Here is a 57,671-nt window from a genome sequence, read left to right as displayed (position 1 = left end):
GGGGCTTGGAAACCATAAAACAGACCTTGCGGGAATCTGTGGAAGGGGCTTTGTTGTATCCAGAACTCTACAAAGAAACAAAAGCCAGAGCGCCCAAGGGAATACTCTTGTGGGTCCTCCCGGTACTGGGAAAACATTATTAGCCAAGGCTGTGGCTTCCCAAGCACGAGCTAACTTTATTGGTATTAATGGACCAGATTTACTTAGCCGTTGGGTGGGAGCCAGTGAACAAGCAGTTAGGGAGTTATTTGCCAAGGCGCGACAAGCAGATCCCTGTGTAATATTTATCGATGAACTTGATACATTAGCGCCAGCACGGGGGACTTACACCGGTGATTCAGGAGTCAGTAACCGGGTAGTAGGACAATTACTCACGGAATTAGATGGTTTAGGAACTGGCGCAAATATTTTGGTAATTGGGGCTACCAATCGTCCTGATGCCATAGATCCTGCTCTGTTACGGGCAGGGCGGTTAGATTTACAATTAAAAGTAGATTTACCGAATTTAGATAGTCGGTGCAAGATTTTGCAAGTTTACAATCAAGGCAGACCTCTTTTAAATGTAGATTTGGAACACTGGGCTAAGGTGACAGAAGGTTGGAATGGTGCGGATTTAGTATTACTCTGCAATCAGGCCGCTGTAGAAGCAATTCGCCGGTTTAGGTCTCAAGGTGAAACAGATACTGCTGCCATCAAGATTACTGTTGATGATTTCCAAGCTTCTTATGAAGCTTTAATCCAGCAACGTACAGTTTAATTCAACCATAGCCAGGGGCAATAAATAAATGAATTGCCCCAACCCTCTGCTTAAAGAACTGCACAGGAGGTAAAAAACTATCTTTTGACTCCTGTACTATCAGGTGAGCAACGCCCACCCCAATTAATAATCTACCTCGTCGCTGCTGACATACCTAAAATATCCTCAAGTTTGGGCATATCTTCCACAGCAACAACTCGCCCTTCATCCTCAAAACCAGCAATTTGATCAAAATTCAAATAGCGATACAAATCACCAGCAAAAGGATGAATCTTTTGTGCCACAATATCTAAATATTCCTGCACTGTGGGAATGCGCCCCAGCAACGCACAAACGGCGGCTAACTCCGCAGAACCAAGGTAAACTCGCGCATCTTTACCCATGCGATTATTGAAGTTACGAGTCGAAGTAGAAAAAACAGTTGTCCCATCTGCAACTCGCGCCTGATTACCCATACATAAACTACATCCAGGCATTTCTGTACGTGCATTCGCCCCTTCAAAGATATTATACACACCCTCTTGTTTGAGTTGGTGTTCATCCATGCGGGTAGGCGGACAAATCCACAGGCGAGTTTTCACCACACCAGCACCTTCTAAAACTTTACCAGTGGCGCGATAATGACCGATATTGGTCATACAAGAACCAACAAAAACTTCTTGTACCGGGTCATTGGCAACCTCTGATAATAATTTCACATTATCAGGGTCATTAGGTGCAGCGACAATGGGTTCTGTGATTTCATTCAAATCAATGTCAATGATTTCTGCATACTCTGCATCTCCATCAGCTTCCATGAGCGTGGGGTTAGCTAACCATTCTTCCATTTTCGCCACCCGGCGCATAATGGTACGTGCATCGGTGTAACCCCTAGCTACCATATTCTTTAACAGGGTGACATTAGAACGCAGATATTCCGAAATTGTCTCAACACTCAGCTTAATTGTGCAACCTGCACAAGAACGTTCTGCGGAAGCATCGGTAAGTTCAAAGGCTTGTTCTACTTTCAAATTGGGTAAGCCTTCCATTTCTAGAATCCGCCCTGAAAAGACGTTTTTCTTGTTTTTCTTTTCTACGGTCAGCAAACCTTTTTGAATGGCCACGTAAGGAATAGCATTGACAATATCCCGTAAGGTGATACCCGGTTGTAATTCACCTTTGAACCTGACTAATACTGATTCTGGCATATCCAGGGGCATGACACCCAACGCACCCGCAAAGGCTACTAACCCAGAACCTGCGGGGAAGGAAATACCCAAGGGGAAGCGGGTATGGGAGTCGCCCCCTGTTCCCACCGTGTCAGGTAATAGCATCCGGTTTAACCAAGAGTGAATAATACCATCCCCAGGACGTAAGGCTACACCACCACGCTGGGCAAAGAAATCTGGTAATTCTTGGTGAGTTTTAATGTCTACGGGTTTGGGATAAGCCGCAGTGTGACAGAAACTCTGCATAACTAGGTCAGCACTGAAACCCAGACAGGCTAGTTCTTTTAATTCGTCCCGGGTCATGGGGCCTGTGGTATCCTGAGAACCAACGGTAGTCATCAGGGGTTCGCAGGATGTCCCCGGACGGACACCGGGTAAACCGCAAGCTTTACCTACCATTTTCTGGGCGAGGGTATAACCTTTGCCTGTATCATGGGGTGGTTGGGGACGAATAAATACAGTGCTGGGTGATAAACCCAAGGCTTCCCGGGTTTTGTCGGTGAGGGTACGCCCAATGAGTAGGGGGATACGTCCACCAGCGCGGACTTCATCTAGGATGGTTTCGGGTTTGAGGGTGAAGGTGGAAATGACCTCGCCGGCCTCGTTGGTAATTTCGCCTTTGTAGGGATGGATGGTAATTACCATACCGGTTTCTAAGTTACCTACATCGCATTGAATGGGTAAAGCACCAGCATCTTCAGCCGTGTTAAAGAAAATCGGTGCGATCGCACTACCTAAAATATAACCCCCGGCGCGTTTGTTCGGTACATAAGGAATATCATTTCCTAAATGCCACAATACCGAGTTAATGGCAGATTTGCGCGAGGAACCAGTACCCACAACATCACCCACATAAGCCACAGGATGTCCTTTTTGCTTTAATTCGGCAATGGTTTCTAAACTCCCTGGTTGCCTTGATTCTAGCATGGCTAAGGCGTGTAAGGGAATATCCGGGCGGGTGGTGGCGTGGGTGGCGGGGGATAGGTCATCGGTGTTGGTTTCCCCTGGGACTTTAAATACTGTCACCGTAATCGCTTCTGCTAGTTTCTCACGACTGGTAAACCATTCCGCATTAGCCCAGGAGTCAATTACCCGCTTGGCGTAAGGATTGCTTTGGGATAATTCCAAAACATCATGAAAGGCATCATACACCAACAGAATTTTACTCAGGGCAGTGGCTGCGTGGGCGGCGATCGCTTCATCCCCGGTAATTTGCAGTAAATCAATTAAGGATTGAACATTGTATCCTCCTACCATCGTTCCCAGTAATTCTACTGCGGCGATGGGGGAAACTAAAGGACTGGTAATTTCGCCTTTAGCAATGGCTGTGAGAAATCCCGCTTTCACATAAGCTGCTGCATCTACACCGGGGGGGACGCGATCGCGCAATAAATGTAATAATGTATCTTCTTCACCTACTGGCGGATTTTGCAACAATTCGCCAAGTTCTGAGGTTTGCTTCCCATCCAATGGTAAAGGGGGAATACCGACTTGGGCGCGTTCCGCAACATGATGACGGTATTGTTCTAGCATTTTGGTGTTCTCCATTGGGATGTTCTCCCCTTAATTATCAAATATTTTTCGGCAAAATTTAGCTATCAAAGTTCACCTGATTTTTATACCTAAAAGCCTCACAGGTAATTGGTTATTAGTAATTTTGTTTTATACTCAAAGTATAGTTTTGACTAATTCAATATCTTTCACCTTTGATATATAGCAACCGCCAAGCAGGTGACAACAAAAACAGATAATGAAACCATTACAAATAGTGAGCTTTAAGCCTATTCCCTGTTCCCTTCTAGTAAAACTTGAGTGTAGGTGAGTTTTTCACCCTCTGGGAAACCGAAACTACAAGGCGAGATGGAGCCGCTTTAGCTCTGTTGTGTAGCTTTAAACCCCCAGGAGAGGTCAATTTCTATCTTTTGCCCAAATTCATCTAAATATTTATGAGAATATCTGCAATATTTTTAACTAATTCAGATAATATAATTAATTTGTGCGTGGTATCACCTCCTTTTGTATATGTCGAAAACTTACAACGTTGAAATTCACCACCAAGGCAAAACTCATACTTTACAAGTTCCTGAAAATGAAACAATCTTATCAGTAGCCGATGCCGCTGGTCTAGATTTACCGAGTTCTTGTCATGCAGGGGTTTGTACCACTTGTGCTGGTCAAATTACCGAGGGAACTGTAGATCAAACTGATGGGATGGGCGTGAGTCCAGAACTACAAAAACAAGGTTACGCCTTGCTATGTGTTGCTTATCCCCGTTCTGATTTGAAAATTGAGACGGAAAAGGAAGACATAGTTTATCAATTGCAGTTTGGTAAAGACCAATAATCAGTTATCAGTTATCAGTTATCAGTTATCAGTTATTTGATGACTGGTAACTAATATCAGTTATTATAGAAACTGGAAATATCAAAGATTTAGCACAATGACAACCCATTTTATTACCGCAGAAGTTGATTTACAAGCAACTCCTACTGAGTTGGAAACAGCAATTACAGCGGAATTGCAAAAACAAGGTGAACCCCTGCGTTGGGCGATTACTTCTGTAGATCAAGCACAGCAAAAAGCTGTTGTTGAAGCTGTTGTGACTGTGGACTGTGCATCAGTCGAGTGAATCAACGCCCCTATACAGCTATTTTAATCATACCAACTGGGGTGGGGGCTGCCATTGGCGGTTATGCTGGTGATGGTTTACCTGTAGCTAGAGTTATATCACAGGTGTGCGATCGCCTCATCACTCACCCCAATGTTCTCAATGGTGCAAGTTTGTATTGGAACTTCCCCAACACCCTGTATGTGGAAGGTTACGGACTTGACAAATTCGCCTCTGGATGCTGGGGTTTACGTCCCGTGCGTAATAATAAGATAGGTTTACTTTTAGACCAAGGCATTGAACCAGAGTTACGGCTCAGACACCTACAAGCGGCCGATGCTGCCAGAGCAACCCTGGGTTTAACCCTTACAGATTATGTAATTACAGATGCGCCAATAAACGTAGAATTACGGATATCTAAGTCAGGAGCCAGTTGGGGAACCATTGGCAACCCTGACAGTCTCCTCAGAGGGGCAGAAATATTAATTAACAAAGCCGGCGCAGAAGCGATCGCCGTTGTCGCCCGTTTCCCCGATGACATGGATGAGGAAGCAGTACAAAACTACCGTCATGGCCAAGGAGTAGACCCCTTAGCGGGTGCGGAAGCAGTAATCAGCCATTTAATCGTGCGCACCTTCCAAATACCCTGCGCCCACGCTCCAGCCTTAGCAACCGCACCCCCAGACCCCTATTTATCACCTCGTTCTGCCGCCGAAGAATTAGGTTATACTTTTTTACCATGTGTACTTGTGGGTTTAAGTCGCGCCCCCCAATTTATTACAGAAAAACAGCCAACTACATCTTTACCAGATGATATTTGGGCAGATGAAGTAGATGCAGCCATCGTACCTGCAAATGCTTGTGGTAGTAGTGCCTTAATCAGCTTAAATCAAAAGCCATGCCAAATTATTACCGTAGCAGAAAATCAAACCCTGATCCAGGTTCCTGCCCTGGCTTTAGGAATCACAGCCATGCAGGTAAACTCATATTTAGAGGCCGTAGGTGTAATAGTAGCCCATAAAGCCGGCATCAATCCTGCCGCCCTCAGTCCTAAAATATCCTCATTGAAGCCAGTAATTACAAATCGTGGTTGAACAACAAAATCAAGAACCAGAAATTCCCTACTTGACACGCACCCAAGTATTAGTAGCTATGGGGGTGACTGCAATTGTGTTGTGGATAGTCGCCAGAGTGTGGTTAAGCTATGGCGATGTTTATTTATTAAGATGGTACTGGTCAGCAAAAGATTTACTCTTAGGCTTAGGGCTAGGTTTAATCATCGCCGCCTTAAGTGGTTTAGCTTATCGCCTTTATCCTCCCTACCGTCAAAGCGCAGACTATTACCTCAACATAGTCATCAGACCCTTAGCTTTACCCGACCTAATCTGGCTAGGCTTACTCCCGGCCTTAAGTGAAGAACTTTTATTTCGGGGAGTGATGCTACCAGCCCTAGGCCTAGATAATGTAGCCGTAATTGTATCTAGTCTAGCCTTTGGTATTTTACATCTAAGTGGACCCCAACAATGGCCCTATGTAATTTGGGCAACTATCATTGGCTTAATGCTGGGGTTTAGCGCCTTGCTCACCGGTAACTTGTTAGTGCCAATTATTGCCCACATGATCACAAATTGGATTTCCGGCTTTTTCTGGAAATTCCGCCAAACCAAAATGGATCAAACATAATCTACTCAAATGAGATTTATCTTTGTTCATCTGTGGTTCAATTCGACCTAAGTTAAGATATGAGGTGTCGCACTTGTACCAGTTAACTACCTTTGCGCCGCTAGTGCGATCGCCTGTGGTAAAATAATATGTTCCTGAATTTGAATCCTAGCGTGGAGTGTTTCCACTGTATCCTCAGGTAATACTGGCACCGCCGCTTGGATTAATATCGGACCACTGTCTACTTCCAAACAAACTAAATGTACAGTACAGCCAGTAATTTTTACTCCAGATGCTAAAGCCTGTTCTACGGCATTAATGCCTTTAAAACTAGGCAGTAAACTGGGGTGAATATTAATAATTTTGTCTGTAAAAGCATCAATTAACACTGGTGTCACCAAACGCATCCAGCCAGCCATAATCACCCAATCGATATCATACTGCTGCAAAGTCTTGACAATTGCACCATCAAATGCTTCGCGGCTGCCGTAGTCACGGTGATTTAATAATACAGCGTCCACCCCCCGATTAGCTGCCCGTATGGCAGCTTTGGCTAAGGGGTTATTATAAATTAAAACCTCAATTTGAGCGTTTAATTGCTCATCTGCGATCGCTTGGGCAATCGCTTCAAAATTACTGCCACTACCAGAAGCCATAATCCCTAATTTTAAGGGCTGACTGAGTGATAAAAGGCGTTTACTAATACTGGGAGCAACCAGGCTAAGGGTAGAATCAGGGCAAAGAGTCATAACAGCAAAGAGGAAAAATGATAAATGCCAAAAACATATACTAAGTCCTGGTTAGATAATGATACCTTTGCGGCTTGGATTTTTTTGTCTCCCGCCCTGATTTTACTGATCATCTTCATCATTTGGCCCATCGCTTATTTGTTCTACCTCAGTTTTACTGCTGGTAGTTTCACCTCCGCAGGTACTACTTGGGTAGGTTTAAGGAATTATTGGCGCTTGCTACTGACCCAAGATTTTTGGCAAGTCTTAGGTAACACAATTTATTTTACCGTTGCCACGGTCATTCCCAGTTTAGTTATTCCTTTGGGGCTAGCAGTACTATTAGACAAATCCCTGGCGCTGCGGGGACTGCTCAGGAGTGCCTATTTTCTGCCTTCCATTATCTCTCTTGTCGCCGCCGGTTTAGGTTTTCGCTGGTTATTTCAAACAACTGGCCCCGTCAACGGATTTTTAGACTTACTGGGCATTGTACCCATTCCCTGGTTAAGTAGCACAGTTTGGGCTATGCCAGTATTAATTATTTTGAGTATCTGGAAACAACTCGGTTTTAATATGGTGGTATTTTTAGCCGGGTTGCAAGCAATCCCCCGCAGTCGCTATGAAGCAGCAGAACTAGATGGGGCTAATGCTTGGCAACAGTTCCGGCACGTTACCCTACCGGGACTACAACCTACTATAATATTTGCCATAGTTACTACAGCAATTTTTACATTGCGAAGTTTTGAGCAGGTTTATGTAATTACCGGCGGTGGTCCCCTCAATACTACTAACTTGCTGGTTTACTACATTTACCAAGAAGCTTTCGCTCAATTTGATTTTGGCTACGCTGCAGCCGCAGCTACAGTATTGTTAGCTTTTACTTTGGTGTTTGTTTATTTGCAGTTACGAACTTGGGGGGATGATTAAACCACAGCCAAAACCTCATCCCCTCAACGCTTGGCTGGTACTTCATCCGCAATAAATTTACTCAGGCGATCGCATTCAATTTCTGCAACTGTATTTTTTACCTCTACCTGTCCGAGACTCACGGGAGTTCTGGTAGATACTGCTATTGGTTCAATCCGACAAGATTTTTGTAAAAAATACCCCTTGGGGTCTGAACTAGGTCCGAGCCAGATACTGAGTAAATCTAATCCATATCCAGATGGAATATTAGCTACCCGCGCATCCGTACTCCATAATTTACTTTCCTCATATTGTCCTAGTTTCTCATTGATGACTTGATTACCTAAGTTGCTTACTTCATTTGTTGCATCTAGTAACCATCTTTCCACTTGTGACCAAGGTGTTTTATTTAATTGTTGTTCTACTTTTATTTGTATACCATCGAGTATATTTACACCATTTTCTGGTATCCGGTTTTTTTCTGTTGTTTCTGTTTCTGCAATTCTCACCACAAAGCTACTACGCTCAAAATTATCTGTGAGTAGGGTGGGATATTGTGTTAACCAATTATCCATGACAAAGTAAAACTGAATCCAGCAACTAATTAACATACAACTAGCCACCAGAACTATGATTTTTTCCCGAACTTCTGGTTTAGGAATTTTTGCTGTAGTCTTGGTTTCGGTACCTTCAATAAACTCTGGAATTGCTGTAATTATTCCCGATATTGTTGGCCAGAGAACAACAGTTCTGGGTGTAATTACATCCTCTGGATGACCAAAGGCGAAAGTACTAACTAAAAACCCGGTTATTACTGCTCCCACTGGCATAAAAGTACCAGGAACTCTTAAAGGATCATCAGTTGTATACCAGGCAGTACCAGCAATTAAAAACAACCACCCTAAAAATGCAATTATAATTTGCACATAACCTACAGCTAGCAGTGAAAGTCCCCAAGAATAAAAACTCAAGTAAATTAATGTCTGCCAGGAATAAGCTTTCTTTGGCACAAATAACTTTCTAGTTCCCTCAAAAATCCCGACAATAAATTGAAAAAGTAGTAAAACATCTTTAAATAAGGTTTGCATCCTTCACTCCTCTTATCTGTTCAAAATTATACAACTGTTTGAAGTCTACTTCCTGCTCAAAAATATAATTATGGTAATCACAGTGTAACTCAGTGAGTTCGCGATTAATATACTGGTAACTAAATTTGTATTTTGTAATCTAGCAATGCTGGTCACCCGCCATTTTAAGCGACTATTATCTGGTGTTTTTGTATAGATATTTATCAAGTCTTCTTTTAATGAGAGTATGAGAAACCTCAAAAGAAAGAACTTCATGAAAAAGGTAAAGAAGAAGATTGTAAAAGCCGTGAAAATAAGAACGCCCTGACTAGCTTCTGATCTAAAAGTATTAAAAAATATGTAACTTATTAATTCTGACTTTAAATTGAGGGGTAATACTGGTTCTAGTAAAAAAAATATCACCCAACCAATAGTACTGGAAAGGAGATTTATAGATATGGCGTAAAAAGTACTAGTTTTTTTGTCGAATTTTAGCCTTTGGTTTAAAACGTATGCTTCTATAGGAATGGCGGTTAGTAAAAATAAAAATCCAAACAAAACTGCACCGAGGGGTAGGATTTTAGGAGTTGTGAGATTTTCAAGTCCAAGCATAAATTATCGATTTGGATAGGTGTAATTAGGGCAATGATCCGGTAGTTATCCTGGTCTGCCAGTATAACCTGATTTATTCTGGAGTAGGTAAGTCCTATGCAATTTGAGAGTGGATAAATTTTTAGGAATATCTATGCAGCAAGAATCCCCAGGCATACCAGAATTTTTAGTATTAAATTATACGTTAATCTAGAGTATAGCAGGCTTATGGTAAAATTTTGGATATTCCCACGTTACAGCTTTTCAAGAAATGACAAGGAACGGCATCGGTATTCGCACAGCGCAAGTGCGTCCTGAACGGCTCACAGGTCAAATTCACATCTACGACGGTGCGGGTAAAGGTAAGTCCCAAGCAGCTTTAGGGGTAGTTTTGCGCTCAATTGGCTTGGGAATCAATACACCGGGGGATTCCAGCCGCGTTTTACTGTTGCGGTTTTTAAAAGGGCCAGAACGGGATTATGACGAGGACGGAGCGATCGCAGCTTTACAGAGGGGTTTTCCCCATTTAATTGATCAGGTTCGCACCGGGAGAGCGGAATTTTTTGGACCAGAGGAAATCATCTCTTTCGACCGAGAAGAAGCGGCGCGGGGTTGGGATGTAGCCAAAGGAGCCATCGCCTCTGGTTTATATTCCGTTGTAGTATTAGATGAAATTAACCCGGTTTTAGATTTGGGTTTACTAGGGGTGGATGAGGTAGTACGGACATTGAAATCTAAACCCCAAGAATTAGAAATCATCGCTACTGGACGCGCTGCACCCCAAGCTTTACTTGATATTGCCGATTTACACTCGGAAATGAAACCCCAAGACCACCCCATAGCCAAAGAACTTTTTCTGGATGGTATTGAAATTTATACCGGCGCTGGCAAGGGTAAATCTACGAGCGCATTAGGTAAAGCCTTACAGGCAATTGGTAGGGGAATTAATCACCCCGGCTCTACACGTGTATTAATTATGCAATGGCTCAAAGGTGGAAGTGGCTACACGGAAGACTCAGCCATCGCCGCTTTACAGCAATCATATCCAGAAGTAGTAGATCATCAACGCTGCGGTCGAGATGCAATCGTGTGGCGCAATTCTCGCCAGGAATTGGACTATGTAGAAGCAGAAAGAGGATGGGAAATTGCTAAAACCGCCATCGCTTCGGGACTCTACAAAACCATCATTCTTGATGAACTTAACCCCACAGTAGACCTAGAATTACTTCCGGTTGAACCCATAGTTCAAGCCTTACTTCGCAAACCCCGGGATACCGAAGTTATTATTACTGGTCGCTGTCAACAACAACCCGCCTACTTTGATTTAGCTAGCGTTCACTCTGAGGTATACTGTCACAAACATTATGCGAATCAAGGTGTCGAACTAAAACGGGGGGTAGATTTTTAAGTCATGGAGAACAGCAATTTACTGGATTTAATCACCGGAGGGGTTGCGATCGCTATTCTGTTGGGTGGTATGTTAATGATGTTTACTACGGTATTTACCACTAAGAAAGGTAAAAAATAGGGTCATTATGCTCCTCAAACCCGAAGAAAGGCAAAAATTAGACAACACAGACGACCAGGTATTTTACGACTATCCCCGCTTCGTCACCCATGTAGATGAGGGATTTATTCAACAGCTAACGGATTTATATCGCGATCGCCTGCGCCCTGACACGCGTATATTGGACATGATGAGCAGTTGGGTATCCCACCTACCACCAGAGATGGAATTTAGCCATATTGAGGGACATGGACTCAACGCCGAGGAATTAGCACGTAATCGTCGTTTAAATCATTACTTTGTCCAAAATTTGAATCAGCATCCCCAACTACCCCTACCAGACCAGAGTTTTGATGCGGTTCTCAATTGTGTTTCTGTGCAATATATACAATATCCAGAAGCCATATTTTCAGAAATTTATCGTATCCTTAAACCTAGTGGTGTAGCAATTATCAGCTTTTCTAACCGGATGTTTTTTCAAAAAGCGATTCAAGCTTGGCGAGATGCTTCCGAACCCGCTAGGGTGGAATTAGTGAAGCAGTACTTCACCTCAGTACCGGGATTTACAGTTCCAGAGGTAATTGTGAATAAATCCACAGTGCCAAATTTTTTACAGTGGTTAGGTGCTGGTGGTGGAGATCCATTTTATGCTGTCATAGCACACCGCATTGCTGAGATTTGAAACATCAGGAACAAACAATGAATTTCCCTCGCGTGTCTAAAATTTTCGCTGGGTTGTTAATATCAGTATTAATACTAACTACAGCCTGTACTCCCGCAGAACCCGGACGTTTTGACCAGGTACAGCAGGAAAGTACTCAGCAAAAACGAGGTCAAGCAGTTGTAGAAACTGCTACTCAAGGGGGAGAATTTAATAAATTCTTTCCCATAGCTAGTGATGGTTACCAAAGAGTATTTACCCAGGAGAAAAAAGGTTTTGCTGAAGCTAAATTAAAGAAAGATGGTCAAGATGTAGCTATGTTAGCTATTTCTGACACCAGCAGCACACCAGCAACAGCGGCCAGCTACTCTAATAGCACTATGACAATTGCTGGTTATCCCGCGCGGGAAATTGGCCAGACTCAAACAGCAATATTGATAAATAATCGTTACCAAGTAAAAGTATTATCCCGCGATCCATCATTTACCGCCAGCGATCGCGCAGATTGGATAGAGAAATTTAACCTTGATGGTCTAGCTAAATTGAACTAGGAGATTTTTGTGAACAAACCAATTTTTGAGTTAGTTGATGAACTTCCAACTAGGGGGTTAACGGTTTCCATGTTAAATTCCCTAGATTTTATCGCTCCTGGTCAATGGCAAAATACCGTAGGGTTTGTCAATACAATTAAAACTGTAACTGGGGAAACTGATGAAGATTTAATTCAACAAATTGGAGAAAGGGCGATATACCTGTACAATGACAGATCCCAAGGATACCAACGGGCTATGTGGCTTTATCAAACTGTGGACAGGACAGATACAGCCCTAGGTACAGCAGCATTAGCTAACAAGGTCGGTGAAAAAATACCTCTGTTGGGTTTTTTAAACAATATCACCCCCAAAGCCGACAAAGCCCAAACTATTGATTTGTGCCTAAAATTAGTAGTAGAGTTAGTAGCATTCTGCCAAATTAATGGGATTCCGGGGGACAATATCGGCGATTTTGTCGCTTCTTTGGGTGAGTATGCTGGTGAGTCCCTGATTCGCATGGTAGCTTTAGTTTGTGTCGATGGGTTATTACCCCTAGGTCCAGACTTTATTTACAAAGCATTATCTGCACTATCTAGCATGAATCCCCAGGAATTAGCGCAAAACTCGACTTTCCAAGGTATTCAAGATGCGATTCCCGGTAACAATGTTGGGAGTAAGTTGAACTTCATTGGCGAAAGCTTTGACTCCGTTAAAGGTTGGATGGGGGGGTTAGTTACCCAAAATAATTTAACGCCACAAACAATAGTTGGCAATTTGCAAAATTTTGTGCAACTGGCCGATGATAAGTTAGATTATCTGGCGGCTTTTCTAGATGTAGCTACCAATTACTATGAACACACAGGTACACAAACCTTGGTCAGACGATTGATTTCCCGCGCTGTAGCCGAGATTTAACCCATTCCAGCGGGTGGATTCCCTCACATCGGTAATTTTAAATTGGAAGCGATGGCCGAAAAGTAAGCTTGAAAAATTGCTAAATTTTCCAGTTCCTCAAATTTACCTGTAACAGAGTCAGCGCCAAAAGCTGTAGTCATCACGTAAATAGCCGTACCGTCGAAGGTGACATGACTAATATGTAACTCTTCGACTCCACCCTCTGGACTGAGTCCCACAAACCCGTAGCGTATTCCCTGGAGTTTACCAACTAATGCGGGTTGTGGTGGGTAAGCTGAGAAAATAATTTTGTTTCCATGGACATCCCGACGGTCTTTGACAAAACTAGCGTTGAAATCAGCCACCCAAGTCTGGAGTGCAATTAATAACTTGTTTTGGTAATCAGGACTTTGGTAATCTAGCTGAGAACCCAGGGGAATACCCGCGTCTGTGAGATTTTTTTGAAATTTTTGATTTTCTTTCACCGGATAAACTCCGATTTCCACGGTACCCAAAAGTTTCCCTTGGGAAGAAACGCACAGCAGGGAGGGGTTTACCTGACAAGGGACAACTTCCCACCCCTTGGGTGTAGGTGTTTTACCCAAAATTTTCTGCCAGGTATTTCCTTCCATGGTACTAGAAGTAATTCCAGTAGTGGTTTGAGAAGGACTGCTGTGAGTTGTCTCTACTACAGAATTGGGCTTTTCTACTACCTCAGTAGAAAAATTAGGGAGAATAGTTTTTACTCCCAACGGGGTTAAAGCTAATAAAATAGCACCGAGAACAAGATGATAAACGCGCAACATTTTTCCTGATAATCTTGAGCCAAAACTTGCCGGGTAATTATATTCACCACACCCTGTAAATATAAAAGATATATATTTATGGCTATTAGTTCCGCCAATGCTTAAAGAGGCTAATCATCTTACAGGTTGAGCAAAAGTGAGATTATCAGTCCAATCACTCTGCCAAATCGATACAAAAATATACATTACCATAATTATATCCCCCCCAACATAAAGTAAATTTATAATGGGGGGGCTAAGGGTCATTTGGGAACTACTAAGGCAATGTTAGGGATTAGTAGCGTCCACCGCGACCCCCACCGCCACCGTCACGACGGTTGTTACCCCAGTTACCGCCGCCACCACCACGTGTGGAACTTCTTTCCTCACGTGGTTTAGCTTTGTTCACTTTTAAATCACGTCCCATCCACTCAGCACCATCAAGAGCCTCGATGGCGGTTGTTTCCTCTGCGTCTGATTCCATCTCTACAAAGGCAAAACCACGGGGACGACCTGTTTCCCGGTCGGTGGGTAACTGAACACGATTAACCTTTCCATATTCCTGAAAAGCTAGCTTCAGGTCATCTTCTGTCACCTGATAGGATAAATTGCCGACGTAAATTGACATAGAATGTCTCCGAATTCCGAGAAGTGTAGAGAGTTAGATTCGGAGAGGCGCTTTTTAGAAACCAAAAGGAGTTACTCCACCGAAAATAATCTTTATACCCACGAATATAGCACAGCATTTTTAAATCTTCTCAGGTTGATTCAGTTCATAGCTTTTAAGCTTAAGGATGGTACTTTTTTACTCACAGAGGGTAGTAAAAACTTAACTTTGACACTCTCTCATTAACTTTTCTGCGGTCTTACATAGCTGTTGATGATGTTCGCCATTACTCGCCAGCAAACCACCCCACTGATTAATATCTTGGGTGTTGTATTGCAACAAACTGCCATCGAAGTGAGTAAACTTACCACCAGCTTCTGTTAAAATTAGTTCAGGGGCTGCTATATCCCAGTCCTTAGGGGCAGATTTCCCGGAAAGGGAAATATAAATATCCGCCTGTTTTTCCAGGATTGTGGCAATTTTGCAACCTACACTACCAACAGATTTCTGATTTTGACAAGGTAAATTTTGTAATAAATAATCTAAAGGTTCATTGCGGTGAGAGCGACTGACCACTACAGTTAAATCTTCTATAGGCTTACCGGAACAGACCTGTATAGGAAAACATTGGTCACGGGTGGCGACAAAAGTACCCCCTCCCTTAGTCGCAAAGTATAACTTTTCAGCTTCCGGAATAGCAACTACAGCTAAAACTGGACGTGATTCCTGGACTAAGGCGATGTGAATCGCATAATCGCCAGTTTTTTGAATAAAATCTCGAGTACCATCTAACGGGTCAATAATCCAAACCCATGGAGAGGATTGCTTACCGAGTGGTGATTGATAGGTCTCCTCGCTGATATAGGCAAAATCTTGATTACCTAAAGCCCCTTGTAGCTCCTCGATAATATATCGACTCACAGCCACATCTGCAACAGTTACAGGCTCATTGTGTTTGTACTGTATATCAAGATCGGGATTTTTGGCAGTGCCATGATAATAAGACCTGAGTAGATCAGAAGCACCCCAACTAACTTCAAGAGCGATCGCCAATATTGCTTGTAAATCCTTCATTCCCCCCTCTTCATCTGTGTTCATCTGTGTTCATCTGTGGACAATTCCGAAACATCCATCCACCGACGAGTACCAAAAAATCGACAAGAATCAGCCGAAATTGTCGCAGATACTGCCAGGGCATCCATAAAACTGCCCTCTAAAATATAATGACAGAAAGCACCGTGAAAAATATCTCCCGCTCCCAGGGTATCAACAGCTCGAACCTGAGGGACATCCACAGCACCCATTCCAGTAGAACATAAATATGTAATGGGTTTCTCCCCGTGAGTAATAGCAATGTAGGGAATATTAAATTTACTCAGGTAAGTCAACACCTCAGCCTCGGTGTTGCAGTCAGGGGGATAGAAATTAGCCGAACACAGGGCATAATCAACAAAAGGTAAAACTTCCTCAAATCCTGGTTTCCAACTACCGCCATCAATGACTACTGGGATATTTTCAGCTTTAGCCATTGCCGCTATGCTTAGACCCACTGCCATTTGATGCCCATCAATTAATACAATATCAATATCTTGTAAAATATTTGCCGGGATAGATGCACTATTAGCTTGAGTTTTGGCTGCATTGAGAGAAATTACAGCTCTTTCACCTGTGCTTTGGGTGATAATAATGGAAGATACAGGTGGTGCTGTAGTCATACTAGGCTGAAGATCAGCGATCGCCACTTGATACTTTGCCAAATCTCCCCGAATCAGTTGGGTCATGGGATGACAACCCAGCACCCCCAAAAGTTGAGTTTGATTACCTAAATAACTAAAGGTGACAGCGGCATTGGTAGCCGGTCCACCAGCTGCTAAAGTATAGTCAGTAGCGACAATTTTCTGATTATTTCTAGGGGTAGAATCAGCGAGGTAAATTAAATCCAAAGTCATTAAACCCACAAATAAACCCCGGTGGGATCTGAGATTATTCATGTGTGTCACCTAACGCTAATTTTTTTTACTCATGCAGACTGAACCCAAACCAGGAACACTTTACATTGTTGCTACACCCATTGGCAACCTGGAAGATATGACTTTTCGGGCGGTGCGCATTTTGCAAACAGTAAATTTAATCGCCGCCGAAGACACTCGCCACACTGGGAAACTATTACAGCATTTTCAAATTAAAACCCCTCAAATAAGTTACCATGAACACAATCGCCAAAGCCGTATCCCGGAATTATTAGAGTATATGGCACATGGCCAGGCCATAGCTCTGGTGAGTGATGCGGGAATGCCGGGAATTTCTGATCCTGGTTATGAACTGGTGATAGCTTGTATTGATGCAGGAATAACAGTCGTGCCAATTCCTGGGGCCAGTGCGGTGATTACCGCTCTCAGCGCTGCTGGACTACCTACAGATAGATTTGTGTTTGAAGGCTTTCTTCCGGCTAAAGCAGCAAAACGGCGCGAGTATTTAGAGTCTCTGCAGACAGAATCCCGCACCTTAATTTTCTATGAATCTCCCTATCGTTTGCAAGAAAGTTTACAAGACTTGGCAACAGTCTGGGGCGGCGATCGCCAGATTGTGCTGGCACGGGAGTTAACTAAATTATACGAAGAATTTTGGCGGGGAACCATTGCCGAAGCTATCGCCCATTACAGCCAGCGTGAACCCCAAGGCGAATATACCCTAGTTGTGGCCGGAAATCCCCCCGTCCATCCCCAATTAACAGAGGAACAACTCAAAGCTGAATTACTTCAGATCATGACTCAGGGAATATCGCGATCGCAAGCTAGCCGGCAATTAGCAAAAATTACCTCTCTTCCTCGCCGTCAGCTGTATCAACTAGCCCTTTCTCTGGGCAATGATAACGAGCAATGATTATACCATAGATTTGGTGATTTAACAACTGTATATTCAGTGTAATTACAATTAATGAACTCAAATAGAAATTTAATAAATTGCCCCTAATGCGGACTGTACCTTGGGATGTTTGCCTGAGTTTGAGGCTAAAATTGCAGTGGAAAGTATTGATTATGAGGATGCGGTAAGAATGACCCAAGTCGTTCTAGGAGAAAACGAAGGTATTGATTCAGCTTTGCGTCGGTTTAAACGCCAGGTGTCTAAAGCTGGTATATTAGCTGATGTCAAGTTTCATCGCCACTTTGAAACACCTCTAGAAAAGCGCAAACGTAAGGCGGTATCAGCTAGACGTAAGCGAAGGTTTTAATAAACCTATTTAGGCTTGACCTAACATCAGCAATAGTACATTGCCTTAATTATTACATAAAATTTTTGGATATACCCCACCACATCTCAGAGGTGAGGGTATATTATTTTCACGGAGTTTATGGATAGACTGGGATATTGTGGCTATTACAACGATTCATCGCCTTTTCTACTCCCTGTTTCAGGCTAAATTCTACACACTCAACCACAAACTGAAGCACAAGAGATATCAGTTGACTTTCATCTGCAGAAAACTTGCCTAAAACATGAGAGATTGATTCAGACTTATCGCTATTACTGCCATCATTGGGTTTACCAATGCCGATGCGTAAACGCGGGAAGTTTTGGGTGTTAAGGTGGGAAATTGTACTCTTCATCCCATTGTGTCCCCCGGCCGAACCAGACAACCGTAAACGAGTTTTACCCAAAGGTAAATCCATATCGTCATAAATCACCAGCACTGACTCAGGAGGTAATTTATACCAACTAGTCACAGATTGAATGGACTGTCCAGAGCGATTCATATAAGTTAAAGGTTTGAGTAAGCGGACTTTACCCCTACCCGGGGCTATTCCCTCGCCATACTCACCCTGAAACTTGCGATTTTCCCCTAAAGGAATTTGCCAAGCACGAGACAGTGCATCTATAGCAGCAAAGCCAACATTATGGCGTGTTTGGTCGTACTTAGGCTCAGGATTTCCCAACCCGACAATTAGTTGGGGAATCACCAGAGATGGTTTCGTAACACTTTCTGTCATTATGCCTTAAATCAATTTTTTGGCTAGTCCTTCCCTAACTGATTGGGGAGGAACCGGCCGCATCCTGTTCAGATTTAGTGGCTTCGAGTTGCTTGGGTTCGATTTGTGCGGAAGTTTTCACAGCCTGTTCTATTTGTTCAGCTTCCCGTTTAAACTCGTTTTGAAACTCACTAGAAGCTTCTTGAAAACCCCGCACTGCTTTACCGAGACTACGACCAATTTCTGGTAACTTCTTGGGCCAAAAATCAACAAAGCCACTACCATAATCAGACCCATTTCCGGCAGACCGATACCAAATATATTCACGCCCTTTCTCCTATAAATAGACAATGCGGTCAAGTGAGGACGGGGAGAATCGAAATCAAAACTCCCCTTATGTATATCATGCTGACTTATTTAAGGCTAACGTTTTTGGTATAAAACCAAAAAAAAACCCGGACAAGCCGGGTACAGGTGCGCTGTATTGACTTAGCCGCCCAAAGAGCGCCAATCAACCATTACGTCCTGAATCAACAGAGACTTGTTGTAAACTTGCAAAATAATCAGCAGAAACACGAAAAATAGGAGCATAAAAACACCCATTAAAGGCGTAGTACCCCAACCGGGGGCAACCTTACCGTACTCAGAATTTAAAGGTTTGAGTATATCTCCCAACCTAGTGCGTTGTGCCATAGTTCACCTAAGATTCAGTTACCAAAGCTTTTTTTCATCTTCTGTAATATTCTACTATTACCACGAAGCGCCTGAGTCATAACTTTCCATAGGGAAAATAATTTTAGTGACAGCGAAACAAATGTTAAAATAAACAGTGCCAATCTAGGCCAAGTTTAACCATAATAGCACTCATAATTAATTCTTCATTTATGGACACCGCAACAATTGTTAGTATTTCCGTTGGCGCTGCCTTAGTTGCCATCACGGGTTATGCCATTTACATTTCCTTCGGTCCTCCTAGTAAGCAGTTAGCAGACCCCTTTGAAGACCACGAAGACTAGAGTGAGGGAACAGTGCGCAGGCTGTTTACTGTTCACTGTTCACCTCAAAACTGGCAATTTTCCAAGGTTCTATGATTGAGTTTTGCGGCTGGGATGATTTCGCTTCTAACAAATCTACAGCATTTCCCAAACTTAGCCCTAAATGACTCTGTAAACTTAACTGCGCTGTGTCTCCCTGACATTCATAACACCGGAGGATGAATTGCTGGGGGTTGTCCTCAGAGGGCTTGAAGGCCATTAAGATTAAATTGGCTGCGGATAAATTGAGGAAACTCACACTTTCACCGGGTGAGGGTGTAGCATCCTGAGTAGTGGGGGGATTGATAACTACTTGTAAGGGAATATTCAACTCATACCCACGCTGAACTGTGTTGGCTGTTTCCCAACTACCCCCGTGGGGATATAGGGCGTAAGTAAATTCATGTAGTCCTCTGTCTGTTTTTGGGTCAGGCCAGTTGGGACTGCGTAGCAGGGTAAGACGTAATTGATTGCTTTTACTATCGTAACCATATTTACAGTCATTAAGCAAGCTGACACCATAAATATTTACATAAATATTTACATTATTTACATTTACCTGAGTTTCCCCGGTTAAATCAGCCCAACGCAAGGCGGGAACCTCCCATTTAGCCTGTTCTGCGGGTGTTTGGGGGTGAGTAGGGCGACGAATGACACCGCAGGGAATTTCATAAGTTGCAAAATCAGCTTCTACATTTACAGGAAAGGCTGCTTTTACCATTACCTGATTTTCTTGCCAATTAACGGTGCTGGCAATTTTCAGCAATGGCGAACCAGCTTGTAAAATATAATCTTGGCAAAATTCCGATTTACCTAATTGACGCACCACCCGGACACGACTTTGTACTAGGCCTTGGTCTAACCATTCTAAAGATTTTAGTTGTGTGGGTGGTAGGGGATGTTGGGCATAATTTGGGTCAATATTCCAAGCATCCCAATATTGTCCGCTATCTTTAAAGGCTTGTAGTTGATTACCCGCGCCAGTTAAAACTTCTCGTTGATGGATTTTATCAAATACACTAGATAAATCTCCCGTGTCGGGATTAATTATCACCCGTAGAAATTCATTTTCTAAAGTCCAGTCGGGGGTGTTGGGGGGTTGGGGGGTTGGGGATGTGGGGGAAAGCCAAAAAATGCGGTAACCTACCGGGGGAATTTCAGGAGCTAGAAACAGGAGTTTTCTGTCTGCTGATATTTGAGAAGTAATTGGCTGTCCTGAAAGGTTGTAGACTTGCCATTGTGGGTGAGATTCAGGTAGTGTGACACAGACAACCTCAGAACGTTGCCAATTGAGAGCATTGAATATAAATATCGGTTGTGATTCGGGATGCGGGGGAGGGGGTAGAATGGTTTGGGAGGCGATCGCTAATAAAGATTCTTGTAATATCTTTGTTCCTACTGCTTCCACTTGCTGCCATTCTGGGAGTGCATCTTGATAAACTTGGGTAATGGAGGAACCAGGTAAAATATCGTGAAACTGGTTAAATAAAACTTGTTTCCAAGCCTTTTCGATTTCAAGGGGATAGGTCACCCCACAGATCAGGGAGGCTAAACTAGCAAATAATTCTGCTTGATATAATAAATTTTCACAGCGTCGATTGTACCGTTTTTGGTCTGCATGGGTAGTGTAGCAACCGCGATGAAATTCTAAATATAGTTCGTCATTCCAGGTAGGTAGAAGGTTGTTAGCTTGCTCCTGGATTTGCTGTAAATACTTTTGTGAGGTGGTAAACTCTAAATCTGGGAAAACAGCAGACTTTTGCCAGCGTTGGGCAGTTTCTAGCATATCACGGGTAGGCACCGCCGCCATGGTCACCCACACCGGGAAGCCACAGGGACTGTTTAAAACCGGTTTTGCTTTGCCATTCATCAGCGTATGTTGCCATTTGTACCGGGTCAATACCTTGACCGATAAGTGCGGACATCATACTAAAGATTTGACTACCATCAGGCGATCGCCACCAAAAAGCGTCATAATCAAATTGGCTAGTATCATTCCAGCGTAACTTTTGAGTCACAAAAAACTCAACACCAGCATTTACTAGAAACTGGGGTAAAGTCGCACAAAAACCAAAACTATCCGGTAACCAAGCTACCGGGGACAACTTACCAAACTTAGCTTGGATATAACGCTGACCATACAACAGCTGACGTACAATAGACTCACCAGAAATCAAATTTAATTCCGGTTCCACCCACAAACCCCCCACAACCTCCCAGCGTCCAGCTGCTACCTGGGCTTGAATTTGACTAAACAAATCTGGGCGATGTTCCTCCACCCAAGCATAAAGGGCTGGGGTAGAATGACAAAAAATCAACTCTGGAAAATCAGCCTGTAACCGCAAAACCGACTCAAAAGTATTTTGCGCCGCTTTCCAAGTGTCGCTCACCGGCCAAAGCCATGCTAAATCTAAATGAGCATGACCTAATAAGTAGATTTTAGGATTTAAACTGTTGATCAACCCCGATAAACGGTGATAAACTTCCCGTAGCTCCTTGTTGGCGCTCTGTGTCCCCTGGGGTTTGTTACCTCCGCCAACCCCTGCGCCAAATCAACCAAACGTTCCGGCGCAAACTTTGCTAAAAACAGTTGTACCACCGCCAACTCATCAGCCATAAAACCCGGATCTGGATGATCATCATCATTAGACTGATAAACAAGATGCGATCGCACCAAAGCACCATCATCATGTCCCGGACTGACTAAACGTATAGTCACAACAAATTCATCCCCAGCCTTCACCCCTTGACTTAGCAGCACCCTGGGGAACAATCAAATAAATCTCCCTGTAGCACTAACTCCCCATTCACATAAATCTCAGCCACATCGGCCCACCACACCAAAGCCAAGCGTAAAGACAAACCCGCTACAGAATAACCCTGTAAATTTTCGGGAACTACAAACTTTTGCAGCAACCAGAGCACCTTTTTACCCCTTGTCCAAGCAATATGGGCTTTAGCATTGGGATTTACAGGTTTCCCCACTGAGAGTTTAGATATATCAATTTCAGTAATCTGACAGTCACATTCCCAACCTACCCAACCTGACTGGACATTTACCTGAGAATAAGAGCGCAGTTGCTCAATAGTTGCCAAAATAAATTCAGTGTGAGATTTTGACATGGGGAGGGTCATATTTTCGATAAAATCAGGTTAACTACATATATTATTCTTGGGGGGGGAGTCTCACCACTCAACAAGACTCAAAAAAAGCAAATCACCATTATTTATTATGTCTGGTTCTCTGGGTCGTTATCAAAGTAGACTACTAAATTTTGTCCACCTGCAAACTCGGCGGTTGACACAAAAGTGGGATCACACCTTCCGACATTTGCAAGTTGCAAGTAAGTGGAGTCTGGAAATATTGCTTTACCCCCTCTACCAATTATTTCATCCCACAGAATTAGCAAATAAAACTTTAGAGGCTAAATCACCACCCAGACTGAAGTTACAACCGCAAGAGCCTAAATCTGACGCACCCATTCAACGAGTGCTAGAAGCAGTCAGAAGTTTACCTTCTGACTCTGAATCTGCACCTGTGAGATTTTTCCGGTTTTTGCGGTCAAAACTTGGGCGTTATCTCCCTACCCCACCCATAAAATTTTCTGATGGCGATAGGGTGGCGTTACCTATAAATGAACGTAACATATGGCTAGGGAATGGTAGTAGGAGGATAACCACCCCACCCTATCAGGTTATTCAGGGAATTGCTACACACTTGGTAAGTCGTAATTTGGTACTTGTTACTACTGAGAATAAAATTTTAGATATTCTCACACCCAACCAACAAGCAAAATTAGCCGCCAGGATAATCTTTGAATTAGAAAATTCTCAACAACCTTGGCAGTTACCTGAAAATGAAACAAAGAGTCAATTAATTAGCAAGATTAAATATATTTTAGCAACAATTACCGGCATAAGTAAAGTAAATATACCAGCTTTGCCGGAAAGTAGACCAAATAATTCATTTCCAACTAATAAATTAATTTCCTGGTTGGATACATCTGTGGCTAAATGGGAAACCAAGGCTTTGTTACCTATACAAAAGCGCAGTCAAGAGATGATCGCAATTGCTCAAACGGAGCTAAAAATATTGATTTATGGCAAACCAGAGGATATAGCAGTCAATGCTGATAGTTTAGAAACTAATAAACTGAATATTAGGGATTTAATTGCAGCTGCAATTAATTACTTTTTTGGGGGAAATAAACATAGAAAACTGGAAAAATCACCGGAAAAAATTCTGGCAAAATACCCTGATTCAGAAGATTTAGTCGGAGATTCCTGGTTAGATTTCCATGATTTGTTTAGTCATGATCCGACAGTCATATCCCCAAGTGGGTCTGATAGTCAGATCCAGACCAAATCTCCTTGGTTGCAAAGGTATGTAAAAACCTCTCCAGGGGTTAATTCCCCAGCTACAACTGAGAATAAGTACCATAACCTGGAATTTGCGCCAGACTGGATAGAAGTTCCCGCAACTTTTATGGGGTATGATAAGCACCCTTTAGAGCAACTGCTACAGTGGCTAGATAAAATTATACTATGGATTGAGGAAATCATTGTGAAAGTTTTGCAGTGGTTACAAAACTTATGGCGTGGGAAGTGATCTTCTCCTGAACTACCAGAACATATGATTGAGAAAATGACGCAAAATCTTAATTCCTTTTGGTTCTACATAGTCAGTGGGTAACAGACTCAGTAAAGCGTTTTGTAAGGTCTCTAATGCTGAATCTACTTCCTGACGCTTGATTCTGGAAGTTGGGTCAAAATATAATGGTTCCCCGAAGCGTACAGTTAACTTTTTGCCTAAATACAGGTCTTGTGTACCAATTATTACCACTGGTACTATAGGTACACCAGCCCGCAAAGCGTAAATTACTGTTCCTCGCTTCAGAGGATGTAACTGACCCTCTGTGCTTCCTAAGCGTCCTTCGGGAAATACAACTAGTCCGTTACCACGGGATAACAAACCCTGGACTATGCGGTTGATTTTTCGCAGGGTGGGGATATCCTCCCCGGTGGGTACATTCTCCTCAATTGCTTGAGCGAGTTCTAGAAGGTCTTGTCGTTGGTGCTTGTTCGCTTCTATGACTGCGACTTCTTCTTTCCAGATACGTTCTAAAGGAATCACACCACCCACAAAGCCCAATATAAAACGCTTCCACAACTTGTTATAAAGAGTCCGAGCATCACCCAGAACGTAGTAGTGGGGATGGGTGGGGAGTTCCCCGAGCAGTAGTAAGGGGTCGATATGGTGGAGATGGTTCGCTGCGAGGATAGCTGGTTTTTCCGGTATTCTCTCCAGGTTTTCCACCCGTACGCGAAACAAAGTATGGATGAAAGTTCGCAATACCCAACGACGCACCAGGGGATGAATTTTAGTTTCTGGATGTCCTTGACTAATAACTTCCAGACCCTGAAGAACTTCTTTGATTATATCCCGTACAGCGCGATCGCTGGCAGCAGCTACACCTTCTTTTACCCGCTCAATCGTTGCGGGGGTTAAATCAGCTGAGTCTTGCACAAAATACTTGTTAGTAGAAATTTTAATCAAACCTCTTGGAACTCATGAGTTAATCATAATTCTTGATGTTCAAATAAAAGTTAACCTCCCGATTTAATTACTATTGATATCAGGGGAAAAATAGACTACTGAGCATTGGGAGTTTTTTACCACTAACACAGGTGTTCCCTTCACTGCTCCATGAGTGAGAGTACAAATTTTATACAGGTTTTCACAATCAAAAATAGCTAAAACTAGCTCTTGACCGGTGAGATATGGAAATGGTAAAGGTCTACCCACCTCAGATTCCATCTTGACACCGTTCTCAATCCAGCTTAACTTCCAAATCCGCTTTTGAGTAATTGGAGCTTGGGCGAATTGAGCAATCTTGTGATAAACATCTTCCGCTCTGGTATGGTCATTAGCAGCGGGAATAAAAAATTTCATGGGTTTTCCTCAGCGTCAGTTAATTTCAGCTACCAAGGTAACCTACTTCCATCCCAAGAGAAAAATTGACCGCTGTGACCTTCTTCCAGTTGTGAAATCACCTGTAAGAGTTGCTTAACCGTACGTTCTACAGAGAATAACTTGTCTTTGGTGACATTTGTTTGAAATGGACGGGATAGACTTGTATCTGTTGTCCCAGGATGTAAAGTAACTAATAGCGTTTTAGGGGAACTTCTCCCATACTCAATTGCTGCTGTCCGCATAAACATATTCAGTGCGGTTTTAGAAGCACGATAACCATACCAACCACCCAGTTGGTTGTCGCCAATACTAGCTAATTTAGCAGAAATACTCGCAAAAACGCTGGGTTCAGGATGGCGGAATAAGGGTAAGAGGTGTTTAGCCAATAGAATAGAACCAATACTATTAACTTGGAAGTAGCGCAGTAAATTTTCTGAATTAATTTGTCTTAAACTTTTTTCAGGTTGTAAGGTGTCGTCGTGTAATATTCCGACACAGTTAATTACTAAGTGTAACCGGTTGACTTTGGCTTTGATGTGTTGGATAACTGCGACAATTTGGGACTCTTGGGTAATATCCATGGATAAACAAGTTAATTTATCAGCATATTGGTTTTGTAAAGCGATTAATTCCCCTGCTGTTTCTCTTTGACGATAGGTTGCATAAATTTTTTTAATTCTACTATCTTGCAATAAATTTTTCACAAAACCCAAACCTATCCCCTGACTAGCACCAACAATTAAGGCATTAGCAGCATTAAGATAATTTCCAAAAGCCATTTATTTCATCTTGATTAATAGAGGATTAATATAACCTATTTTACCCCATCTGTGTTTATCGTTGGTAACTTTCTCAGGATTATCTGGGATTAAATCTGTAGGGTAAAAGGGGGTAATCTACCCACACCATAAGATTTACTTACCAATACAGAATTTACTAAAAATTCTATCCAATACAGATTCTGTAACTTGCTCTCCGGTAATTTCTCCTAATGCTTGAATTGCACCTCGTAAGTCGATTGTCCAGAAATCCAGGGGTAATTGTGCAGCTATTGTCATTTGCACTTGTTCTAAAGATATTTTGGCTTTAGTTAAAGCTGCGGCTTGTCGTTGGTTGATGGCTAAATCTAAATTAGCAGCTTGTATTTTTCCGGTTTGAACTATCTTTAAAATCGCTGTTTCTAAAGCATCAATTCCTTGATTTTTAGCCGCTGCTGTGGTAACAATTTCCTCAAGATGAACAGGATATTTACTAGATACACTAAATGTAGTTTCTAGTAAGTCAATTTTATTAACCACTAAAATCAAGGGACGGTCTTTTACTTGTTGGTAAATTTCCTCGTCATCCTCTGTCCATCCCGCAGCAGCATCAATGGTGAATAATACCAAATCAGCAGCACTAGCAGCACGACGCGATCGCTCTACGCCAATTTTTTCTACTTGGTCTACGGTTTCCCTAATTCCAGCTGTATCCAGGACTTGTACAGGTATCCCCCCCACCACTAGCTGGGACTCCACTACATCCCTGGTAGTACCTGGTAAATCAGTGACAATAGCGCGATCGCTCTGACTCCAAGCATTTAATAAGCTGGACTTACCGACATTTGGTCGTCCCACAATCGCCACTTTTAAACCTGTTCGCAGCAGTTCACCTTGATCTTTAGTGGCTAATAATTTACTAATTTCGGCAGCAATTTGATTAATCTGTGATATGATGCCTTTATCATCCAGGGGGGGTAGGTCTTCCTCAAAGTCAATCCTGGCTTCAATTTCTGCCAGAATATCTAAACAGTCAGCGCGTAACTGTCGGATGGGATGAGCCAATTTTCCCTGTAAACCAGCTAAAGCAGTTTGAGCAGCTTGGGGCGATCGCGCTCCCACTAAATCAGCTATACTTTCGGCTTGGGTTAAATCTAGTCGTCCATTTAAAAAAGCCCGGAGAGTAAATTCTCCTGGGTGAGCCAGTCTAGCACCCTGTTCTAAACACAGTTGTAAGACTTGCTGCACTGTAATCATACCACCATGACAATGGAATTCTACCACATCCTCACGAGTATAAGAACGGGGTGCTGCCATGATTAATAATAAAGCTTCATCTACCAATTGTTGGGTCTGGGGATGACGGATATAACCGTAAAGGATGCGGTGACTTTCCCAAACCTGACCCCCAGGAGCGTAAAATAGGGTTTGAGCGATCGCCATTGCTTGGGAACCAGATACCCGTACAATATTAACGCTACCTTGTTGGGGAACCACAGCCGTAGCGATGGCGGCGATGGTTCCAGTAATAGCTAGGAGTTCTGACATGAGCGCCCTTTTTAGCAAAAAATTGTATATATATATATGCTCTTAGAGTAGCAAGAGTTTGAGATCATATATTTTCACTAGAGAGGAATTCACTATGGAACAAAAAATCAATTGTGCCGAAGCCTGCGTTAATGGCTGCGTTTTAGGGGATAATTGCCCCAATATCGAATTTAGAGAAGCCACAAGCAAATTTATTCAAGAAACTTCCTTAGACCAAATGCTGGCGATCGCAGAAGAACGCCTGCGCAAGAAAATCATGGAACCACCTCAATGGGTTTTTCCTGATAGCGATAGCTGAAGGTAAATCATAGATTCCAAAATTAAGCCTGTGGGTAGAGATGTGATTACCTGCGTCTCTACCAGTATTTTTACCGCGTTTGAAATATATTTTGTACCATTTTTTTATCTGTACTGGCTGCAGCTTGATCTAATGCGGTAATTTCGCCAGAGTCTAACCGCCATCCTAAAGCACCAATATTCTCCCGTGCTTGTTCCACACTTTTCGCACCGGGGATGGGAATGGTTCCCTTACAAATACACCAGTTAATTGCTACTTGAGACATAGTTTTATTTCTAGATTTTGCCACTTCCCGCAAACATTCCACCAGCGATCGCACTCCTGGTAATAGTTGTCTGAATAATAAACCCCGGATACCAGGGGGTAAATTCCCAGTTTCTGTATATTTTCCAGTTAATATCCCCAATGCTAAAGGACTATAGGCGATTAATTTAATCCCCAATTGATCACAAACATCTTTGAGACCTAATTCAGTCACCGGATAGGTAGATAGTAGAGAATACTGGACTTGTAAAGTCTTAATGGGAACGCCCCGGGCGGCAAATTTTTGATGTACAAATTGTAAACGTCTCGGTCCATAATTAGATAAGCCCACCCCCTTAACTAATCCTTGTGCGTATAAATCAGCTAAACCATCTAACAAACCTGATTCTTGCCAAGGTGCATAATTAGCTGTAGACCAGTGCATCTGCACTAAATCAACATTTTTACCCAAGCGTTGAGCCGATGACTGACAAGCTTTGACCATTGATTGAGCTGTCCATCTCCAAGGATAAGCCGCCAACTTGGTCGCAATGCAGATATGATCTTGATTTGCACCTTGATATTCTTTGGTAAATCGTCCCAGGAGTGACTCACTGCGTCCGTTTAATCTTCCAGTTCCGTAGGAATCACCTGTATCAAACAAAGTTACACCACTGCTCACACACAGGTTAAACACAGCTTGTAACTGTGCATCCATGCTTTGATTATATCCCCAGAGTAGTTGATTACCCCATGCCCAAGTACCGCAACCCATCAGGGGGAGAGATAGTTTTTCGCTGCTGTGCATATTGACTGTTTCTATACCTCTATGGTTATCACAATTCATTATGGAGGAGAACACCGAAAAGGCGATCGATTGATTATCCTGTGTTACCTGTGTACTGAGTTTTTTATGGTTTACCCCACCCTACCCTATCAAATAGTAACCCTAGATACGAAAAATATTTATCTAATATCTATCTTTAGATAGATGACATAAGTCATCTTAATGGCTATAAATATAAGGCCGGCTTCAAAATATATGTATGATAAAAATTTACATATACTAGTAAGCCTACAAGCGAATTTAAGTCAAACAAATTTTTGGAGTAATCCAACTACCGAGGAGCACTCGGAAAGTTAACGCGCTTAGGAGAGAACCACCTCTGGGTTAAGTACCGCAAGGTGTCTAGTCTAAGTGCACTGGTTGAACCAAGAATCTCCGGGGATTCAGCCCGGAGAGTGTCAATAAACCGTGATTGATTAGCCTTTAAAGAAATCCCCGTATGAAATTTGGAATTGACATAGGACACAACTGTCCTCCCCGTGATACTGGTGCAGTAGGTATAAAAAGAGAGGATGTCCTAACTAAAGATGTAGGCACTCGCCTGATGCAAAAATTAACTGCATTAGGTCACAGTGTGATCAATTGCACTCCTAGCACCGCCACCTCATCACCTGATTCTCTTCGTCAACGAGTTAATAAAGCTAACGCCAATCAAGTAGACATCTTTGTGTCTATACATTTCAACGCGTTTTCTCCTACAAATGCTCCCAGAGGTTCAGAAGTTTTCGCCATTAGCAATGCTTCCCAAGCTATTGCTCGCAGAGTGCTCAATGAAATTGTCAAACTAGGATTTAAGGACAGAGGAGTTAAAAGCAAGCCCGCATTTTTTGTCATCAAGAATACTTCCATGCCGGCGATTCTGGTAGAATGTTGCTTTATTGATTCCAAAGCCGATATGGATCTGTTTGATGCCCAAAAAATGGCCGAAGCGATCAAAGTTGGCTTAGTCGGTAAAGATGCTCCTCCACCTCCCCCAGAGGATACCAGTTTACCTGGTACGTTAATCATTAAACAGTCAACCATCCTCAAACCTTCTACAGATCAATCCTCAGACTTACTCCCAGAAACTTTAGAAAATATTGTTCCGGGGGAATATCCCTTTTTAGATGCTCGTTTGGAAGAAAGACATTATTGGGTGAAATGGCCAGACGACAGTATCAAGGGACGGGATGAACATTTTATCTTTGAAGAACACGCGGAATTAAAAGCCTAAAATTGTCTTATATTTGGGGTAGAAATAGAGCTACCCCAAAAACAGTTTATACGCCAGATTCTGGCTTTCATCCCAATAACGATAACCAAGGGTATCTAAAAATGCTTGCCATTCCTGCATTTCCTGGGGAGGTACTTGCATTCCTACCACAATTCGCCCGTAATCTGCCCCATTGTTACGGTAGTGGAACATACTAATATTCCAGTTAGGACTCATAGAACCGACAAACTTCATTAAAGCGCCGGGACGTTCGGGGAATTCAAACCGGTAGAGTAATTCATTATGAGCTAGGGGAGAATGTCCACCCACCATGTGGCGCAGGTGTAATTTTGTCAGTTCATCATCGGTTAAGTCAATGGTTTTAAAACCATAAGTTTCAAAGGTTTCTACCATTTTGACTGCATCAGCACGGTTTTGGATTTGTACACCGACAAAAATATGGGCTTCTTTTTCGTCGGCTATGCGATAATTAAATTCAGTCAGATTGCGATCGCCTATACATTGACAAAACTTCCGCAGACTACCCTGTTCTTCGGGAATAGCTACTGCAAAAATAGCCTCACGACGTTCGCCAAATTCGGCGCGTTCCGCCACAAACCGCAGACGGTCAAAGTTCATATTAGCACCGCAAGCTACAGCAATCAAGGTTTTTCCCTGAATTTGTTCTCGTTCAGCGTAGGCTTTAGCAGCGGCGATCGCTAATGCACCCGCCGGCTCTAAAATTGAACGTGTATCTTCAAACACATCTTTAATTGCCGCACAGGTATCATCTGTATCTACTAAAATAACTTCATCTACATAATTCTGACATAAACGAAAGGTTTCTGCACCCACTTCTCGTACCGCCACCCCGTCAGCAAATAAACCCACCTGGGGTAAACGTACACGATGTCCCGCCTTCAGCGATTGTGACATAGCGTCAGCATCCACAGGTTCAACACCGATGATTTTAATTTCCGGACGCAATCGTTTAACATAAGCTGCAATTCCCGAAATCAAACCACCGCCACCAATAGCCACAAAAATTGCATGGATGGGTTGCTGGTATTGCCGTAAAATCTCCATCCCAATTGTTCCCTGTCCAGCAATCACTTCAGGATCATCAAAGGGATGAATAAAAGTCAATCCTTTTTCTGCCTCCAACTCACGAGCATAAGCGTAGGCATCATCATAGGTATTACCATATAATACCACCTCTCCCCCCTAGCTTTCACCGCATCTATTTTAACTTGGGGAGTAGTCACCGGCATGACAATAATTGCTCGCGCACCTAACCGACTAGCAGCCAAAGCCACACCCTGAGCATGATTCCCCGCAGATGCGGCAATTACACCTTGAGCCAGTCGTTCTGGTGTCAGATTTACCATCTTGTTATAAGCACCCCGCAGCTTAAAAGAAAACACTGACTGCATATCTTCCCGCTTCAGCAAGAGATTATTATTCAGTCGTTTTGAGAGATTAGGGGCATATTCCAGGGGGGTTTCCTGGGCAACATCATACACACGAGCAGTCAGAATTTGTACCAGGTAATCGCAATACATGGGGCTTATAGATGCGGTGATTTCAAGATAGATTCTTAATTTTACCTTTACTTGTGTACCTAGGTTGCAGAAAACTCTGAGGTTTAATACCAATTCTCTATGAAGCGGATAGCCTAGTCATCTATCCCAGTCAACCGTCAACCGTCAACAGTCAACCGTCATCACAGTTATAATCAAATCAACCTATACTTAAACTTTTATGACTAAATGGTTTAACACCGCAGGCCCTTGTCAACCAGATATACACTATACCCTACCCACCAGTGAACGCTTACCAGAGTTAAAACGCCTGATTGCGCAGCGCAATTACTTTGTCATCCATGCACCCAGACAAACCGGTAAAACTACTGCCATGCTCACCCTAGCACAGGAATTAACAGCCAGTGGTAAGTACACCGCCGTCATGGTATCTGTAGAGGTGGGGGCGGCTTTTCCAGATAAACCAGATATTGCCGAATTAGCCATTTTAGACGCTTGGCGGGGTGCTATTAGTTACAGGCTACCGGATGAATTACAACCCCCTAAATGGCCTGATGCTGCTGTAGGGCGACGAATTGGAGCAGCATTAGAATCATGGGCAAAGGTTTCATCCCTTCCTTTAGTGGTGTTTATTGATGAAATCGATGCTTTAGCTAATGAAACCTTAATTGCTATATTACGACAAATTCGTGATGGTTATCCCAATCGCCCCCAAGGTTTCCCCCAATGTGTAGCCTTAATCGGGATGCGGGATGTACGTGATTATAAGGTAGCCTCTGGTGGTAGTGATAGGTTAAATACCTCTAGCCCCTTTAATATCAAGGTAGAATCTATAACCTTAAGTAATTTTACCTTAGAAGATGTAAAGAATCTATATGAACAACACACCGCAGCCACCGGGCAAATCTTTACCCCCGCAGCCATTCACCACGCCTACTATTTAACCCAGGGTCAACCTTGGTTAGTTAATGCGATCGCCCGTCAAGTTACAGAGTATTTAGCAGAAGATGTAAATATTCCCATCACTGTAGATTTAATCAATCAAGCTAAAGATATCTTAATTCAAAGGCAAGACACCCATTTAGATAGTCTCGCCGAGCGACTGCGAGAAGATAGGGTAAAAGCAATTATTCAACCCATGTTAGCCGGTGACGAGTTAGGCAATGTTCCTGATGATGATTTACGCTATGTCCTAGATTTAGGTTTATGTAACCGGGATAGAGGTGGTGGAATTGAAATTGCTAATCCTATTTACAGAGAAGTTTTTCCTAAAACTTTAGCCAATGTCACAATTGCTTCCTTAACATCTGTTAAACCCACCTGGTTAACACCTACTGGTAAACTCGATGCAATAGCATTGTTAGAGTCATTTCTAGACTTTTGGCGACAACACGGAGAGCCATTATTTAAAAGTACCCCTTACCCAGAAATAGCCCCCCACTTAGTATTAATGGCATTTTTACACCGTGTCGTCAATGGTGGTGGGAGCTTAGAGCGGGAATACGCCATTGGCTCTGGGAGGATGGATATATGTTTAAGGTATGGGGATGTGGTCTTAGGGATGGAATTAAAGGTATGGAAACAGGGTAAACCCGACCCCTTACCCAAAGGATTGATACAATTAGATAAGTATTTATCAGGACTCAATCTAAATACAGGATGGTTAGTAATATTTGACCGCCGCCCTGATTTACCGCCCATCAGCGATCGCACCACCACCGAAATAACCCAGAGTCCCCAAGGCAGAAATATTACAGTCATTCGGGGGTAGGTTTGGATTTGTTGACGGTTGACTGTTGACGGTTGACTGTTGACTGTTGACTGGGAAGAGGTGTGACCATCAACAGCCATTAGCCGGGGAATAAATTAAGCGTCTAATAGCAAAAGTCCACTAAAAGTGGACTGGTAGGTTAGATATAATACTCTAGGCAATGATTGTTAACCCTATTTATAAAGTTATATTTAACACCCAGTCGGATTTATCCGACTTTAGCTATTAGACAGGGGTTTCTAACCCCTGGCTCCCCGTGGTCGTAGCTCTTAAACCCCGACCCGTCAACCGTCAACCGTCAACCGTCAACCGTCAACCATGAACAGCCACTTATTTACCCCAGCAACTCAGAGATAAAAGCATTAATCTCCGCTCCTGTGTTTCTCGGTCCTGTGAGTTCACTGGTAAATAGATTAAAGGAAGTTTGTAAAATCGCATCCACATTAGGGTTATTCTTAAGTAACAACCCTTGGTTAATTAAGAAAATATCCCCCCCTGTGACTTGCTCATTACCATCAACGTCAAAGGCTAATCTGTTCACCCCATTAGTAATCGCATTCCTCAAAGCAGCACCGGTGGTATTTGTAGCTCCCACGGTTTCAGTGCTAAACAGATTAAAAGAACTTTGTAAAATCGCATCCACATTCGGATTATTCCGTAACAGCAGATATTGGCTAATAAACAATAAATCAGCACCTGTGACCCTACCGTTACCGTCAATATCGGCGGCCAGTCCACTGACTGTGACCGAAGGTACTCCTAAGACATCCACACCAGGGTTACCACTGCTAGCAGCAAAGTTAACTTTAGTTTCCCCATTAAAACCAGCTGTGGTGGTAAAGGGAATATTCACAAAGACGCTATCACTGTTAGTAGACTCAAGAGGGCTAATAGTCAGAATCAATTCCTTATCAGTGTTAGGGTCATTATCAGCATCTGCTGTGTCATCAATGATGGTTTTGCTAACTATAGTCCCCACAGAACTAGACAGATTAACATCCTCAGAGTTAATATTCAGTTCAGAATTATCAAAGTAAATTGAAAATCCTGCAAAAGATATCTGAGAATCGTTAAAGTTATCAACACGATAGTTTAAGGTGATATCTCCCCTTCCTGGTGTAACCTTGTTGCTTTCAGGATTAATCACCAGTTGAGGGGGATTTGTTAAATCATCATCGAGAATTGTCCCCGCAGCAGTAGCAGTGGTAATAGTAGCGTTACTGGGGTTAGATAGGCTAACGGTAAAGGTTTCATTTGGTTCTGCTACGGTATCACCACTGACATTGACTGTAATTTCTTGAGATGTTTCCCCCGCTGCAAAGGTGACAGTACCCGTGGGAAGATTTCCCCCAAAGTCGGCGGCGTTGGCGGGGTTGAATTCTGTACCTGTTACGGCCCAGTTAACTGTGCTGATACCTGTGGTATTTCCTGTGCGGGTAACTGTGAAGGTCAAGGGGGTAGTTCCGGTGTTCCCTTCTAACCTGATGGCGTTGGTGGGGGTGATGTCTAGGTTCGCATCATCATTGAGGATTGTCCCGGTAGCAGTACCCGTGGTAATAGTGGCGTTGCTGGGGTTAGATAGGGTAACGGTAAAGGTTTCGTCCGGTTCTACTACCCTATCACCACTGACATTGACTGTAATTTCTTGAGATGTTTCCCCTGCAGCAAAGGTGACTCTACCTGTGGGGAGAGTTCCGCCAAAGTCGGCGGCGTTAGGGGGGTTGGTTCCTGTATATGTCACCGTCCAGTTAGCAGTGCTGGTAACATTAGTGTCCCCTATGCGGGTCACTGTGAAGGTGAAGGGGGTAGTACCTGTGTTCCCTTCTGATTGTACTGCATTAGTGGCGGCTATGGATAAAGTAGGGTTAGTTTCCTCAACTATCAGCTTAGTGATAAAAGCATCACCATTCCCACTATTAGTTTCCCCATTTAGGTCGCCAAAGGTAGAACCAGCTACATAAATATAACCATCAACACCTATGGTCAGGGCATTGGCTTGGTTACCGCTATCACTTCCTAACTGCTTTGTCCACAACCAAGTACCATCAGTGTTATACTTAGCGATAAAGGCATCGACACTGTTATTATTAGTTTGCCCATCTAGGTTACCTCCGGTAGAACCGGCGACATAGATAGAGCCATCAAGTCCTGTGACCAGGGCTTTGGCTTGGTTACCGCTACCAGTTCCTAAAAGCCTTGTCCATATCCTAGTACCATCAGTGTTATACTTAGCGACAAAAACATCCCCATTCCCACTATTAATTTGCCCATCTAGGTCGCCTCCGGTAATACCAGCCACATAGATAGAGCCATCAAGTCCTGTAGTCAGGGCATGGGCTATTTCCCCACTGGTAGTTCCCAATAGCCTTGTCCATACCCTATTACCATCAGTGTTGTACTTAGTGATAAAGGCATCACCACCCCCACTATTAACTTGCCCACCTAGGTTGCCTCCGGTAATACCAGCCACATAGATAGAGCCATCAAGTCCTGTGGTCAGAGCATGGGCTATTTCTTGCGTGCTTCTATTACTAGATGAAAACTGTATTCTCCATATCTCAGTACCATCAGTGTTGTGCTTATTGACAAACGGACCCGCGTAAATACTATCACCACTCTTCCAATTTCCATCACTAATACCAGTAACATAGATAGAGCCATCAGGTCCCGTAGTCAAGGCATTGGCTCCGTCCTGCTGGGTAGTTCCCAATAGCTTTGTCCATTCCCTAGTGCCATCCGGGTTGTACTTAGCGATAAAGGCATCCCCAGCCCCACTATTGGTTTGCCCATTTAGGTTACCTTCGGTATAACCAGCAACATAGATAGAGCCATCCACCCCGGTGGTTAGGGCATGGGCTATGTCCCCGCTGGTAGTTCCCAATAGCTTTGTCCATGACCTAGTGCCATCGGGTTGGTACTTAGCGATAAAGGCATCCCCAGCCCCACTATTGGTTTGCCCATCTAGGTTACCTTCGGTATAACCAGCAACATAGATAGAGCCATCCACCCCGGTGGTTAGGGCATTGGCTATGTCCCCGCTGGTAGTTCCCAATAGCTTTGTCCATTCAATAATCATAAATTTCTCCTCACTTAATACCTGCAAAAACCTTACCTTTAGGCGATGATCGCCGTTGAAAACCAAAAAACTGAGATTTTAACTTAAAATACGTAAATTGTTAAGTATGTGTTTTTTTTTACATTAAACATCAAATTATCAGATTTAAATAAGTTTGTCATCCATCTAAAGATAGATTTTTGAGGAAGCCAGGGCATAAATTAAGAGTCTGATAGCTAAAGTCATTAGCCAGGGGTTAAAAACCCCTGTCTGATAGCTAAAGTCCACTGAAAGTGGACTAGTGGGTTATCTAGAATACTCTACCGTCAACCGTCAACAGTCAACAGCCATTAACCGGGGAATAAATTAAGCGTCTGATAGCGAAAGTCCACTAAAAACTGGTAGGTTATATATCATACTCTAAGCAATGATTGTTAACCATAATTATAATGTTATATTTAACACTCAGTCGGATTTATCCGACTTTAGCTATTAGACAGGGGTTTCTAACCCCTGGCTCCCCGTGGTCGTAGCTCTTAAACCCTGACCCGTTAACCCTCAACCGTTAACAATCATAGGAGTTATAATCAAATCAACCTATACTTAAACTTTTATGACTAAATGGTTTAACACCGCTGGCCCTTGTCAACCGGATATACACTATACCCTACCTACCACCGAACGGTTACCAGAGTTAAAACGCCTGATTGCGCAGCGCAATTACTTTGTCATCCATGCACCCAGACAAACCGGTAAAACTACTGCCATGCTCACCCTAGCACAGGAATTAACAGCCAGTGGTAAGTACACCGCCGTCATGGTATCTGTAGAGGTGGGGGCGGCTTTTCCAGATAAACCAGATATTGCCGAATTAGCCATTTTAGACGCTTGGCGGGGCGCTATTAGTTACAGGCTACCCAATGAATTACAACCCCCTAAATGGCCTGATGCTCCTGTAGGGCGACGGATTGGAGCAGCATTAGAATCATGGGCAAAGATTTCATCCCCTCCTTTAGTGGTGTTTATTGATGAAATCGATGCTTTAGCTAATGAAACCTTAATTGCTATATTACGACAAATTCGCGATGGTTATCCCAATCGTCCCCAAGGTTTCCCCCAATGTGTAGCCTTAATCGGGATGCGGGATGTACGTGATTATAAGGTAGCCTCTGGCGGTAGTGATAGGTTAAATACCTCTAGCCCATTTAATATCAAGGTGCGCTCTCTAACTTTGAGTAATTTCACTTTAGAAGAGGTAAAAAGTCTATACGCACAACATACCACAGCCACAGGGCAAATCCTTACCCCCGAAGCCATTAACCACGCCTATGATTTAACCCAGGGTCAACCTTGGTTAGTCAATGCTTTAGCTAAGGAAGTCACAGAGTATTTAGCAGAAGATGTGAATATTCCCATCACAGTAGATTTAATCAATCAAGCTAAAGATATCTTAATTCAAAGACAAGACACCCATTTAGATAGTTTAGCCGAGCGACTGCGGGAAGATAGGGTAAAAGCAATTATTGAACCTATTTTATCTGGGGAAGAATTACCCAACACACCGGAAGACGATCGCCGTTATCTGTTAGATTTAGGTTTAGTAATTCGCAGTAAAGAAGGTGGGTTAAAGGTAGCTAACCCCATTTATCAAGAGGTCATCCCCAAGGTGTGACCCAGGGTACTCAAGATAGTTTACCGATGATTCAACCTAGTTGGTTAACACCCACAGGGGAATTAAACCCCCAAATTCTGTTAGAAACCTTTTTAGACTTTTGGCGACAACACGGGGAACCATTATTTAAAAGTACCCCTTACCCAGAAATAGCCCCCCACTTAGTATTAATGGCATTTTTACACCGGGTGGTTAATGGTGGTGGGAGCTTAGAGCGGGAATACGCCATTGGCTCCGGGAGGATGGATATATGTTTAAGGTATGGGGATGTGGTCTTAGGGATGGAATTAAAGGTATGGAAACAGGGTAAACCCGACCCCTTACAGCAAGGATTGATACAATTAGATAAGTATTTATCAGGACTCAATCTAAATACAGGATGGTTAGTAATATTTGACCGTCGCCCTGATTTACCGCCCATCAGCGATCGCACCACCACCGAAATAGCCCTGAGTCCCCAAGGCAGAAATATTACAGTCATTCGGGGGTAGGTTTGGATTTGTTGACGGTTGACTGTTGACGGTTGACTGTTGACTGTTGACTGGGAAGAGGTGTGACCATCAACAGCCATTAGCCGGGGAATAAATTAAGCGTCTAATAGCAAAAGTCCACTAAAAGTGGACTGGTAGGTTAGATATAATACTCTAGGCAATGATTGTTAACCCTATTTATAAAGTTATATTTAACACCCAGTCGGATTTATCCGACTTTAGCTATTAGACAGGGGTTTCTAACCCCTGGCTCCCCGTGGTCGTAGCTCTTAAACCCTGACCCCTCAACAGTCAACAATCAACAGTCAGCAACCAGTCGGATTCATCCGACTTTAGCTATTAGACAGGGGTTTCTAACCCCTGGATCCCGGTTGTGGTAGCTTATTTACCCCAGCAACTCAGAGATAAAAGCATTAATTTCGGCTCCTGTGTTTCTCGGTCCTGTGAGTTCACTGGTAAATAGATTAAAGGAAGTTTGTAAAATCGCATCCACATTAGGGTTATTCTTAAGTAACAACCCTTGGTTAATTAAGAAAATATCCCCCCCTGTGACTTGACCATTACTATCAACGTCAAAGGCTAATCTGTTCACCCCATTAGTAATCGCATTCCTCAAAGCTGCACCGGTGGTATTTGTGGCTCCCACGGTTTCAGTGCTAAACAGATTAAAAGAACTTTGTAAAATCGCATCCACATTCGGATTATTCCGTAACAGCAGATATTGGCTAATAAACAATAAATCAGCACCTGTGACCCTACCGTTACCGTCAATATCGGCGGCCAGTCCACTGACTGTGACCGAAGGTACTCCTAATACATCCACACCAGGGTTACCACTGCTAGCAGCAAAGTTAACTCTACTTTCCCCATCAAAACCAGATGTGGTGGTAAAGGGAATATTCACAAAGACGCTATCACTGTTAGTAGACTCAAGAGGGCTAATAGTCAGAATCAATTCCTTATCAGTGTTAGGGTCATTATCAGCATCTGCTGTGTCATCAATGATGGTTTTGCTAACTATAGTCCCCACAGAACTAGACAGATTAACATCCTCAGAGTTAATATTCAGTTCAGAATTATCAAAGTAAATTGAAAATCCTGCAAAAGATATCTGAGAATCGTTAAAGTTATCAACACGATAGTTTAAGGTGATATCTCCCCTTCCTGGTGTAACCTTGTTGCTTTCAGGATTAATCACCAGTTGAGGGGGATTTGTTAAATCATCATCGAGAATTGTCCCCGCAGCAGTAGCAGTGGTAATAGTAGCGTTACTGGGGTTAGATAGGCTAACGGTAAAGGTTTCATTTGGTTCTGCTACGGTATCACCACTGACATTGACTGTAATTTCTTGAGATGTTTCCCCCGCTGCAAAGGTGACAGTACCCGTGGGAAGATTTCCCCCAAAGTCGGCGGCGTTGGCGGGGTTGAATTCTGTACCTGTTACCGCCCAGTTAACTGTGCTGATACCTGTGGTATTTCCTGTGCGGGTAACTGTGAAGGTCAAGGGGGTAGTTCCGGTGTTACCTTCTAACCTGATGGCGTTGGTGGGGGCGATGTCTAGGCTCGCATCATCATTGAGGATTGTCCCGGTAGCAGTACCTGTGGTAATAGTGGCGTTACTGGGGTTGGATAAGGTAACGGTAAAGGTTTCGTCTGGTTCTACTACTGTATCACCTTGTACATTCACCGTAATTACTTGGGATGTTTCCCCCGCTGCAAAGGTGACTGTACCCGTGGGGAGGGTTCCGCCAAAGTCGGCGGCGTTGGCGGGGTTGGTTCCTGTACCTGTTACAGCCCAGTTAGCACTACTTGTACCTGTATTTCCTGTGCGGGTAACTGTGAAGGTGAAGGGTGTAGTACCTGTGTTCCCTTCTGATTGTATGGCGTTGGTAGGGGCTATGGATAAAGTAGGGTTAATTTCCTCATCTATCAGCTTAGTGATAAAAGCATCACCATTCCCACTATGAGTTTCCCCATTTAGGTCGCCAAAGGTAGAACCAGCAATAAAGATAGAGCCATTCACCCCCGTGGTCACGGCACTGGCAGATTCATTACTACTAGTTCCCAATAGCTTTGTCCACTCCTTAGTACCATCGGGTTTATACTTAGCGATAAAGGCATCCACACCCCCATTGTTAGGTTGCCCACTTAGGTCGCCACTAGTATGGCCAGAAATATAGATAAAACCATCAGCCCCCGTTCTTAGGGCATAGGCCTCATCCGAAGTGCCAGTCCCCAACAGCCTTGTCCATTCCTTAGTACCATCAGTGTTGTACTTAGCGATAAAGGCATCGCCATTTCCACTATTAATTTGCCCATCTAGGTCGCCACGGGTAAAACCAGCCACATAGATAGCGCCATCAAGTCCTATGGTCAGAGCATTGGCTATTTCCGTGCTACCAGTTCCCAACAGCCTTGTCCATTCCTTAGTGCCATCCGGGTTGTACTTAGTGATAAAGGCATCCTTACCCCCACTATTAATTTGCCCATCTAGGTCACCATCGGTAATACCAGCAACATAGATAGAGCCATCCACCCCTGTGCTCAGGGCATGGGCTTCGTTGAAAAAAACATTTCCCAAAAGCCTTGTCCATGCCTTAGTGCCATCAGGGTTGTACTTAGTAATAAAGGCATCCCCACCCCCATTGTTACCTTGCCCATCTAGATTGCCACTGGTAGAACCAGCAACGAAGATAGAGCCATCCACCCCTGTGGTTAGGGCATTGGCTATGTCCTGGCTAGGACTTCCCAAGAGCCTTGTCCATGCCTTAGTGCCATTAGGGTTGTACTTAGTGATAAAGGCATCCTCTCTACCACTGTTAGTCCGCCCATCTAGGTTGCCATTGGTATAACCAGCAACGTAGATAGAGCCGTCCAACCCTGTGGTTAGGGCATTGGCTATGTCCCCGCTGGTAGTTCCCAATAGCTTTGTCCATGACCTAGTGCCATCGGGTTGGTACTTAGCGATAAAGGCATCCCCAGCCCCACTATTGGTTTGCCCATCTAGGTTACCTTCGGTATAACCAGCAACATAGATAGAGCCATCCACCCCGGTGGTTAGGGCATGGGCTATGTCCCCGCTGGTAGTTCCCAATAGCTTTGTCCATTCAATAATCATAAATTTCTCCTCACTTAATACCTGCAAAAACCTTACCTATAAGCGATGATCGCCGTTGAAAACCAAAAAACTGAGATTTTAACTTAAAATACGTAACTTGTTAGAGTAATTTATATAGGTGAATTTGATAATACCATAACCAATCTGACATTAATAATAAATGAATGTATTTTTTGATATATCCAAAGCCAAAATATAAGATTTAGCTAACTTTGTCATCCATCTAAAGATAGATTTTTGAGGAAGCCAGGGCATAAATTAAGAGTCTGATAGCTAAAGTCATTAGCCAGGGGTTAAAAACCCCTGTCTGATAGCTAAAGTCCACTGAAAGTGGACTAGTGGGTTATCTAGAATACTCTACCGTCAACCGTCAACAGTCAACAGCCATTAACCGGGGAATAAATTAAGCGTCTGATAGCGAAAGTCCACTAAAAGTAGACTGGTAGGTTATATATCATACTCTAAGCAATGATTGTTAACCCTAATTATAATGTTATATTTAACACCCAGTCGGATTTATCCGACTTTAGCTATTAGACAGGGGTTTCTAACCCCTGGCTCCCCGTGGTCGTAGCTCTTAAACCCTGACCCATCAACAGTTAACAGTCAACAGTCAACAGCCATTAACCGGGGAATAAATTAAGCGTCTGATAGCGAAAGTCCACTAAAAGTAGACTGGTAGGTTATATATCATACTCTAAGCAATGATTGTTAACCCTAATTATAATGTTATATTTAACACCCAGTCGGATTTATCCGACTTTAGCTATTAGACAGGGGTTTCTAACCCCTGGCTCCCGGTGGTCGTAGCTCTTAAACCCCGACCCGTTAACCCTCAACAGTTAACAATCATAGGAGTTATAATCAAATCAAGCTATACCTAAACTTTTATGACTAAATGGTTTAACACTGCTGGCCCTTGTCAACTGGATATACACTACACCCTATCCACCAGTGAACGGTTACCCCAATTAAAAGGACTGATTGAGCAGCGCAATTACTTTGTTATCCATGCACCCAGACAAACCGGTAAAACCACTGCCATGCTCACCCTAGCACAGGAATTAACAGCCAGTGGTAAGTACACCGCCGTCATGGTATCCGCAGAGGTAGGCTCTGCTTTTCCCGATCAGCCAGAAGTAGCAGAAAGAAGAATTTTAGATGCTTGGCAAGATGCTATTGACTTTTGGCTACCAACAGAATTACAACCACCTTTTTTAACTAATGGTAATCCACCTCAACGTATTGGCTCTTTCCTCAAATCTTGGGCGGAAACTTCTGTGCGCCCCGTAGTGGTGTTTATTGATGAAATTGACTCCCTGCAAAATCAAACTTTAATTACTGTCTTAAGGCAATTAAGGGATGGTTTTCCCCGTCGCCCCCAAGGTTTCCCCCAATGTGTAGCGTTAATTGGGATGCGGGATGTACGTGATTATAAGGTAGCCTCTGGCGGTAGTGATAGGTTAAATACCTCTAGCCCTTTTAATATCAAGGTGCGCTCTCTGACTTTAAGTAATTTCACCTTAGAAGAGGTAAAAAGTCTGTATGAACAACACACCACAGCCACAGGGCAAATATTTACCCACCAAGCTATTAACCACGCCTACGATTTAACCCAGGGTCAACCTTGGTTAGTTAATGCTTTAGCTAAGGAAGTTACAGAGTATTTAGCAGAAGATGTGAATATTCCCATCACAGTAGATTTAATCAATCAAGCTAAAGATATCTTAATTCAAAGACAAGACACCCATCTAGATAGTTTAGCAGAGCGACTGCGGGAAGATAGGGTAAAAGCAATTATTGAACCTATTTTATCTGGGGAAGAATTACCCAACACACCGGAAGACGATCGCCGTTATCTGCTAGATTTAGGTTTAGTGATTCGCAGTAAAGAGGGTGGGTTAAAGGTAGCTAACCCCATTTATCAAGAGGTAATCCCCAAGGTGTTAGCCCAGGGTACTCAAGATAGTTTACCGATGATTCAACCTAGTTGGTTAACACCGACAGGGGAATTAAACCCCCAAATTCTGTTAGAAACTTTTTTAGACTTTTGGCGACAACACGGAGAGCCATTATTTAAAAGCACTCCTTACCCAGAAATTGCTCCTCACTTAGTATTAATGGCATTTTTACACCGTGTCGTCAATGGTGGTGGGAGCTTAGAGCGGGAATACGCCATAGGCTCTGGGAGGATGGATATATGTTTAAAGTATGGGGATGTAGTCTTAGGGATGGAATTAAAGGTATGGAAGCAGGGTAAACCCGACCCCTTACAGCAAGGATTGATACAATTAGATAAGTATTTATCAGGACTCAATCTAAATACAGGATGGTTAGTAATATTTGACCGTCGCCCTGATTTACCGCCCATCAGCGATCGCACTACCACGGAAATAGTCCTGAGTCCCCAGGGGAGAAATATTACAGTAATTAGGGGATAGCCTAGTCATCTATCCCAGTCAACCGTCAACAGTCAACAGTTAACAATCATAGGAGTTATAATCAAATCAAGCTATACCTAAACTTTTATGACTAAATGGTTTAACACTGCTGGCCCTTGTCAACTGGATATACACTACACCCTATCCACCAGTGAACGGTTACCCCAATTAAAAGGACTAATTGAGCAGCGCAATTACTTTGTTATCCATGCACCCAGACAAACCGGTAAAACCACCGCCATGCTCACCCTAGCACAGGAATTAACAGCCAGTGGTAAGTACACCGCCGTCATGGTATCCGCAGAGGTAGGCTCTGCTTTTCCCGATCAGCCAGAGGTAGCAGAAAGAAGAATTTTAGATGCTTGGCAAGATGCTATTGACTTTTGGCTACCAACAGAATTACAACCACCTTTTTTAACTAATGGTAATCCACCTCAACGTATTGGCTCTTTCCTCAAATCTTGGGCAGAAACTTCTGTGCGCCCCGTAGTAGTGTTTATTGATGAAATTGACTCTCTGCAAAATCAAACTTTAATTAATGTCTTAAGGGAATTAAGGGATGGTTTTCCCCGTCGCCCCCAAGGTTTCCCCCAATGTGTAGCGTTAATTGGGATGCGGGATGTACGTGATTATAAGGTAGCCTCTGGCGGTAGTGATAGATTAAACACATCTAGCCCCTTTAATATCAAGGTGCGCTCTCTAACTTTAAGTAATTTCACCTTAGAAGAGGTAAAAAGTCTATATGAACAACACACCACAGCCACAGGGCAAATATTTACCCCCCAAGCTATTAACCACGCCTACGATTTAACTCAAGGTCAACCTTGGTTAGTTAATGCTTTAGCTAAGGAAGTTACAGAGTATTTAGCAGAAGATGTGAATATTCCCATCACAGTAGATTTAATCAATCAAGCTAAAGATATCTTAATTCAAAGGCAAGACACCCATCTAGATAGTCTCGCCGAGCGACTGCGGGAAGATAGAGTTAAGGCGATTATTCAACCCATGTTAGCTGGGGAAGAATTACCAGATGTACCTAATGATGATATTCGTTTTCTCCTAGATTTAGGATTGTGTCGCTATCATCCCATCAGAGGTTTAGAAATTGCCAACCCCATATATAGAGAAGTTTTACCTAAAGTTTTAGCCTATACCCCCATTATGTCCTTAGGGGTGATTGAACCTGAATGGTTGAGTACCAGTGGTGAATTAATCCCAGAAAAATTATTAGACTTATTCTTAGACTTTTGGCGACAACATGGAGAGCCATTATTTAAAAGTACCCCTTACCCAGAAATAGCCCCCCACTTAGTATTAATGGCATTTTTACACCGTGTCGTCAATGGTGGTGGGAGCTTAGAGCGGGAATACGCCATTGGCTCTGGGAGGATGGATATATGTTTAAGGTATGGGGATGTGGTCTTAGGGATGGAATTAAAGGTATGGAAACAGGGTAAACCTGACCCCTTACCCCAAGGATTGATACAGTTGGATAAATATTTATCAGGATTAAATTTAGATACAGGATGGTTAGTAATATTTGACCGTCGCCCTGATTTACCGCCCATCAGCGATCGCACCACCACCGAAATAACCCAGAGTCCCCAAGGCAGAAATATTACAGTAATTAGGGGGTAGGTATTTTTGGATTTGTTGACTGTTGACTGTTGACCGGGAAGAGGTATGACCATCAACAGTCAACCACCCAGAAAAGATAGCGATAGCGAAGCGCTGCTGCAAGCAGATCGCGGGTGAGTAAGATACCCGACTTCTTAGATAATTAAAGATAATCTCATATAACTTGTCCAGAAGTCGGGGATCTGTGTGACAAGCAAGATCATGTATTTGATTATCTTGAGGGGATAGCCTAGTCATCTATTCCAGTCGGATTTATCCGACTTTAGCTATCAGACAGGGGTTTCTAACCCCTGACTCCCGATTGTCGGATCTCTTAAACCCTGGTCAACAGTCAACAGTCAACAGTCAACTGTTTTCCTCTGGAGCAAACAATTCCATCAAAGCAACCGTACCCACAAAAAACGTATAAATCCCATATTTGATAGGTGTTTCTTGTTTTCTCCGGGCATAAAAACCCCCAATCACCGCCTCAATTAAATGGGCGCTAATGGCAAAACGTTCCAGCCAAAAAATAAAATTCAGGCTGCTGGGTGTGACTATATAAATATTACACAATTCCCAGCCAATGGCAGCGGAGATAAAAATTGTCGATATCACTTTGATGATCGTAACAATGGTTTTAAAGATATTCATTGGCTGAGAATACATCTACGTTAAAACATTATGCGACAGATTGCCAAAGATGCCAGCATTCCCGCTGCATCAGCACACAGCGCCGCCGGAAGTGTATAGCTGGTGCGAACAATGCCAATACTACCAAAATACACTGCCATAACATAAAAGGTAGTTTCCGTGGAACCTTGCATAGTAGAAACCAGAAAAGACAGAAAACTGTCCGGGTCATTTTTGACAATTTCCGACATCAACCCAAAGGAACCACTACCGGAAAGAGGGCGAATTAATGCCATGGGTAAAGCTTCAGGGGGAAGGGTGATGAGTGAGGTAAGGGGAGAAACTATGGCTGTGAGGATATCCAGAGCGCCACTAGCACGAAACATCCCAATAGCTACAAAAATCGCCACTAAAAACGGAATAATCCGAATAGCAATTTCAAATCCTTCTTTTGCCCCTTCGGTGAGAACCTCGTAAACCTTGACACCACGGAAATAACCAAATAAAAGAAACAGGCAAATTAAAATAGGTATGAGCCAGTTAGAAAGGTTACTGAGAAAAACCATAGTAAATATATAAGGTAATCCCCGTAGAGAGAGACGATAAAATACAACCGCCAAAAACGCTACAATTAGCCCACCGAAAACAATATTACCTATCAACCCCGGAGGAATTAATTCGGTTTTGGCAGTTTCATCTAATGTAGTTTCCCCTTGATCCTCTGTAACTTCTAATGGAGATTCTACAGAAGTCAGCAGAGAGCGCCTGGCTAAAATTTTACTAGCAATAATAGCCACTGCTGTAGAAATAATAGTAGCAATAATGGATGGCAGCAGAATGGCGGCGGGATTGGTAGCCCCTGCACTGGCACGGACAGTAATTACACCCAGGGGTAACAGTGTGACTGAGGAGGTGTTAATAGCTAAAAACAAACACATCGCAGGTGTAGCCGTTCCGGGACTAGGATTGAGTTTATTTAGTTCGGCCATGGCTTTTAAACCCATGGGGGTGGCGGCGTTTCCTAGTCCCAGGGCATCAGCAGCCATATTCATCACCATTGCAGACATAGCGGGGTGGTTGGCGGGAATTTCGGGAAACAGTCGGCTCATGACCGGACGAATCAACCGGGCTATAAATCGCATCATTCCTGCGCTTTCGGCAACTTTCATAATTCCTAACCACAGGGCCATGGCTCCAATTAGTCCAATGGCTAGGGTGACTGCGCTTTCAGCTGCGGTGAAGGAGGCTTCCGTTAAAGCAGCCATTTTGCCCTTATAAGCTGCTACTACTGTGGCGGAAACAATCAGAAACAGCCAAATGACATTGAGTGGGGATGATGATTTTTTCATCTATATAGACTTTTATTACATGAAACGGTTATTCTGGATATCATAGGGGATCGCACCAGCACTGCTGCAAGTAGATCCCTTACCTAGTTTAAAGGATGTGTTAACAGTTACTCTGGATGGCTCAAGAACTTCAATCAGTGTTAATTTTTGTACTATAGCAATCCTAAATGATTCATGAACAATTTCTGTTCCCTGTTCCCTGTTCCGGTGTTCCCTTTCCTGACTGATAATTTCTGAAGTCAAATAGGATGACTATAGTCAGCGATATTTACAGAATATAAAGTAGCAGCGTGACTGCCATAATCGCCCATTTCATAAATAGTTATGCGCTCAAATTTGATTATATGTTGGGCGGCAAATAATTCTACTAGATATCTCCAATTGTCTGGGTTAGTATTTGTACTTCTACCTAAAGTCAAATGGGGATGAAAAGCACTGCCAATATATCGGTATCCATATTGGAGATAATTGATTTTTTCTAATTCGCTATAGGCAGAAATATCCTTGTTTAAATCTGCATCTGTCACATAAATATGATGTTTAATACCTGCAAAGACAAAATTGTGTAAATCAACAAATATGTCATGTTGATTCAGAATCAAAAAGTACCATGCAGGTGATTTAAATTCTAGTTGAGTGACTTGAAAATCCTGCCCATATTTTTGCCGTAACCAGTAATCGCGCAGACTATAAATTAAATCAACCCAATTCAAAGAATTATGAAATCTTCCTTGTAAAAGTGTAAGATGCGGCAGATTTTGCTGACTTCCTAAAATAGGTTCAAGTGGGCAAATAGGGATGATTTTCTGCTGTAATTCTATGATTAAGGCGATAGTTTTAGGGCAGGGTACAAGAGCAATGCCAAATTTCATAGATTAACTAATACGACGACCCGCGCAAATAGTTGACATTAAACGTGGCACAATCCCATCATCATGTACAGTGATTAAATCAGCCCGTTTACCTATTTCTAAGCTGCCCCGATTGTCAAATAAATCAATAGCTTGGGCGGGATTACTGGTAAATAATCCCATAGCTTCATAAATAGGTTTACCAGTTTTGCGGGCGATGATAAACAAAGATTGCAACAAACTCTGAGGAACGTAATCAGAAGAAATCACATCTACTAAATCGGACAAAACCAATTCCATAGCCGAAACATTACCAGAGTGGGAACCACCCAAAACCAAATTAGGCGCGCCCATTAAAACTTGTAAACCTGCATTATGTGCTGCTTGTGCGGCTTCTACCGTGGTGGGAAACTCTGCTAAAACTACTCTAGCTTCTACTGCTTCCTGGACATGATCTACAGTAGCATCATCATGGCTGGCTAGGGAAATACCTTTGGTGTGGGCTAGTTTGACTAAAGCTTGACGGTTTTTGTGTGCATGAATTTTTTGTTGTTCCTGGCGCATGATGATGAAGTCTTCAATTTCTGTGGCTGTTACGCCATGTTTACCCATGTAATATTCTTTAAACTTATCTATCCTGACAAATTGTCGTTGACCAGGGGTATGATCCATGAGGGAAATCATCGACAATAAGGAATTATCGATGTATTGTTCGGTAATTTGATAAACCTTTTCATAAGCTATTTCACAGCGCAGGTGTATGCGATGTTCCACAGAGAACCGCCCTGCTGCTTGTCCCTGAGAAATAACATCAATCATCGGACCAAAGTTAGTTAAGCGGGGAGAAGCAGCATTGACATCGCCGATGGCGATCGCATCACATACAGTTGTGACTCCTGCACTTGCTAAATCCCGGTCGTGGTAAACCGCTGCAGCTTCCAAAGGCCAACGAATTCCCGGACGGGGGGACATACAGCGTTCTAGGTTGTCGGTATGTAGTTCAATCAATCCCGGGAGCAGATAATCTCCCTGGCCATTCTGGCCACAAGTCATTACTCCCGGTTGAATATCGGCAATTTTGCCATCTCTGACTAAGAGAGTACCCAGAATTTCTTGGTCTGGAAGTTGTAGGCGATAGTTGGTGTATATTTGCTCATTCATTCAAGGTTAACTCCCGGTTACACAGTTGAGACAGCACAAACTCTGTTGCAAGTAGATTGCAGTTCTTGATCGTGAAAAATGCCAATTAAAGCGCAGCCCATAGCTTTGCGTTCTTCCAGAAGTTCCATGACTATTTGGCGATTGCTTGCATCTAAGGCTGAGGTCGGTTCATCCAGTAGTAAAATTGGAAAATTCACGGCTAAGGCGCGGGCTATATTGACTCGTTGCTTTTCTCCCCCGGAAAATGTGGTAGGGGAAAGATGCCACAAGCGCTCTGGTAGATGTAGCCGATGAAACAATTCTTGAACTTTAGCTAAAGCAACTTTTCGTTCTTCTCCTAGGTTCAACAACAGTTCTGCAGCTACTTCCACCGCCGGGACTCTGGGTATAACTCGTAAAAACTGGCTGACATATCCAATAGTCTGTCGCCGCACCGCTAAAAGTTCATGGGGCTGTAGTTGACACAAATCAACCCAATGTTTTTCATGGTTGACCCAAACTGAACCACTATCAGCACGATAGTTACCATATATACAACGAATTAATGTAGATTTACCGGAGCCTGATGGACCGGAGAGGGCGACACATTCGCCTGTGTTGACTGTGAGTGATACTTTTTGTAGGACTGGTAAACTGACTCCTCCTTGTTGATGGAGGGTAAAGCTTTTGCGTAAATTTTCAACTTTGAGTAGGGGGTCGGTGGGTTGATGGATTTCTGACATGAGAGTGCTTATGGTGTGAGGGCGGCGCTAACTAACTGTTGTGTGTAGGGATGTTGGGGGTCGTCTAATACTTGGTCAGTTAAACCTGATTCCACTACTTTTCCTTGTTGCATGACTAATAAGCGATGTGCTAAGAGTCTGACTACACCAATATCGTGAGTGACTAAAATTACACTTAAATTAAAGTTTCTCACTAGCGATCGCAATAAGTCTAATAACCGGGTTTGTACTGACACATCCAGCCCCCCTGTGGGTTCATCCATTAATATCAGTTGGGGTCGGGTCACTAACACCCGCGCCAGTTGTAATCTTTGTTGCATACCACCGGAGAAGGTATTTGGCAAATCATCCAGGCGGGATGGGTCAATCTCCACTTGTTGTAACCAGTGAGCCGCTTCTTCCCGGATCTGTCCATAGTGACGGATGCCAATATCTAGTAATCGTTCACCAATATTCGCCCCGGCGCTTACTTGCATCCGTAAGCCATCACGGGGATTTTGCTGGACAAAGCCCCACTCAGTCCGCATTAACCAACGGCGCTGATGTTCGGGCATTTGAGTAATTTCTAAATGTTTACCCTGAATATTTCTGTAAATAACGCTACCTGTGTCGATGGCAGTCTGATGAGCGATCGCCCCCAGTAAAGTAGACTTACCTGAACCTGATTCGCCCACAATACCCAGAACCTGTCCCCGGTAAAGGTCAAAAGAAATGCGATCGCACCCCGGAATCAACCCGTAGAATTTACTGACTTGTTGTACCTGTAATATAGGAACCGTCATCCTAATTTATCCCCCTTCCCTTGTCGCTGATGACAATAATCTGTATCGGAGCAGATCCACATTCTGCCACCATGGTCATCAATTACTACTTCATCTAGAAAACTTTCAGTAGAACCACATAACTCACAAACTTTATCCCATCGCTCTACAGTAAAAGGATAATCCTCAAAGTCGAGGCTTTTAACTTTGGTGTAGGGTGGTATGGCATAAATGCGTTTTTCCCGACCCGCACCAAATAACTGCAACGCCGGATTCATGTGCATTTTGGGATTATCAAACCGTGGTATGGGGCTAGAACTCATGAGATAACGGTCATGTACCATTACCGGGTAGTCGTAGGATGTGGCAATATGCCCATGTTTAGTGATATCCTCATACAGCTTGACGTACATCGGCCCGTACTCTTCTAAAGCGTGCATCTTCCGGGTTTCCACAGCCGAGGGTTGGAGCCAGCGCAAAGGTTCAGGAATGGGAACCTGATAAACCATAATCTGTCCCTCCCGTAGTGGTGTTTCTGGTATACGGTGGCGTGTTTGAATTAGGGTAGCTTTAGCTGTGCTATCCGTAGTTTCTACACCACAAACCCTTTGGAAGAAACGGCGAATGTTGACGGCGTTGGTGGTGTCGTCTGCGCCCTGGTCAATCACCTTGAGGACATCGCTTTGACCAATGACTGCTGCTGTAACTTGAATACCACCGGTTCCCCAGCCGTAGGACATGGGCATTTCTCTGGAGGAGAAGGGAATTTGATGTCCTGGTATGGCGACCGCTTTGAGAAGGGCGCGACGAATTGAGCGTTTAGTTTGTTCGTCGAGGTAGGCAAAGTTGAAGCCTGTTTGAGTGGTTGATGTGGGCATTTTTTTTACGCAGAGGTTCCCAAAAGTTTTTAAACAAAAAATTCCATGTTTTCATAAGGGGATTCCTTCGTGGCGGCGATTCTAGTTGACAGGTTCCCTATATGTAGTTCTAATTTGTGGTGGTCTGGGTCGAGAATATATATAGAATCTCCCTCACTGGTGTTTTGTTTCCATTGTTTGACACCTAGCTCAAGTAATTGACGGCTATATTCTTGAAAGTCATGTTCAGGAATACTAAAAGCAATATGTGTATATTCCCTCGCCGGACTAGTGCGGGTGTGGGAATCCCAAGATAGACACAGCCATAGATTACCTGCTATCAAGTAAGCTCCTTGTTGCCATTTAGCGATCGCTTGACAACCTAAAACTTGGGTGTAGAAATTAAAAGATTCTTCCACATCAGCAACGGATAAAGTTATATGGTTAATTCCTGTAATCATCGTGGTTTTTCTCACTCCCCCTCTGGGTGAAGCTCATCACAGTTTAATTTTGGCTGTTGATTTTGTCGCATCTTGCGTACTAAATTTAACTCCGCTTGAAAGTCAATATAATGAGGTAGCTTTAGGTGTTGGACAAATCCCTGGGCTTCTACGTTATCTGAGTGGGACAGGACAAATTCGATATTTTGCGCCGGGTTTTCTACAGGTTCCCCTAACTCCGCCGCTCCCAGAGCGCGGTCTACTAAGGCCATTGACATGGCTTTGCGTTCGTTGTAGCCAAAGGTGAGTCCGTAGCCACGAGTGAATTGGGCTGGTAGTTCTTTGTTACCTTTAAATTGGTTGACCATTTGTACTTCAGTAATTGTCATATCGGCGATCGCTATTTCAAATCCCAATTCTTCGGGACAAATGACTACCTCAACTTCTCCCATGCGAATCTCTCCCGCAAATGGATGATTTTTACCGTAGCCTCGTTGGGTGGAGTATGCTAAAGAGAGTAAGAAGCCTTCGTCAGCACGTGCTAAGTTTTGTAGTCTAGCGTCTCTACTAGCGGGAAAAGTTAAAGGTTGACGAGTAAGGTCAAAGGGTGGTGGTGATTCTACTTCCCTAGGTTCTGGCTGTATTAATCCTTCTCGGTCTAATGTATCAATCACTGGGGGGAAGGGTTCCTTTGTCGCTTCCGCTGTAGGTGCGGGAGTAACTTCACCCTCGGCGATGAGTTTAAAATCTAGGAGGCGGTGGATGTAGTCAAAGGTGGGTCCTAGGTTTTGTCCTCCCGGAATATCTTTAAATATAGAAGAAATTCGCCTTTGAATTTGCATCTCACCGGTGTTGAGGGGCTGACTGTAATAGAACCGTGGTAGTGTTGTCCGATAGGCGCGCAGTAAAAAGATTGCTTCGACTAAATCCCCCCAAGATTGTTTAATCGCTAAAGCTGCTAATTCCCGATCATACAAATTACCTTCGCACATGACCCGCTCTACTGCTAGGGTTAATTGTTGTTCAATCTGCTCTAGGGTGAGTTCGGGAATTACCGGATTCCCCCGGCGCTTATTTTGCAGTAATTTCTCTGCATTTTCAATTGCTTGTTGACCACCTTTGACGGCAACGTATGGCATATTTTTACTCTTTTCTTACTCTTTTTTATACTTTTGACTCATGTTACCCTTCACCCCTGACCATAGTAAAAAAGTTAACTTTTGTGGCAGCGGTTTGGCGTTGTTGAAGTTCTTGTTTTTGAGCTAATGCTGTTTGCAGTGGTTGAATCACTTCTGCTTGAATTTGCTCATACCATTGGGGAGTTTGGAGTAAAGCATCACACAAGGCTGCTAATTCGGCGTGACGGTGCGATCGCCCGCCTACATAACCAAATCCAGTGATGGCTGTGTCGGTTTCTAAGTTTTCTAGCTGCACTACACAGCGAGTTATGGTCATGTCTCCCAGATTAAATGGTTTTCCTGTACCCCCAGCGCGTCCTTGAACCATAACTAAACCAATTTCTGGGGAACGTAAAAAACTATAACTAGGTAATTTCTCTAAGTTGATTAATTTTTCTAATTCTGTTAACTCAGCTTTGGCGAGTGTGGCCATCCAAGTTTGTCTTTCCTTGACGGTAGCTATGTTCAAGTTTTGCATTGAATCAAATTAATAAAGTAATTTAAATCCGGTGTGGACAGATGAGAAATTTTGGCCTTGTCATCATAAATCCTTAACTGCACAGCATCTTGGGCGTAAGGACGCTGAATAAATTTCTCTGCTTCTTGAGGAGAAAATCTCCCTCCTTGCAGTTCTAAGCTGCGTTGGGATGGGATGGAAAGACTATACCAATATTCATGATCAACTGCGCAAAGATACCGTTTAGCTAAGACGTGTAGCCTAATTGGCTCTGTGACCGCCAGGCTAAATATTTGCCGTAGAAAAGGAATGGCGCGATATTCATGTTGGTCGTCTATACCTATGGTTGTCGGATCATCTCCTAAGTCATGAATTAAATGTCCTAAATCATGGAGTAAACAAGCGGTAATTAATTCATGATTTTTACCTGATGCTTCGGCCAGGGTGGCGCATTGTAATGCGTGTTCTAGCTGGGTCACGCCTTCTCCGCCATACAATTGTGAACCTTTTTGGCTGAATAGATCGATAATGCTGCCGATGGTTGGTTGCATAGTTATTTCGTTTGATATCGAGCGACTTCTTTTCCGAGGATATAAACAGATGAAATGCTAGAGGGTAAAGGATTGTCAGGAGATATCAGCAGGAAATCTGCATCTAAACCCGTGGCAATTTTACCTTTGCGATCGCTAATTTTTGCCGCTCTAGCGGGTCGATCTGAAACTAATTTCCATGCTTGTTCAAAGGACATTAACCCCAACTCTTTTAATTTAAAGGGGGCATAAAACAAGGAAGGATAGTGATAATCTGAGCACAGACAATCGAGAACATCATGTTCAACTGCTTGGGCTACACTCATTAAACCCAGGTGGGAGCCTCCACGCACTAAGTTAGGCGCACCCATCAGGACTGCAGCACCATATGCTTGAGATTTCGCAGCTAAGTCTACATCAGCGGGAAATTCTGCGATCGCTACTCGGCGTTGTTGACTGAGTGCTACTTTTTCTGGGCTATCATCATCATGGGAAGCTAAAGGAATATTGTTAGTGTGTGCCAATTCCACTAGTTTTTCTAGTTGTGCGTCTCCTTGTTCTCGCCGTTCTCTGACTTGGCTAATTAATCCGGCGATTTCTTCTATGGACATGGATGATCTTTGTTTGACACTGTTGAGATATCGCTGTAATCTCTTTTCGTTTCCTGGCGGTGGTAGGTGATCGTTGATGGATAAAATATCCACTTGACCTGATTCTAGCCAGTCACACAATTCTTGATGTTCTGCGGTATTGGCTTGTTCATGTCTGATATGAATGCGATGATTGCAATTTAAAACTTGTTTTCCTGTTTTTTGAATAAAGTTAATTAAATTACGAGCAGATTCTCGGCTACGTAAACCTGGTTCGTAGGAGTCGGTGATGGAGCAGTAAAAAGTTGTGATACCTGATGCTAAGAGATTACGGTCATTATCTACCATCGCTATGGGTAGAGGAAAGTTAACCCCAGGACGGGGACAAATCATTCTCTCAAAAGCATCACCGTGTAAGTCTATAATTCCAGGTAGCATCTGGAGTCCTTGAGCGTTGACCAGATGAAATTGAGGCGGAGTTATTGATTGATTAATGCTGGTAAATTGTCCATCTTCAATTAAAACTGTGGCATCTTGTAACCATCCTTGGGGAGTGAGGGACATTACTCCTTGAATAGCGATTTTTGTTGTCACTGATTTACCTTACTCAAAAATTTCTTGTGTTATGGGGTTGGACTACGCATTTAAAGCTCCAGCCATGCTGCTCAAATCCCAGTGATTCATAAAATTGATGGGCGCGATGGCGTTTTAAATTGGATGAGAGGGTGACTTTATAACACCCAGCTTCGGCACTCAGTTGTATTGCTCTTTTCACCATCTGGCTACCAATTCCCTGCCCCCGCATGGGGGAAATTACTGTCACTGCATCCAGAACAGCAAATTTGTGATAGCCCCGGTGCATCATTGTTGGTAGATATGTTAAGCTAAAGGTTCCTACTGGTTGCTGATTTAAACGGGCAAGATAGATATAGTAGTTAGGAGTTTGGGTAATTTGTGTGAAAATTTCCTCGGCGCGAGCGATCGCTAAGGGTGACTCACCATTCATGTCAGCATACAGCTGATTTAATACCGGCCAGTCTTCACGTTCAGCTATGCAAATTTCAAGAGTCATGATATAATTGTAGCTCTGGCTGTGCGTGGTAGTCCCATTACTGAATTTTCTGTGAATAAAAATACATCCATTCCTTGGGGATAGGCTTGGTGGTTTTCTGTCCAGAAATCCCAAAAATGTTGAGGAACCAAAGGAGCGATTGCTTGTTCGTCTAAAATTCCCGGACCTGTCAACATCACAGGTTGTCCCATGTCAAAGTTTTCTATCTGTATTAACAAGGTTGTGGAAGTTTCCGGTTTTTCTTCTGTCCCCATGTTAAAAATAGATAGTTCTGGCAAAGCTGCCAAATCTTCAATTAAGGCAAAGTCTGCTTTGTCTGGGTATTCTGTTAAGCGACAGCCAGTGTGGAACAATAACCAATTTTTCACGGAAGTTGTAAAACTTGGCTGTAGCCATAGTGCAACGTCCAAATCTAGCAAGGTCAGACAAGCGTCCCACAAGCTGGGGTCAACCCCGATGGCGTGGCGTTAGTCGGTGAGGGAAGTCGCACCGTAGCCCTAGGTACACTCATCACCGCCGTAATTTTCTCAGGTCTCCCCGGTCGCGCATTAGCACCGAGCAACGCCCTAAATGTCTGTTGTGCGTCATGAATGGAGTCTGAAAAGCCCGGTAAATCAGTTACTATATTTGACATTCATTTGTGATTTTTAGTTTTAAACTATTCTTAACTTGTCTAGACATCTAGACATTAATAGATTAACCCAATTTTGACAACTTGACAATCTGAAATTGATACATGAAAGAAATAATGCCGATTTATATGCAAATTGCCGACGTGCTGCGAGAAAATATTCATCAAGGAGTTTATGAAATTGGGGAGCAACTACCCACAGAAACCAAGTTAGCAGAACAGTTTGGGGTGAACCGTCATACCCTCAGACAAGCGATCGCCCTACTCAAAAACGAAGGATGGTTACGAGTTGACCGGGGAAAGGGAACTTTTGTCGCCACCAAAACCATCCGCTATGCTATTGGTAAGCGTGTACGC

General features: G+C 43.2%; 53 protein-coding genes and 5 pseudogenes (2 of these 58 only partly in view). 21 read left to right on the top strand and 37 right to left on the bottom strand.

Annotation, left to right across the window (positions count from 1 at the left end):
* Positions 1 to 757: pseudogene (locus AC6IZ0_RS06070) on the top strand (AAA family ATPase); it begins 1,078 nt to the left of the window's first position.
* A 131-nt stretch (positions 758 to 888) separates the two neighbouring features.
* On the opposite strand, the gene acnB reads toward AC6IZ0_RS06070, so the two are convergent.
* Positions 889 to 3,498 (bottom strand): bifunctional aconitate hydratase 2/2-methylisocitrate dehydratase, encoded by a 2,610-nt coding sequence (gene acnB / locus AC6IZ0_RS06065; protein WP_497726008.1) that lies wholly within the window; start codon positions 3,496 to 3,498, stop codon positions 889 to 891.
* A 489-nt stretch (positions 3,499 to 3,987) separates the two neighbouring features.
* Here acnB and AC6IZ0_RS06060 point away from each other — a divergent pair, with 489 nt between their 5' ends.
* From AC6IZ0_RS06060 to AC6IZ0_RS06045, 4 genes are all read left to right on the top strand, one after another.
* Positions 3,988 to 4,308: a 2Fe-2S iron-sulfur cluster-binding protein gene (locus tag AC6IZ0_RS06060; RefSeq protein ID WP_497725442.1), complete on the top strand. Its 321-nt coding sequence runs from the start codon at positions 3,988 to 3,990 to the stop codon at positions 4,306 to 4,308.
* Positions 4,309 to 4,405: 97 nt separating this feature from the next.
* Complete coding sequence (locus AC6IZ0_RS06055; protein WP_497725441.1) at positions 4,406 to 4,594, top strand: DUF8621 family protein; 189 nt, start codon at positions 4,406 to 4,408, stop codon at positions 4,592 to 4,594.
* On the top strand, positions 4,591 to 5,667 hold the full coding sequence (locus AC6IZ0_RS06050; protein WP_497725440.1) for a DUF3326 domain-containing protein: 1,077 nt from the start codon (positions 4,591 to 4,593) through the stop codon (positions 5,665 to 5,667). The genes AC6IZ0_RS06055 and AC6IZ0_RS06050 overlap by 4 nt, the downstream gene beginning before the upstream one ends.
* Entirely contained in the window at positions 5,660 to 6,256 is a 597-nt protein-coding gene (locus AC6IZ0_RS06045; RefSeq protein ID WP_497725439.1) for a CPBP family intramembrane glutamic endopeptidase, read from the top strand. Before AC6IZ0_RS06050 ends, AC6IZ0_RS06045 begins: the two co-directional genes overlap by 8 nt.
* A gap of 86 nt (positions 6,257 to 6,342) precedes the next feature.
* Here AC6IZ0_RS06045 and purN read toward each other — a convergent pair whose 3' ends face one another.
* A complete protein-coding gene (gene purN, locus AC6IZ0_RS06040) occupies positions 6,343 to 6,984 on the bottom strand; it encodes a phosphoribosylglycinamide formyltransferase (RefSeq protein ID WP_271732673.1) in 642 nt (213 codons plus the stop codon).
* A 24-nt stretch (positions 6,985 to 7,008) separates the two neighbouring features.
* On the opposite strand from purN, the gene AC6IZ0_RS06035 reads away from it, so the two are divergent.
* A complete protein-coding gene (locus tag AC6IZ0_RS06035) occupies positions 7,009 to 7,890 on the top strand; it encodes a carbohydrate ABC transporter permease (protein ID WP_280793156.1) in 882 nt (293 codons plus the stop codon).
* A 23-nt stretch (positions 7,891 to 7,913) separates the two neighbouring features.
* On the opposite strand, the gene fraD is transcribed toward AC6IZ0_RS06035, so the two are convergent.
* Both fraD and fraC read right to left on the bottom strand, forming a co-directional pair.
* Positions 7,914 to 8,957, bottom strand: a complete 1,044-nt coding sequence (gene fraD, locus AC6IZ0_RS06030; protein WP_497725437.1) for a septal junction protein FraD — start codon at positions 8,955 to 8,957, stop codon at positions 7,914 to 7,916.
* A gap of 45 nt (positions 8,958 to 9,002) precedes the next feature.
* Complete coding sequence (fraC, locus tag AC6IZ0_RS06025) at positions 9,003 to 9,548, bottom strand: filament integrity protein FraC (RefSeq protein WP_497725436.1); 546 nt, start codon at positions 9,546 to 9,548, stop codon at positions 9,003 to 9,005.
* Between the two features lie 250 nt (positions 9,549 to 9,798).
* Here fraC and AC6IZ0_RS06020 point away from each other — a divergent pair, with 250 nt between their 5' ends.
* From AC6IZ0_RS06020 to AC6IZ0_RS06005, 4 genes are all read left to right on the top strand, one after another.
* A complete protein-coding gene (locus AC6IZ0_RS06020) occupies positions 9,799 to 10,935 on the top strand; it encodes a cob(I)yrinic acid a,c-diamide adenosyltransferase (RefSeq protein WP_271732669.1) in 1,137 nt (378 codons plus the stop codon).
* A 127-nt stretch (positions 10,936 to 11,062) separates the two neighbouring features.
* Positions 11,063 to 11,716, top strand: a complete 654-nt coding sequence (locus AC6IZ0_RS06015; RefSeq protein WP_280801633.1) for a class I SAM-dependent methyltransferase — start codon at positions 11,063 to 11,065, stop codon at positions 11,714 to 11,716.
* A 17-nt stretch (positions 11,717 to 11,733) separates the two neighbouring features.
* Positions 11,734 to 12,246: a hypothetical protein gene (locus AC6IZ0_RS06010; protein WP_497725434.1), complete on the top strand. Its 513-nt coding sequence runs from the start codon at positions 11,734 to 11,736 to the stop codon at positions 12,244 to 12,246.
* A 9-nt stretch (positions 12,247 to 12,255) separates the two neighbouring features.
* Positions 12,256 to 13,143, top strand: a complete 888-nt coding sequence (locus AC6IZ0_RS06005) for a hypothetical protein (protein ID WP_497725432.1) — start codon at positions 12,256 to 12,258, stop codon at positions 13,141 to 13,143.
* 23 nt (positions 13,144 to 13,166) lie between these two features.
* On the opposite strand, the gene AC6IZ0_RS06000 is transcribed toward AC6IZ0_RS06005, so the two are convergent.
* The 4 genes from AC6IZ0_RS06000 to AC6IZ0_RS05985 form a co-directional block, all read right to left on the bottom strand.
* Positions 13,167 to 13,928, bottom strand: coding sequence for a hypothetical protein (locus AC6IZ0_RS06000; protein ID WP_497725431.1), 762 nt, complete (start codon positions 13,926 to 13,928; stop codon positions 13,167 to 13,169).
* 274 nt (positions 13,929 to 14,202) lie between these two features.
* Positions 14,203 to 14,535 (bottom strand): RNA-binding regulator, encoded by a 333-nt coding sequence (gene rbp / locus AC6IZ0_RS05995; protein ID WP_497725429.1) that lies wholly within the window; start codon positions 14,533 to 14,535, stop codon positions 14,203 to 14,205.
* A 201-nt stretch (positions 14,536 to 14,736) separates the two neighbouring features.
* Positions 14,737 to 15,588 carry a 3'(2'),5'-bisphosphate nucleotidase CysQ family protein gene (locus tag AC6IZ0_RS05990; protein ID WP_280793187.1) on the bottom strand — a complete coding sequence of 284 codons (852 nt, stop codon included), beginning with the start codon at positions 15,586 to 15,588 and terminating at the stop codon, positions 14,737 to 14,739.
* A 20-nt stretch (positions 15,589 to 15,608) separates the two neighbouring features.
* On the bottom strand, positions 15,609 to 16,505 hold the full coding sequence (locus tag AC6IZ0_RS05985; RefSeq protein WP_271732661.1) for a sugar kinase: 897 nt from the start codon (positions 16,503 to 16,505) through the stop codon (positions 15,609 to 15,611).
* Positions 16,506 to 16,536: 31 nt separating this feature from the next.
* Between AC6IZ0_RS05985 and rsmI the strand changes: the two genes are divergently transcribed.
* Positions 16,537 to 17,397, top strand: coding sequence for a 16S rRNA (cytidine(1402)-2'-O)-methyltransferase (rsmI, locus tag AC6IZ0_RS05980; RefSeq protein WP_497725428.1), 861 nt, complete (start codon positions 16,537 to 16,539; stop codon positions 17,395 to 17,397).
* Positions 17,398 to 17,569: 172 nt separating this feature from the next.
* The gene (rpsU, locus tag AC6IZ0_RS05975; RefSeq protein WP_200990068.1) at positions 17,570 to 17,746 is read left to right on the top strand and encodes a 30S ribosomal protein S21; all 177 of its coding nucleotides are present in this window, start codon (positions 17,570 to 17,572) and stop codon (positions 17,744 to 17,746) included.
* Positions 17,747 to 17,864: 118 nt separating this feature from the next.
* Here rpsU and pth read toward each other — a convergent pair whose 3' ends face one another.
* The 4 genes and pseudogenes from pth to psbH form a co-directional block, all read right to left on the bottom strand.
* Entirely contained in the window at positions 17,865 to 18,503 is a 639-nt protein-coding gene (gene pth, locus AC6IZ0_RS05970; protein WP_271732657.1) for an aminoacyl-tRNA hydrolase, read from the bottom strand.
* A gap of 34 nt (positions 18,504 to 18,537) precedes the next feature.
* Positions 18,538 to 18,699: a Sec-independent protein translocase family protein gene (locus AC6IZ0_RS05965; protein WP_497725427.1), complete on the bottom strand. Its 162-nt coding sequence runs from the start codon at positions 18,697 to 18,699 to the stop codon at positions 18,538 to 18,540.
* Between the two features lie 18 nt (positions 18,700 to 18,717).
* Positions 18,718 to 18,801: pseudogene (locus AC6IZ0_RS05960) on the bottom strand (hypothetical protein); the annotation flags it as partial.
* A 170-nt stretch (positions 18,802 to 18,971) separates the two neighbouring features.
* Positions 18,972 to 19,175, bottom strand: coding sequence for a photosystem II reaction center phosphoprotein PsbH (gene psbH / locus AC6IZ0_RS05955; protein WP_200988973.1), 204 nt, complete (start codon positions 19,173 to 19,175; stop codon positions 18,972 to 18,974).
* A 191-nt stretch (positions 19,176 to 19,366) separates the two neighbouring features.
* Between psbH and psbN the strand changes: the two genes are divergently transcribed.
* Positions 19,367 to 19,498 carry a photosystem II reaction center protein PsbN gene (gene psbN, locus AC6IZ0_RS05950; protein WP_200988972.1) on the top strand — a complete coding sequence of 44 codons (132 nt, stop codon included), beginning with the start codon at positions 19,367 to 19,369 and terminating at the stop codon, positions 19,496 to 19,498.
* 25 nt (positions 19,499 to 19,523) lie between these two features.
* On the opposite strand, the pseudogene AC6IZ0_RS05945 reads toward psbN, so the two are convergent.
* Positions 19,524 to 22,651: pseudogene (locus AC6IZ0_RS05945) on the bottom strand (alpha-mannosidase).
* A 97-nt stretch (positions 22,652 to 22,748) separates the two neighbouring features.
* Here AC6IZ0_RS05945 and AC6IZ0_RS05940 point away from each other — a divergent pair.
* Positions 22,749 to 24,125 carry a hypothetical protein gene (locus tag AC6IZ0_RS05940; protein WP_497725425.1) on the top strand — a complete coding sequence of 459 codons (1,377 nt, stop codon included), beginning with the start codon at positions 22,749 to 22,751 and terminating at the stop codon, positions 24,123 to 24,125.
* Positions 24,126 to 24,137: 12 nt separating this feature from the next.
* Here AC6IZ0_RS05940 and AC6IZ0_RS05935 read toward each other — a convergent pair whose 3' ends face one another.
* The 4 genes from AC6IZ0_RS05935 to mnmE all read right to left on the bottom strand — a co-directional run bounded on the left by AC6IZ0_RS05935 (position 24,138) and on the right by mnmE (position 27,796).
* Positions 24,138 to 25,073: a lysophospholipid acyltransferase family protein gene (locus AC6IZ0_RS05935; protein WP_497725424.1), complete on the bottom strand. Its 936-nt coding sequence runs from the start codon at positions 25,071 to 25,073 to the stop codon at positions 24,138 to 24,140.
* A 63-nt stretch (positions 25,074 to 25,136) separates the two neighbouring features.
* Positions 25,137 to 25,469, bottom strand: coding sequence for a hypothetical protein (locus AC6IZ0_RS05930; RefSeq protein ID WP_497725423.1), 333 nt, complete (start codon positions 25,467 to 25,469; stop codon positions 25,137 to 25,139).
* 29 nt (positions 25,470 to 25,498) lie between these two features.
* A complete protein-coding gene (locus tag AC6IZ0_RS05925; protein WP_497725421.1) occupies positions 25,499 to 26,269 on the bottom strand; it encodes an SDR family NAD(P)-dependent oxidoreductase in 771 nt (256 codons plus the stop codon).
* A 135-nt stretch (positions 26,270 to 26,404) separates the two neighbouring features.
* A complete protein-coding gene (gene mnmE, locus AC6IZ0_RS05920) occupies positions 26,405 to 27,796 on the bottom strand; it encodes a tRNA uridine-5-carboxymethylaminomethyl(34) synthesis GTPase MnmE (RefSeq protein ID WP_497725420.1) in 1,392 nt (463 codons plus the stop codon).
* 94 nt (positions 27,797 to 27,890) lie between these two features.
* Here mnmE and AC6IZ0_RS05915 point away from each other — a divergent pair, with 94 nt between their 5' ends.
* Positions 27,891 to 28,094: a hypothetical protein gene (locus AC6IZ0_RS05915; RefSeq protein ID WP_200988967.1), complete on the top strand. Its 204-nt coding sequence runs from the start codon at positions 27,891 to 27,893 to the stop codon at positions 28,092 to 28,094.
* 70 nt (positions 28,095 to 28,164) lie between these two features.
* On the opposite strand, the gene AC6IZ0_RS05910 is transcribed toward AC6IZ0_RS05915, so the two are convergent.
* Entirely contained in the window at positions 28,165 to 29,145 is a 981-nt protein-coding gene (locus AC6IZ0_RS05910; protein ID WP_497725419.1) for an aldo/keto reductase, read from the bottom strand.
* 478 nt (positions 29,146 to 29,623) lie between these two features.
* Between AC6IZ0_RS05910 and AC6IZ0_RS05905 the strand changes: the two genes are divergently transcribed.
* On the top strand, positions 29,624 to 30,397 hold the full coding sequence (locus AC6IZ0_RS05905) for an N-acetylmuramoyl-L-alanine amidase (protein ID WP_497725418.1): 774 nt from the start codon (positions 29,624 to 29,626) through the stop codon (positions 30,395 to 30,397).
* A gap of 30 nt (positions 30,398 to 30,427) precedes the next feature.
* Here AC6IZ0_RS05905 and ilvA read toward each other — a convergent pair.
* Positions 30,428 to 31,938: pseudogene (ilvA, locus tag AC6IZ0_RS05900) on the bottom strand (threonine ammonia-lyase, biosynthetic).
* 199 nt (positions 31,939 to 32,137) lie between these two features.
* Between ilvA and AC6IZ0_RS05895 the strand changes: the two are divergent.
* Positions 32,138 to 33,688 carry an AAA family ATPase gene (locus AC6IZ0_RS05895; RefSeq protein ID WP_497725417.1) on the top strand — a complete coding sequence of 517 codons (1,551 nt, stop codon included), beginning with the start codon at positions 32,138 to 32,140 and terminating at the stop codon, positions 33,686 to 33,688.
* A 334-nt stretch (positions 33,689 to 34,022) separates the two neighbouring features.
* Here the strand turns inward: AC6IZ0_RS05895 and AC6IZ0_RS05890 are convergent, their stop codons facing one another.
* Positions 34,023 to 36,764 carry a Calx-beta domain-containing protein gene (locus AC6IZ0_RS05890; RefSeq protein ID WP_497725416.1) on the bottom strand — a complete coding sequence of 914 codons (2,742 nt, stop codon included), beginning with the start codon at positions 36,762 to 36,764 and terminating at the stop codon, positions 34,023 to 34,025.
* A 592-nt stretch (positions 36,765 to 37,356) separates the two neighbouring features.
* On the opposite strand from AC6IZ0_RS05890, the pseudogene AC6IZ0_RS05885 reads away from it, so the two are divergent.
* Positions 37,357 to 38,906 (top strand): annotated as a pseudogene (locus AC6IZ0_RS05885) (ATP-binding protein).
* Between the two features lie 385 nt (positions 38,907 to 39,291).
* On the opposite strand, the gene AC6IZ0_RS05880 reads toward AC6IZ0_RS05885, so the two are convergent.
* Positions 39,292 to 42,024: a beta strand repeat-containing protein gene (locus AC6IZ0_RS05880; protein ID WP_497725415.1), complete on the bottom strand. Its 2,733-nt coding sequence runs from the start codon at positions 42,022 to 42,024 to the stop codon at positions 39,292 to 39,294.
* Positions 42,025 to 42,914: 890 nt separating this feature from the next.
* Between AC6IZ0_RS05880 and AC6IZ0_RS05875 the strand changes: the two genes are divergently transcribed.
* Positions 42,915 to 44,465, top strand: a complete 1,551-nt coding sequence (locus AC6IZ0_RS05875; protein ID WP_497725414.1) for an AAA family ATPase — start codon at positions 42,915 to 42,917, stop codon at positions 44,463 to 44,465.
* Positions 44,466 to 44,552: 87 nt separating this feature from the next.
* The gene (locus tag AC6IZ0_RS05870) at positions 44,553 to 46,103 is read left to right on the top strand and encodes an AAA family ATPase (RefSeq protein WP_497725413.1); all 1,551 of its coding nucleotides are present in this window, start codon (positions 44,553 to 44,555) and stop codon (positions 46,101 to 46,103) included.
* Here AC6IZ0_RS05870 and AC6IZ0_RS05865 read toward each other — a convergent pair.
* From AC6IZ0_RS05865 to AC6IZ0_RS05790, 16 genes are all read right to left on the bottom strand, one after another.
* Positions 46,023 to 46,340 (bottom strand): hypothetical protein, encoded by a 318-nt coding sequence (locus AC6IZ0_RS05865; protein WP_497725412.1) that lies wholly within the window; start codon positions 46,338 to 46,340, stop codon positions 46,023 to 46,025. The two genes, AC6IZ0_RS05870 and AC6IZ0_RS05865, sit on opposite strands and share 81 nt — an antisense overlap.
* A 108-nt stretch (positions 46,341 to 46,448) precedes the next feature.
* A complete protein-coding gene (locus AC6IZ0_RS05860) occupies positions 46,449 to 46,736 on the bottom strand; it encodes a hypothetical protein (protein ID WP_497726007.1) in 288 nt (95 codons plus the stop codon).
* Positions 46,737 to 46,756: 20 nt separating this feature from the next.
* A complete protein-coding gene (locus AC6IZ0_RS05855) occupies positions 46,757 to 48,064 on the bottom strand; it encodes a nucleoside recognition domain-containing protein (RefSeq protein ID WP_497725411.1) in 1,308 nt (435 codons plus the stop codon).
* A 239-nt stretch (positions 48,065 to 48,303) separates the two neighbouring features.
* Positions 48,304 to 48,936 (bottom strand): 2'-5' RNA ligase family protein, encoded by a 633-nt coding sequence (locus tag AC6IZ0_RS05850; RefSeq protein WP_497725410.1) that lies wholly within the window; start codon positions 48,934 to 48,936, stop codon positions 48,304 to 48,306.
* A 3-nt stretch (positions 48,937 to 48,939) separates the two neighbouring features.
* On the bottom strand, positions 48,940 to 50,076 hold the full coding sequence (gene phnM / locus AC6IZ0_RS05845) for a phosphonate metabolism protein PhnM (protein ID WP_271733546.1): 1,137 nt from the start codon (positions 50,074 to 50,076) through the stop codon (positions 48,940 to 48,942).
* 17 nt (positions 50,077 to 50,093) lie between these two features.
* Entirely contained in the window at positions 50,094 to 50,798 is a 705-nt protein-coding gene (gene phnL, locus AC6IZ0_RS05840; protein WP_497725409.1) for a phosphonate C-P lyase system protein PhnL, read from the bottom strand.
* A gap of 8 nt (positions 50,799 to 50,806) precedes the next feature.
* Positions 50,807 to 51,580, bottom strand: coding sequence for a phosphonate C-P lyase system protein PhnK (phnK, locus tag AC6IZ0_RS05835; RefSeq protein ID WP_497725408.1), 774 nt, complete (start codon positions 51,578 to 51,580; stop codon positions 50,807 to 50,809).
* Positions 51,577 to 52,437 (bottom strand): alpha-D-ribose 1-methylphosphonate 5-phosphate C-P-lyase PhnJ, encoded by an 861-nt coding sequence (locus AC6IZ0_RS05830; RefSeq protein WP_497725406.1) that lies wholly within the window; start codon positions 52,435 to 52,437, stop codon positions 51,577 to 51,579. Before AC6IZ0_RS05830 ends, phnK begins: the two co-directional genes overlap by 4 nt.
* 29 nt (positions 52,438 to 52,466) lie before the next feature.
* Positions 52,467 to 52,877 carry a fosfomycin resistance glutathione transferase gene (gene fos / locus AC6IZ0_RS05825; RefSeq protein WP_271733576.1) on the bottom strand — a complete coding sequence of 137 codons (411 nt, stop codon included), beginning with the start codon at positions 52,875 to 52,877 and terminating at the stop codon, positions 52,467 to 52,469.
* Positions 52,878 to 52,888: 11 nt separating this feature from the next.
* The gene (locus AC6IZ0_RS05820; protein ID WP_271733551.1) at positions 52,889 to 53,995 is read right to left on the bottom strand and encodes a carbon-phosphorus lyase complex subunit; all 1,107 of its coding nucleotides are present in this window, start codon (positions 53,993 to 53,995) and stop codon (positions 52,889 to 52,891) included.
* A gap of 43 nt (positions 53,996 to 54,038) precedes the next feature.
* Positions 54,039 to 54,512, bottom strand: coding sequence for a phosphonate C-P lyase system protein PhnG (gene phnG / locus AC6IZ0_RS05815; RefSeq protein ID WP_497725405.1), 474 nt, complete (start codon positions 54,510 to 54,512; stop codon positions 54,039 to 54,041).
* A complete protein-coding gene (locus tag AC6IZ0_RS05810) occupies positions 54,500 to 55,042 on the bottom strand; it encodes a phosphonate degradation HD-domain oxygenase (protein ID WP_497725404.1) in 543 nt (180 codons plus the stop codon). Before AC6IZ0_RS05810 ends, phnG begins: the two co-directional genes overlap by 13 nt.
* Before the next feature lie 2 nt (positions 55,043 to 55,044).
* A complete protein-coding gene (locus tag AC6IZ0_RS05805) occupies positions 55,045 to 56,175 on the bottom strand; it encodes an alpha-D-ribose 1-methylphosphonate 5-triphosphate diphosphatase (protein WP_497726006.1) in 1,131 nt (376 codons plus the stop codon).
* A 43-nt stretch (positions 56,176 to 56,218) separates the two neighbouring features.
* Entirely contained in the window at positions 56,219 to 56,683 is a 465-nt protein-coding gene (locus tag AC6IZ0_RS05800; protein WP_271733556.1) for a GNAT family N-acetyltransferase, read from the bottom strand.
* Positions 56,680 to 57,093, bottom strand: coding sequence for a phosphonate C-P lyase system protein PhnH (phnH, locus tag AC6IZ0_RS05795; protein ID WP_497725403.1), 414 nt, complete (start codon positions 57,091 to 57,093; stop codon positions 56,680 to 56,682). The genes AC6IZ0_RS05800 and phnH overlap by 4 nt, the downstream gene beginning before the upstream one ends.
* Before the next feature lie 11 nt (positions 57,094 to 57,104).
* Positions 57,105 to 57,317 (bottom strand): phosphonate C-P lyase system protein PhnH, encoded by a 213-nt coding sequence (locus tag AC6IZ0_RS05790; RefSeq protein ID WP_497725402.1) that lies wholly within the window; start codon positions 57,315 to 57,317, stop codon positions 57,105 to 57,107.
* Positions 57,318 to 57,419: 102 nt separating this feature from the next.
* On the opposite strand from AC6IZ0_RS05790, the gene phnF reads away from it, so the two are divergent.
* Positions 57,420 to 57,671, top strand: partial view of a phosphonate metabolism transcriptional regulator PhnF gene (phnF, locus tag AC6IZ0_RS05785; protein ID WP_497725401.1) — the beginning only. Its footprint extends 489 nt past the window's final position; the window shows 252 of its 741 coding nt (coding positions 1-252); it begins with the start codon at positions 57,420 to 57,422; its stop codon lies beyond the right edge, outside the window.

The sequence above is a fragment of the Anabaenopsis sp. NIES-4685 genome (genome assembly GCF_059725405.1).
The sequence above is the reverse complement of the archived record's forward strand: the minus strand, read 5'-3'. Positions and strand labels throughout refer to the sequence as shown.

Coding starts and splice junctions, on each gene's coding strand:
- acnB (WP_497726008.1), bottom strand. CDS start 3,498: ATGCTAGAACAATACCGTCATCATGTTGCGGAACGCGCCCAAGTCGGT.
- AC6IZ0_RS06060 (WP_497725442.1), top strand. CDS start 3,988: ATGTCGAAAACTTACAACGTTGAAATTCACCACCAAGGCAAAACTCAT.
- AC6IZ0_RS06055 (WP_497725441.1), top strand. CDS start 4,406: ATGACAACCCATTTTATTACCGCAGAAGTTGATTTACAAGCAACTCCT.
- purN (WP_271732673.1), bottom strand. CDS start 6,984: ATGACTCTTTGCCCTGATTCTACCCTTAGCCTGGTTGCTCCCAGTATT.
- AC6IZ0_RS06035 (WP_280793156.1), top strand. CDS start 7,009: ATGCCAAAAACATATACTAAGTCCTGGTTAGATAATGATACCTTTGCG.
- fraD (WP_497725437.1), bottom strand. CDS start 8,957: ATGCAAACCTTATTTAAAGATGTTTTACTACTTTTTCAATTTATTGTC.
- fraC (WP_497725436.1), bottom strand. CDS start 9,548: ATGCTTGGACTTGAAAATCTCACAACTCCTAAAATCCTACCCCTCGGT.
- AC6IZ0_RS06020 (WP_271732669.1), top strand. CDS start 9,799: ATGACAAGGAACGGCATCGGTATTCGCACAGCGCAAGTGCGTCCTGAA.
- AC6IZ0_RS06015 (WP_280801633.1), top strand. CDS start 11,063: ATGCTCCTCAAACCCGAAGAAAGGCAAAAATTAGACAACACAGACGAC.
- AC6IZ0_RS06010 (WP_497725434.1), top strand. CDS start 11,734: ATGAATTTCCCTCGCGTGTCTAAAATTTTCGCTGGGTTGTTAATATCA.
- AC6IZ0_RS06000 (WP_497725431.1), bottom strand. CDS start 13,928: ATGTTGCGCGTTTATCATCTTGTTCTCGGTGCTATTTTATTAGCTTTA.
- rbp (WP_497725429.1), bottom strand. CDS start 14,535: ATGTCAATTTACGTCGGCAATTTATCCTATCAGGTGACAGAAGATGAC.
- AC6IZ0_RS05990 (WP_280793187.1), bottom strand. CDS start 15,588: ATGAAGGATTTACAAGCAATATTGGCGATCGCTCTTGAAGTTAGTTGG.
- AC6IZ0_RS05985 (WP_271732661.1), bottom strand. CDS start 16,505: ATGAATAATCTCAGATCCCACCGGGGTTTATTTGTGGGTTTAATGACT.
- rsmI (WP_497725428.1), top strand. CDS start 16,537: ATGCAGACTGAACCCAAACCAGGAACACTTTACATTGTTGCTACACCC.
- rpsU (WP_200990068.1), top strand. CDS start 17,570: ATGACCCAAGTCGTTCTAGGAGAAAACGAAGGTATTGATTCAGCTTTG.
- pth (WP_271732657.1), bottom strand. CDS start 18,503: ATGACAGAAAGTGTTACGAAACCATCTCTGGTGATTCCCCAACTAATT.
- psbH (WP_200988973.1), bottom strand. CDS start 19,175: ATGGCACAACGCACTAGGTTGGGAGATATACTCAAACCTTTAAATTCT.
- psbN (WP_200988972.1), top strand. CDS start 19,367: ATGGACACCGCAACAATTGTTAGTATTTCCGTTGGCGCTGCCTTAGTT.
- AC6IZ0_RS05940 (WP_497725425.1), top strand. CDS start 22,749: ATGTCTGGTTCTCTGGGTCGTTATCAAAGTAGACTACTAAATTTTGTC.
- AC6IZ0_RS05930 (WP_497725423.1), bottom strand. CDS start 25,469: ATGAAATTTTTTATTCCCGCTGCTAATGACCATACCAGAGCGGAAGAT.
- AC6IZ0_RS05925 (WP_497725421.1), bottom strand. CDS start 26,269: ATGGCTTTTGGAAATTATCTTAATGCTGCTAATGCCTTAATTGTTGGT.
- mnmE (WP_497725420.1), bottom strand. CDS start 27,796: ATGTCAGAACTCCTAGCTATTACTGGAACCATCGCCGCCATCGCTACG.
- AC6IZ0_RS05915 (WP_200988967.1), top strand. CDS start 27,891: ATGGAACAAAAAATCAATTGTGCCGAAGCCTGCGTTAATGGCTGCGTT.
- AC6IZ0_RS05910 (WP_497725419.1), bottom strand. CDS start 29,145: ATGCACAGCAGCGAAAAACTATCTCTCCCCCTGATGGGTTGCGGTACT.
- AC6IZ0_RS05905 (WP_497725418.1), top strand. CDS start 29,624: ATGAAATTTGGAATTGACATAGGACACAACTGTCCTCCCCGTGATACT.
- AC6IZ0_RS05895 (WP_497725417.1), top strand. CDS start 32,138: ATGACTAAATGGTTTAACACCGCAGGCCCTTGTCAACCAGATATACAC.
- AC6IZ0_RS05890 (WP_497725416.1), bottom strand. CDS start 36,764: ATGATTATTGAATGGACAAAGCTATTGGGAACTACCAGCGGGGACATA.
- AC6IZ0_RS05880 (WP_497725415.1), bottom strand. CDS start 42,024: ATGATTATTGAATGGACAAAGCTATTGGGAACTACCAGCGGGGACATA.
- AC6IZ0_RS05875 (WP_497725414.1), top strand. CDS start 42,915: ATGACTAAATGGTTTAACACTGCTGGCCCTTGTCAACTGGATATACAC.
- AC6IZ0_RS05870 (WP_497725413.1), top strand. CDS start 44,553: ATGACTAAATGGTTTAACACTGCTGGCCCTTGTCAACTGGATATACAC.
- AC6IZ0_RS05865 (WP_497725412.1), bottom strand. CDS start 46,340: ATGACTAGGCTATCCCCTCAAGATAATCAAATACATGATCTTGCTTGT.
- AC6IZ0_RS05860 (WP_497726007.1), bottom strand. CDS start 46,736: ATGAATATCTTTAAAACCATTGTTACGATCATCAAAGTGATATCGACA.
- AC6IZ0_RS05855 (WP_497725411.1), bottom strand. CDS start 48,064: ATGAAAAAATCATCATCCCCACTCAATGTCATTTGGCTGTTTCTGATT.
- AC6IZ0_RS05850 (WP_497725410.1), bottom strand. CDS start 48,936: ATGAAATTTGGCATTGCTCTTGTACCCTGCCCTAAAACTATCGCCTTA.
- phnM (WP_271733546.1), bottom strand. CDS start 50,076: ATGAATGAGCAAATATACACCAACTATCGCCTACAACTTCCAGACCAA.
- phnL (WP_497725409.1), bottom strand. CDS start 50,798: ATGTCAGAAATCCATCAACCCACCGACCCCCTACTCAAAGTTGAAAAT.
- phnK (WP_497725408.1), bottom strand. CDS start 51,580: ATGACGGTTCCTATATTACAGGTACAACAAGTCAGTAAATTCTACGGG.
- AC6IZ0_RS05830 (WP_497725406.1), bottom strand. CDS start 52,437: ATGCCCACATCAACCACTCAAACAGGCTTCAACTTTGCCTACCTCGAC.
- fos (WP_271733576.1), bottom strand. CDS start 52,877: ATGATTACAGGAATTAACCATATAACTTTATCCGTTGCTGATGTGGAA.
- AC6IZ0_RS05820 (WP_271733551.1), bottom strand. CDS start 53,995: ATGCCATACGTTGCCGTCAAAGGTGGTCAACAAGCAATTGAAAATGCA.
- phnG (WP_497725405.1), bottom strand. CDS start 54,512: ATGCAAAACTTGAACATAGCTACCGTCAAGGAAAGACAAACTTGGATG.
- AC6IZ0_RS05810 (WP_497725404.1), bottom strand. CDS start 55,042: ATGCAACCAACCATCGGCAGCATTATCGATCTATTCAGCCAAAAAGGT.
- AC6IZ0_RS05805 (WP_497726006.1), bottom strand. CDS start 56,175: ATGTCCCTCACTCCCCAAGGATGGTTACAAGATGCCACAGTTTTAATT.
- AC6IZ0_RS05800 (WP_271733556.1), bottom strand. CDS start 56,683: ATGACTCTTGAAATTTGCATAGCTGAACGTGAAGACTGGCCGGTATTA.
- AC6IZ0_RS05790 (WP_497725402.1), bottom strand. CDS start 57,317: ATGTCAAATATAGTAACTGATTTACCGGGCTTTTCAGACTCCATTCAT.